General features: G+C 36.2%; 48 protein-coding genes and 1 riboswitch (2 of these 49 only partly in view). Of the genes, 25 read left to right on the forward strand and 23 right to left on the reverse strand.

Going from position 1 to position 57,671, the window contains the following annotated elements; translation table 11 throughout:
- From VL047_RS07300 to VL047_RS07320, 5 genes are all read right to left on the reverse strand, one after another.
- On the reverse strand, positions 1 to 794 hold the 5' end (the start) of the coding sequence (locus VL047_RS07300) for a ComEC/Rec2 family competence protein (protein WP_325359443.1). 1,312 nt of this gene lie to the left of the window's left edge; 794 of the gene's 2,106 nt are visible here — the first part of the coding sequence; its start codon is at positions 792 to 794; the stop codon falls past the left edge of the window.
- A gap of 6 nt (positions 795 to 800) precedes the next feature.
- Entirely contained in the window at positions 801 to 2,789 is a 1,989-nt protein-coding gene (locus tag VL047_RS07305; protein WP_325359444.1) for a helix-hairpin-helix domain-containing protein, read from the reverse strand.
- Positions 2,790 to 2,826: 37 nt separating this feature from the next.
- Positions 2,827 to 3,624 carry a hypothetical protein gene (locus tag VL047_RS07310; RefSeq protein ID WP_325359445.1) on the reverse strand — a complete coding sequence of 266 codons (798 nt, stop codon included), beginning with the start codon at positions 3,622 to 3,624 and terminating at the stop codon, positions 2,827 to 2,829.
- Positions 3,625 to 3,741: 117 nt separating this feature from the next.
- Positions 3,742 to 4,191 carry an NUDIX hydrolase gene (locus tag VL047_RS07315; RefSeq protein WP_325359446.1) on the reverse strand — a complete coding sequence of 150 codons (450 nt, stop codon included), beginning with the start codon at positions 4,189 to 4,191 and terminating at the stop codon, positions 3,742 to 3,744.
- A gap of 5 nt (positions 4,192 to 4,196) precedes the next feature.
- Positions 4,197 to 5,186: a cation diffusion facilitator family transporter gene (locus VL047_RS07320; protein WP_325359447.1), complete on the reverse strand. Its 990-nt coding sequence runs from the start codon at positions 5,184 to 5,186 to the stop codon at positions 4,197 to 4,199.
- Between the two features lie 167 nt (positions 5,187 to 5,353).
- Between VL047_RS07320 and VL047_RS07325 the strand changes: the two genes are divergently transcribed.
- Complete coding sequence (locus VL047_RS07325) at positions 5,354 to 6,559, forward strand: pyridoxal phosphate-dependent aminotransferase (protein WP_325359448.1); 1,206 nt, start codon at positions 5,354 to 5,356, stop codon at positions 6,557 to 6,559.
- Positions 6,560 to 6,665: 106 nt separating this feature from the next.
- On the opposite strand, the gene VL047_RS07330 is transcribed toward VL047_RS07325, so the two are convergent.
- Positions 6,666 to 7,907 (reverse strand): ABC transporter permease, encoded by a 1,242-nt coding sequence (locus VL047_RS07330; protein ID WP_325359449.1) that lies wholly within the window; start codon positions 7,905 to 7,907, stop codon positions 6,666 to 6,668.
- 203 nt (positions 7,908 to 8,110) lie between these two features.
- On the opposite strand from VL047_RS07330, the gene queA reads away from it, so the two are divergent.
- Entirely contained in the window at positions 8,111 to 9,160 is a 1,050-nt protein-coding gene (gene queA / locus VL047_RS07335; protein WP_325359450.1) for a tRNA preQ1(34) S-adenosylmethionine ribosyltransferase-isomerase QueA, read from the forward strand.
- A gap of 18 nt (positions 9,161 to 9,178) precedes the next feature.
- A complete protein-coding gene (locus VL047_RS07340; RefSeq protein WP_325359451.1) occupies positions 9,179 to 9,877 on the forward strand; it encodes a 2-C-methyl-D-erythritol 4-phosphate cytidylyltransferase in 699 nt (232 codons plus the stop codon).
- On the opposite strand, the gene VL047_RS07345 is transcribed toward VL047_RS07340, so the two are convergent.
- The 5 genes from VL047_RS07345 to VL047_RS07365 all read right to left on the reverse strand — a co-directional run bounded on the left by VL047_RS07345 (position 9,874) and on the right by VL047_RS07365 (position 14,343).
- Positions 9,874 to 10,026 (reverse strand): lmo0937 family membrane protein, encoded by a 153-nt coding sequence (locus VL047_RS07345; protein ID WP_325359452.1) that lies wholly within the window; start codon positions 10,024 to 10,026, stop codon positions 9,874 to 9,876. The genes VL047_RS07340 and VL047_RS07345 overlap by 4 nt on opposite strands.
- Before the next feature lie 88 nt (positions 10,027 to 10,114).
- The gene (locus VL047_RS07350; RefSeq protein WP_325359453.1) at positions 10,115 to 10,876 is read right to left on the reverse strand and encodes an MBL fold metallo-hydrolase; all 762 of its coding nucleotides are present in this window, start codon (positions 10,874 to 10,876) and stop codon (positions 10,115 to 10,117) included.
- The gene (locus VL047_RS07355) at positions 10,873 to 11,145 is read right to left on the reverse strand and encodes a hypothetical protein (RefSeq protein ID WP_325359454.1); all 273 of its coding nucleotides are present in this window, start codon (positions 11,143 to 11,145) and stop codon (positions 10,873 to 10,875) included. The genes VL047_RS07350 and VL047_RS07355 overlap by 4 nt, the downstream gene beginning before the upstream one ends.
- Positions 11,146 to 11,157: 12 nt before the next feature.
- A complete protein-coding gene (locus tag VL047_RS07360; protein WP_325359455.1) occupies positions 11,158 to 11,814 on the reverse strand; it encodes an outer membrane lipoprotein carrier protein LolA in 657 nt (218 codons plus the stop codon).
- A gap of 3 nt (positions 11,815 to 11,817) precedes the next feature.
- On the reverse strand, positions 11,818 to 14,343 hold the full coding sequence (locus tag VL047_RS07365) for an FtsK/SpoIIIE family DNA translocase (protein ID WP_325359456.1): 2,526 nt from the start codon (positions 14,341 to 14,343) through the stop codon (positions 11,818 to 11,820).
- A 217-nt stretch (positions 14,344 to 14,560) separates the two neighbouring features.
- Here VL047_RS07365 and VL047_RS07370 point away from each other — a divergent pair, with 217 nt between their 5' ends.
- Positions 14,561 to 15,244, forward strand: coding sequence for a DUF4397 domain-containing protein (locus VL047_RS07370; RefSeq protein WP_325359457.1), 684 nt, complete (start codon positions 14,561 to 14,563; stop codon positions 15,242 to 15,244).
- A 32-nt stretch (positions 15,245 to 15,276) separates the two neighbouring features.
- Here the strand turns inward: VL047_RS07370 and VL047_RS07375 are convergent, their stop codons facing one another.
- Positions 15,277 to 16,032, reverse strand: a complete 756-nt coding sequence (locus VL047_RS07375; RefSeq protein WP_325359458.1) for a UDP-2,3-diacylglucosamine diphosphatase — start codon at positions 16,030 to 16,032, stop codon at positions 15,277 to 15,279.
- 185 nt (positions 16,033 to 16,217) lie between these two features.
- Here VL047_RS07375 and VL047_RS07380 point away from each other — a divergent pair, with 185 nt between their 5' ends.
- The gene (locus VL047_RS07380) at positions 16,218 to 18,263 is read left to right on the forward strand and encodes a prolyl oligopeptidase family serine peptidase (protein WP_325359554.1); all 2,046 of its coding nucleotides are present in this window, start codon (positions 16,218 to 16,220) and stop codon (positions 18,261 to 18,263) included.
- Here VL047_RS07380 and VL047_RS07385 read toward each other — a convergent pair.
- Complete coding sequence (locus VL047_RS07385) at positions 18,260 to 19,513, reverse strand: hypothetical protein (RefSeq protein ID WP_325359459.1); 1,254 nt, start codon at positions 19,511 to 19,513, stop codon at positions 18,260 to 18,262. The genes VL047_RS07380 and VL047_RS07385 overlap by 4 nt on opposite strands.
- 5 nt (positions 19,514 to 19,518) lie before the next feature.
- A complete protein-coding gene (locus VL047_RS07390; protein ID WP_325359460.1) occupies positions 19,519 to 20,133 on the reverse strand; it encodes an RNA polymerase sigma factor in 615 nt (204 codons plus the stop codon).
- A gap of 326 nt (positions 20,134 to 20,459) precedes the next feature.
- On the opposite strand from VL047_RS07390, the gene lysS reads away from it, so the two are divergent.
- Positions 20,460 to 22,178, forward strand: a complete 1,719-nt coding sequence (gene lysS, locus VL047_RS07395; RefSeq protein ID WP_325359461.1) for a lysine--tRNA ligase — start codon at positions 20,460 to 20,462, stop codon at positions 22,176 to 22,178.
- A 71-nt stretch (positions 22,179 to 22,249) separates the two neighbouring features.
- Here lysS and VL047_RS07400 read toward each other — a convergent pair whose 3' ends face one another.
- On the reverse strand, positions 22,250 to 24,868 hold the full coding sequence (locus VL047_RS07400; RefSeq protein WP_325359462.1) for a valine--tRNA ligase: 2,619 nt from the start codon (positions 24,866 to 24,868) through the stop codon (positions 22,250 to 22,252).
- Between the two features lie 92 nt (positions 24,869 to 24,960).
- Here VL047_RS07400 and VL047_RS07405 point away from each other — a divergent pair, with 92 nt between their 5' ends.
- The 4 genes from VL047_RS07405 to mnmD are packed head-to-tail and all read left to right on the forward strand — an operon-like array spanning position 24,961 to position 29,533.
- Positions 24,961 to 27,009 carry a M13 family metallopeptidase gene (locus VL047_RS07405; protein ID WP_325359463.1) on the forward strand — a complete coding sequence of 683 codons (2,049 nt, stop codon included), beginning with the start codon at positions 24,961 to 24,963 and terminating at the stop codon, positions 27,007 to 27,009.
- A 13-nt stretch (positions 27,010 to 27,022) separates the two neighbouring features.
- Positions 27,023 to 28,360 (forward strand): rhodanese-like domain-containing protein, encoded by a 1,338-nt coding sequence (locus tag VL047_RS07410; protein ID WP_325359464.1) that lies wholly within the window; start codon positions 27,023 to 27,025, stop codon positions 28,358 to 28,360.
- 7 nt (positions 28,361 to 28,367) lie between these two features.
- Entirely contained in the window at positions 28,368 to 28,868 is a 501-nt protein-coding gene (locus VL047_RS07415; protein ID WP_325359465.1) for a rhodanese-like domain-containing protein, read from the forward strand.
- Positions 28,868 to 29,533, forward strand: coding sequence for a tRNA (5-methylaminomethyl-2-thiouridine)(34)-methyltransferase MnmD (gene mnmD, locus VL047_RS07420; RefSeq protein WP_325359466.1), 666 nt, complete (start codon positions 28,868 to 28,870; stop codon positions 29,531 to 29,533). The genes VL047_RS07415 and mnmD overlap by 1 nt, the downstream gene beginning before the upstream one ends.
- Here mnmD and gldC read toward each other — a convergent pair whose 3' ends face one another.
- Genes gldC through VL047_RS07435 form a run of 3 tightly spaced genes read right to left on the reverse strand, consistent with a single transcriptional unit; the run spans position 29,534 to position 31,506 of the window.
- A complete protein-coding gene (gene gldC, locus VL047_RS07425) occupies positions 29,534 to 29,881 on the reverse strand; it encodes a gliding motility protein GldC (protein WP_325359467.1) in 348 nt (115 codons plus the stop codon). It abuts the gene before it with no gap.
- 21 nt (positions 29,882 to 29,902) lie between these two features.
- Positions 29,903 to 30,151, reverse strand: a complete 249-nt coding sequence (locus VL047_RS07430) for a hypothetical protein (protein ID WP_325359468.1) — start codon at positions 30,149 to 30,151, stop codon at positions 29,903 to 29,905.
- Complete coding sequence (locus tag VL047_RS07435; RefSeq protein WP_325359469.1) at positions 30,148 to 31,506, reverse strand: DEAD/DEAH box helicase; 1,359 nt, start codon at positions 31,504 to 31,506, stop codon at positions 30,148 to 30,150. Before VL047_RS07435 ends, VL047_RS07430 begins: the two co-directional genes overlap by 4 nt.
- Before the next feature lie 133 nt (positions 31,507 to 31,639).
- On the opposite strand from VL047_RS07435, the gene VL047_RS07440 reads away from it, so the two are divergent.
- The 10 genes from VL047_RS07440 (at position 31,640) to VL047_RS07485 (ending at position 45,227) form a co-directional block, all read left to right on the forward strand.
- Positions 31,640 to 32,974, forward strand: a complete 1,335-nt coding sequence (locus VL047_RS07440; RefSeq protein ID WP_325359470.1) for a dihydroorotase — start codon at positions 31,640 to 31,642, stop codon at positions 32,972 to 32,974.
- A 37-nt stretch (positions 32,975 to 33,011) separates the two neighbouring features.
- Positions 33,012 to 34,982, forward strand: a complete 1,971-nt coding sequence (locus tag VL047_RS07445) for a sialate O-acetylesterase (protein ID WP_325359471.1) — start codon at positions 33,012 to 33,014, stop codon at positions 34,980 to 34,982.
- 32 nt (positions 34,983 to 35,014) lie between these two features.
- A complete protein-coding gene (locus VL047_RS07450; protein ID WP_325359472.1) occupies positions 35,015 to 35,767 on the forward strand; it encodes a hypothetical protein in 753 nt (250 codons plus the stop codon).
- 53 nt (positions 35,768 to 35,820) lie between these two features.
- A complete protein-coding gene (locus VL047_RS07455; RefSeq protein ID WP_325359473.1) occupies positions 35,821 to 36,576 on the forward strand; it encodes a hypothetical protein in 756 nt (251 codons plus the stop codon).
- Between the two features lie 82 nt (positions 36,577 to 36,658).
- Positions 36,659 to 39,433: a TonB-dependent receptor gene (locus VL047_RS07460; protein ID WP_325359474.1), complete on the forward strand. Its 2,775-nt coding sequence runs from the start codon at positions 36,659 to 36,661 to the stop codon at positions 39,431 to 39,433.
- A 32-nt stretch (positions 39,434 to 39,465) separates the two neighbouring features.
- Positions 39,466 to 40,305 carry a hypothetical protein gene (locus VL047_RS07465; RefSeq protein ID WP_325359475.1) on the forward strand — a complete coding sequence of 280 codons (840 nt, stop codon included), beginning with the start codon at positions 39,466 to 39,468 and terminating at the stop codon, positions 40,303 to 40,305.
- Positions 40,306 to 40,410: 105 nt separating this feature from the next.
- Positions 40,411 to 40,917, forward strand: a complete 507-nt coding sequence (locus VL047_RS07470) for a hypothetical protein (protein ID WP_325359476.1) — start codon at positions 40,411 to 40,413, stop codon at positions 40,915 to 40,917.
- A gap of 121 nt (positions 40,918 to 41,038) precedes the next feature.
- Positions 41,039 to 42,286: a PQQ-dependent sugar dehydrogenase gene (locus VL047_RS07475; RefSeq protein ID WP_325359477.1), complete on the forward strand. Its 1,248-nt coding sequence runs from the start codon at positions 41,039 to 41,041 to the stop codon at positions 42,284 to 42,286.
- An 88-nt stretch (positions 42,287 to 42,374) separates the two neighbouring features.
- The gene (locus tag VL047_RS07480) at positions 42,375 to 44,246 is read left to right on the forward strand and encodes an LTA synthase family protein (RefSeq protein WP_325359478.1); all 1,872 of its coding nucleotides are present in this window, start codon (positions 42,375 to 42,377) and stop codon (positions 44,244 to 44,246) included.
- Between the two features lie 288 nt (positions 44,247 to 44,534).
- Complete coding sequence (locus tag VL047_RS07485; protein ID WP_325359479.1) at positions 44,535 to 45,227, forward strand: SIMPL domain-containing protein; 693 nt, start codon at positions 44,535 to 44,537, stop codon at positions 45,225 to 45,227.
- Between the two features lie 59 nt (positions 45,228 to 45,286).
- Here VL047_RS07485 and VL047_RS07490 read toward each other — a convergent pair whose 3' ends face one another.
- The 3 genes from VL047_RS07490 to VL047_RS07500 form a co-directional block, all read right to left on the reverse strand.
- A complete protein-coding gene (locus VL047_RS07490; RefSeq protein ID WP_325359480.1) occupies positions 45,287 to 46,078 on the reverse strand; it encodes an NADP-dependent oxidoreductase in 792 nt (263 codons plus the stop codon).
- 156 nt (positions 46,079 to 46,234) lie between these two features.
- Positions 46,235 to 46,993 carry a lipoate--protein ligase gene (locus VL047_RS07495; protein ID WP_325359481.1) on the reverse strand — a complete coding sequence of 253 codons (759 nt, stop codon included), beginning with the start codon at positions 46,991 to 46,993 and terminating at the stop codon, positions 46,235 to 46,237.
- A 112-nt stretch (positions 46,994 to 47,105) separates the two neighbouring features.
- Positions 47,106 to 48,608, reverse strand: coding sequence for an acyl-CoA dehydrogenase family protein (locus VL047_RS07500; RefSeq protein ID WP_325359482.1), 1,503 nt, complete (start codon positions 48,606 to 48,608; stop codon positions 47,106 to 47,108).
- Positions 48,609 to 48,896: 288 nt separating this feature from the next.
- Here VL047_RS07500 and VL047_RS07505 point away from each other — a divergent pair, with 288 nt between their 5' ends.
- Entirely contained in the window at positions 48,897 to 49,331 is a 435-nt protein-coding gene (locus tag VL047_RS07505) for a carboxymuconolactone decarboxylase family protein (RefSeq protein WP_325359483.1), read from the forward strand.
- 112 nt (positions 49,332 to 49,443) lie between these two features.
- On the opposite strand, the gene VL047_RS07510 is transcribed toward VL047_RS07505, so the two are convergent.
- On the reverse strand, positions 49,444 to 50,778 hold the full coding sequence (locus tag VL047_RS07510) for a hypothetical protein (protein WP_325359484.1): 1,335 nt from the start codon (positions 50,776 to 50,778) through the stop codon (positions 49,444 to 49,446).
- A gap of 120 nt (positions 50,779 to 50,898) precedes the next feature.
- Here VL047_RS07510 and VL047_RS07515 point away from each other — a divergent pair, with 120 nt between their 5' ends.
- The 3 genes from VL047_RS07515 to metE all read left to right on the forward strand — a co-directional run bounded on the left by VL047_RS07515 (position 50,899) and on the right by metE (position 56,196).
- Complete coding sequence (locus VL047_RS07515; protein WP_325359485.1) at positions 50,899 to 51,831, forward strand: D-2-hydroxyacid dehydrogenase; 933 nt, start codon at positions 50,899 to 50,901, stop codon at positions 51,829 to 51,831.
- Between the two features lie 98 nt (positions 51,832 to 51,929).
- On the forward strand, positions 51,930 to 53,462 hold the full coding sequence (locus VL047_RS07520; protein ID WP_325359486.1) for an FAD-dependent oxidoreductase: 1,533 nt from the start codon (positions 51,930 to 51,932) through the stop codon (positions 53,460 to 53,462).
- Between the two features lie 56 nt (positions 53,463 to 53,518).
- A riboswitch (cobalamin riboswitch) is annotated at positions 53,519 to 53,710 on the forward strand.
- A gap of 164 nt (positions 53,711 to 53,874) precedes the next feature.
- Entirely contained in the window at positions 53,875 to 56,196 is a 2,322-nt protein-coding gene (gene metE, locus VL047_RS07525; protein WP_325359487.1) for a 5-methyltetrahydropteroyltriglutamate--homocysteine S-methyltransferase, read from the forward strand.
- A 49-nt stretch (positions 56,197 to 56,245) separates the two neighbouring features.
- Here metE and VL047_RS07530 read toward each other — a convergent pair whose 3' ends face one another.
- Positions 56,246 to 57,391, reverse strand: coding sequence for an MFS transporter (locus VL047_RS07530; RefSeq protein WP_325359488.1), 1,146 nt, complete (start codon positions 57,389 to 57,391; stop codon positions 56,246 to 56,248).
- 206 nt (positions 57,392 to 57,597) lie between these two features.
- Here VL047_RS07530 and VL047_RS07535 point away from each other — a divergent pair, with 206 nt between their 5' ends.
- Positions 57,598 to 57,671, forward strand: partial view of a BlaI/MecI/CopY family transcriptional regulator gene (locus tag VL047_RS07535; RefSeq protein WP_325359489.1) — the beginning only. 289 nt of this gene lie beyond the right edge of the window; only the first 74 of its 363 coding nucleotides appear in the window; the start codon lies at positions 57,598 to 57,600; its stop codon lies off the right edge, out of view.

Consider the following 57,671-nt stretch of genomic DNA (forward strand, 5'->3'; position numbering starts at 1 on the left):
GCCGAAAAGGTATTGACAATTTCCTGATCAAGTTCATTTCTATAACCTAAAACTAAAGCAGATGCAATAGCAAGAGCATCTGCATCGGTAAAAGAGTGATCAAGCTTTTTAATCATATTTTGACGAAATGACAAAGCGTGTCGAATTAGGAAGCTTCCTCTTTGGGAGCCACTTTGTAGTAAATCATCTGGAGTTAAATTTATTTGATGCCAGATTAAACGATTACTCAAATAGGACTGATAATTAAATTCATTTGGATTGTACGGAGGATTAACTAATGAATAATTAGATGGAATTAAAAACTCATCTCCGTATTTAAACTTAGAAATCATTTGAGCTGAAAGAGTATCAAATCGAATGTTTACAAGTAAATTTCCAACACTTACAGATTCTGATCCATTCTTAAGTATCTGAGTGACCTTTAATGGAAATCGGATTGTTGTTTTTGTTATTTTAGGTTCATCATCTACATATCCAATAAGAGCCTGTGAATGTTGTTTTGAAAAATGAAGTGATTGGATATCTGGATGTGGTCTCCATACCAAACTCCATCCGATGAAGATCAGGAACAAATAAAAAAGAATACTGAGATACTTATATGAACTAAGGTCTCTAAATTTCTTAATTATGGCAATAATGAAGAACAAACAAATACTTAAAAGAGCAATAGGAATTAACCATGAATAAATTCGAGGACTAGGATTAAATTGAAATCCTAGTCCGATACCAAAAAGATAAGCCAGAAGTAACCGAACAAACGGTGCTGTACCAAGTTGAATTTCATAACGGTTCATATTCCTCTAGAACTGCATTCGCAACTGTAAGCGAATATCCGACTTCATACTACCAGCGATATAATCCAGACCCGAACTGACTCCCTTATCTTCGTATAAAAATGAAGCATAGCGCAACCAGAAGTCTAAATTCCTTTTTACCCGATATCGAATATTAGTGTATAAACGAAGACCTGTATTATGATAAGGCGGAGATGAATATCCGTATAAAACATCATTTTCAAAGGCATATATTCTTGAATTATAACTATCCGTCTTAAAACCAGCTACACGTATATTGCCACTTATAGCCTTTTGCAAAGGTTTAAAGACAATATCATGATAAGCCATATATCCTTTCTCCTTTGTAACGGTCTCTTTAGAATAAGCTATTAATTCAAATCGATTCCTAAATTGAATGGCGTCAGTAATATCATATTTAACTTCTATTCTCGCTTGCTGTCGAATAACGTTTTCCAACTTATTGGCCGGACCATTCAAAACAGTATTTTCTTCCTTATTTCGGTACCGGTAACGCAGTGTAAGATTTAAAGTTTTTTGCGGCGAATAAGTAAATTGCGAAAACAAATCATACCCTCTTGAAGGGCCATCAACTTGATATTTAACCCATGGGAAACTAAAGTAATCAGCATATCCGACCCATTCAACTTTTGGACTTAAATTAAGGATTAAACCGGTATACAAACCTTCCTCATTAATTGTCCTAGTATTCTCTGAGAAACCCTGACTTAACAATGAATGAAAATCCTTTTGATAGTTACGATGCAGTAACACCAACGATAACTGATGAGATAAACTAGCGATTAAACCATTTACCAATCCGAAACCACTTCCAAAACTATAAGCTCCTTCTCCAAAAACATATATATTTCTAAACGTATAATGATAATAAACACTGCTGTTTGTTAATTGCTGCCCTTTATATGTATATGCATTGTATAATTGTTGATTGGGCAACATAGGCTTATCAAATGCAGTTTGAAAAGTTACAGCCCCCATCTTAAAATTATTGGAATTATAAACAAGGTTTAATCCGTATAACATCTGAGATACTGATTTTCTATTTTTATTTTCAGCAACCGTGCGATGATAACCTGAAACATTAATTGAACTGAAGCTTAAAGAATCATTGGATAAGGTCCCATCAATCCTTTTATAGGATATAAAGGGCAATACTTCTATCTTTCCAAATTTGACGGTCGTCGCAGCTCCTCTAAAATACTGATATTCATTAGCTGATGTATAGGGTCGCAAACCAATATTTTGTCTTGCAACATGTTGAACAAGAGAGCCCTTTCCAAAGGAAAATCCATTCCATATACTTAACCCTTGCCCCAATTGTAAAGAATAATCTCCGAGAGCTATATTCTGTATTTTTCCAACATTCTTAATAAAGAAGCTGGCGGAATAAAAGTCGAACCCACGCTTTTGATCTTCTCTAAAGAAGTTTTCACCTGCGTCTTTCTTCATATTTAAAGCGAGCTGATATTTATCTGCCAACTGATAACGATAACGAACAAATAGACGATCGGGAGTACCTAAATAAACAGACTGTCCTTCTTTTTCCGCAACCATATAGCCTCTTTGATTTTCTAAAACTCTTCCATAGCGAAGGATAAGATCATGTGTACCGTCTTTAAGTTTTAGTTTTGCGCGATTATTACCTTGCGAAACACTTACAAAAGGTAACAAACGTTGAATACTTTGATCATTAAAACCTTCTATCGCTTGCAACTCATATATTGAAATGAAGTTCCCGCTAAGTTCTCTATGGTTTAAAAGTTCATTGATTTGAAAAGGCGAAAGAATATAAAGTTCATTTAATTCTTTTTCGTCTGTCTTATTTAGATCAATTGGATTTCTTAAATAAAACTCTAAACGTTCAAAAATATCCGAATAATCGTACTCTTCTTCTGCTTCTTCAATCAATTCTTCTATCAGACTTTCTACAACCGTTTCCGGGTCAAAGAATTGTTGCGCATAAGATTTTTGCATTGCCATGTGGCTAAATACAAATAAGTATAGCAGATATCTAAAATGCATAGTTCAAAGCGAATTGTGAGGACATTCCTAATTGGGGATGAAATGATGAGGCAACATCTACACTAATTTTATTAAAATCTACTCCAACACCAACATATCGTTTAAAAGGCAAAAAAGATGTTCCGCCCCGTAAATTCAAACTTGTGATAATAGAATATTCTAAACCTAATCGGAAATCTTGATACTTATCCATGCTAAGTCTAGACTCCATTGCTAACAAAACTTGATTACTTAGCATGTAACTTGCGCCCAATCTTATTTGAGCCGGAATCTCATAAGATAATTCATCTGTACTTATATAAGCAAGAGGGTTGATAAAATGGGTCCCTAATAACCAATACTCAGATAATTTATATTGGAATCCCAGATCAAAAGATAAAGCTTTGTCTATACCATATTCGTAAATTGAGCGTTGATGATAATTTAAGGTGCCTGCAACTGCAAACTTAGATGTCAACAGACGGGATAGTGTTAAACCTCCCCTAAGTTCGTTTAGGTCGTAGCCCAAATTATACATATTTGCGTAAAAACCTAATACACCAATAGAACTTGGAAATACGAAAAAAGCTGCTATGCTGCGAACATCAGTTGAATAGTTATGTTCATGAAATGTTAAAGCTAATTTCAGCTGATCTACCGATGCAACTCCTGCTTGATTACCACCCAGACTATAAACACCTTCCAATGCTGATCCAGCATTTGCCATAGCCATAAACCGTGCACCTGAAGTCGTTTGAGCATTCAGCTTTTTTGCAAATAAAAAAAGAAATAGAAATAAGAATCTCATAGCCTATGTTATGAGCAACATAGGTTCAATTATCGAGTATAAAAAACTTTACAGTGTTAAATAGCTGACAGTTAGCCGTTTTAATAAAAGAATTAGCTTTATATCAATATACTTTTATTATAAGATAATTTTATCCTTAATGATATCCCAAGCCTGTTGATCCATTTCAAAGGTTAAATCATTCGAATTAAAACTATGTAACGGAACCCAACGAAAAGACTGTTGGCTGCCTTCTTGAAAGTCAAACACTTCAGTCTTTATAGGTACCGATAATAACTCGTCAGTAAAGACCTGATAATATACTCCAATTACTTGTTGACTGCTATCAAACATTGACTGTACGACAGTATCAGTTATATAAAGTAAATTCAAGTTCGTTAAATTTAAATCGCACTCCTCTATAAACTCCCGCTTTATGCTATCCGAAAGGCTTTCACCGAGCTCCATTCCCCCTCCGGGAAACTTTGAAAATAGATGCCCATGGTATATTTCATCGCTAATTAAAATCTCGTGACGTTGATTAAGTAGAATACCATAAGATCGAATATTAAAGACTTTTAATTCCATTTGTTTTAATTCGGTTTCGTATATTCAAAATGTTTACGGTTTTTTACAAGCAATTCTTTATTCCAATCTATATCAATTGTTTTAGCTTCCGAACGAATAGGACAATTCTGCACACTGCAATAATGACAACATCTTGGTAAACAAGGATCTGCATGAATAAAAAATTCTGTTTTTAAAGTTACATTCCGGTTTATTAATTGATCAATTTCAGAAACTTCAGCATGTACTTGATTCAAATCGAAGTAATTAGGTAATGTTACATGACAGTCTAAATGCAATTCAGTTCCATAACGCTGTACTCTTAAATTATGAACATCAATCCACGCGTCTTTCCGATTAAGTTGAAGTATATCTACAACATCCTCAACAATCTTTGCATCCGATTCATCCATCAATCCTCCTATTGATTTCCGTAAAAGTTTATAGCCATTATATACTATAAACAACCCCAAAACTAAAGACAGCAAGGTATCTATAAATTGGATCTCAGTGAAATACAACAACAATAAACCTATCAATAGTCCTAGTGTACTGTAAGCATCGGTAACTAAATGCTTTCCATCGGCCATTAAAGTTAATGAATCCAGTTTCTTGCTTTTTTGAAGCAAGAAAGTTCCTAAAGCATAATTTATGATACCTGTAATAGCAATAATCCCAATACCCTCCATGATATTTATAAGATCAGAAGGATAAAAAATATTATAAATCGCTTTACCAATAATAAAAAGGCCTGCAGCGAATATTAATCCTCCTTCTAAGAACACCGAAAAGAATTCAATTTTCCCATGTCCGTATGGATGATTTTCATCAGGAGGAACAGAAGAAAGGTATATACTATAGAACGCAAAGCTACTGGCGGCCACATTCACAATACTTTCCAGAGCATCCGTAAAAATAGCATTTGAATTTGTAATATAGTAAGCTAGGAATTTAGCCAACATCAATACAATGCCTGTTATAAGCGATAATAATATTAAATTTCTTTGATTGTTCAATGGAAAAGAGTTTAAACAAAAATAGAGAATTATTTAAGAATAATGGTAGATGCTATATTTATTAAAAAAAAGCTATATTTTTGAAATATTGAAAGGATAATGTTATTAATTAGTTAAATATTTAAATTATAATCCAGTAAATTTGTAATTCATAATCAATCATAATAATGAGTAATACAACCATTTTATCAGACAAAATTAATAACCTCTCTGAATCTGCCACGATAAAAATGGCTAAGCTTGGAAGAGAATTAACGGCAAAAGGTGTGAATGTAATTAGCCTAAGCTTTGGCGAACCTGACTTCCCTACCCCTAATCATATCAAGGAAGCTGCTAAAAAGGCAATGGATGATAATTTCACTTACTATTCTCCTGTACCGGGATATCCGGATCTAAGAAAAGCCATTGTCAATAAATTAAAAGAAGAAAATAACCTTGATTATGATATTTCACAAATTGTGGTATCAACTGGTGCAAAACAAGCTTTAGCAAATGCTATTATGTGTTTGGTAAATCCAGGCGATGAAGTGATTATCCCAACTCCTTATTGGGTTTCATATTCCGAAATGGTAAAACTAGCTGATGGGGAGTCCGTGTTTATCGATGCTACTATCGAAAGTGACTTTAAAATCAGTGCAGAAGAATTAGAAGCAGCAATTACACCTAAGACTAAATTGTTTATGTTCTCATCCCCTTGTAACCCAACAGGGAGCATGTATAGCAAAGACGAGTTAGAATCACTGGTAAAAGTCTTCGAAAGATATCCAAATATTTATATATTATCTGATGAGATCTATGAGCATATAAACTTTACGGGTAAACATGAGTCCATCGCACAATTCGACTCAATAAAGGATCGTGTAATTGTTGTAAATGGTTTCTCGAAAGCATACGCTATGACTGGCTGGAGAGTTGGATATTTAGCAGCGAATTCTGCAATTGCAGCGGCTACAGATAAACTACAAGGGCAAGTTACCTCAGGCACCTGTTCCATTGCTCAAAGAGCAGCATTAGCAGCCTATGAAGGAGGATTAGAAAGTGTTCTGGTTATGAGAGATGCCTTTCTTAAAAGAAGGGATATAGTATATAATTTATTAAAAGAAATTCCTGGTGTAAAAACCAATCTTCCAGAAGGTGCATTCTATTTCTTTCCAGATATTAGTTTTTTCTTTGGGAAGAAAACAGAAACTGGTGAAGTTATTAAGGATTCAGCAGATATGGCTCTTTACCTTTTAAACACAGGGCATGTTGCAACTGTAGGTGGAGACTCTTTTGGAAATAACGACTGTATTCGCTTTTCATACGCAGCATCTGAAGATAATTTGAAAGAAGCTCTAAAGAGAATTAAGGAAGCACTAGCTAAATTAAAATAAGTATATAACATTAAAAAAGAAGGGGATATTCAATTCTGAATATCCCCTTCTTTTTTAAAACTAAAAACTAAAACTAAAAACTAAAAACTAATATAAAACTATTCGGCTAACTTCGAATCGCCTCTACAGGATCTAACCTTGAAGCCATTACTGCTGGTATAATACCAGCTATTAACCCGATAACGGTAGACAACACAAGTGTCAAGATAACTTTACTAAAATCAACAACAATAGCCAAATCAAAGCCCATCTTAACAATAAACGCTAAAAGGTAAACTATCCCTAATCCAATCAAACCACCCAATATACAAAGCAGTATAGCTTCAATCAAAAACTGTGATAAGATAAAAAAGTTCTTGGCTCCTAATGACTTTTGAATTCCAATTAAAGGAGTACGTTCCTTAACAGAAACAAACATAATATTCGCAATTCCAAATCCTCCTACTAAAATTGAGAAGATTCCAATAAACAAACCAGCAGCATTAATAATTGTAAATAGTTCATCCAATTGCGCGGTTACTAAAGTAGTTTTATTCAAAGAGAAATCATCTTCCTGTATAGGACTTAATCTATGTATTGAACGCAACACGCCGCGTACTTCACTTTCAGTCTCTTCTAATGGATACTTTGCGGCAGCTTGGATTACAATATTTGGACCGTAATCTTCTACATGTATTAAGTTTTTAATAAAATTGAGGGGAACTGAAATAACATTATCAAGAGAAACATCCATTAACATACCCTCTCCCTCTTCCTTATATATCCCAATCACTATCGTTTTCCGTCCCAAAATAACAAGTTCTTTTCCAATTGGGTCGATATTTGGAAATAATGCATTAGCAATCGTAGAGCCTATAATTGATACAGGTGTACCATGATCGGACTCTAGAGAGGTGAAGTATCTGCCAGATTCAAACTCTAAATCTCGTATTTTATAAAAATCGAATGAGGCTCCTGATATTGTGGCCCCTTCTACATTATTATTTAAAAATTTTACCGTTCTATTTCCTAGAGAAACTTCATAACAAATCCCATCCACCATAGTTAAACGGTTCTGCAATTGTTCAAAATCACGTAAAGTGGGTTCCGGACGGTTCTGATATTTCCACCAGGGAAAATCAGGTCCGCCATCCCATGGCCACTTAGCAACGTAAATCGTCTTACTTCCTAATTTCTCAACACTGCTTTCTAAATTTGAGCGAAGCGTATCTACAGCAGAAAAGACTGCTATTATTGTCATAATACCAATCGTAATGCCCAACAAGGACAACAAAGTACGAGTCTTATTGCCGCGCAAAGCTGAAAACGCAAAACGAAAGCTTTCGCCTAGAAGTTTTAAAAAGATCATATAATACTAAGACGGTGAAAAGTACAATTAGTTACATACATATATTATAAAATATTACAATAAATATGAGGAGTTTATTAATAAAAACAATCATATTAAAATTCGTATATTTGCGCGCTGATTTATACGCTAATATCAAATAATAAATGAGCAAACAAATTCTCATTATTTGAGTTCAACGGTTATACTATTCAATATATATTATGAAACTATCTCAATTTAAATTTAATTTACCACAGTCTTTAATAGCATCACACCCCACTCCGACTCGTGATGAATCTCGTTTAATGGTTTTACATAAGGATACTGGAGAAATCGAACATAAAATCTTTAAAGATGTACTGGAATATTTTGATGAGAAAGATGTAATGATCTTCAACAATACAAAAGTATTTCCCGCTCGTCTTTATGGCAATAAAGAAAAAACAGGTGCTACCATTGAAGTTTTTTTACTACGGGAATTAAATAAAGAATTGAGATTATGGGATGTTCTGGTTGACCCGGCTCGAAAAATACGTGTTGGCAATAAACTTTATTTCGGTGATGACGATTTATTGGTTGCCGAAGTAGTTGACAATACAACTTCAAGAGGTCGTACCATCCGTTTCTTATTTGATGGGACTGATGAGGAATTTCGTAAGAATATAGAGATATTAGGTGAAACACCTCTTCCAAAATATATCAATCGTAAAGCTGTACCAGAAGACAAATTCCGCTATCAGACTATCTATGCCAAACATGAAGGCGCTGTAGCAGCACCAACAGCCGGTTTACACTTTAGTCGTGAATTAATGAAGCGATTAGAATTAAAGGGAGTAGAATTTGCAGAGGTCACTCTTCACGTTGGATTGGGTACATTCAGGACAGTAGAAGTTGAAGATCTTACCAAACATAAAATGGATTCAGAGCAATTCATTGTAGGTGAAAAAGAAGCCGAACTGGTAAATGAAGCCATAGATAATAAAAGAAGAGTATGTGCCGTTGGTACTACTAGTATGCGCGCTATTGAATCAGCCGTTTCAGCAAACCTTCGATTAAAAGCGGCAAATAGCTGGACCAGCAAATTTATCTTCCCTCCATATGATTTTAGCATAGCAAACAGCATGATTACTAACTTTCATACTCCAGAATCCACTCTCTTAATGATGATAAGTGCATTTGGAGGATATGAAAATGTGATGAATGCCTATGAAGTTGCTGTAAAAGAAAAATATCGCTTCTATAGCTACGGTGATGCCATGTTAATTATATAAGACAGTTAAGAAAAATTGATGGCGGTATTATCGAAATACGTAATAATCGTTAGCGGAGGGGTTGGCTCCAGAATGGAGAATTCCCTTCCTAAACAATTCCATCAATTAAGGGGTCTACCTATTCTTATGCATAGCATAAGTGCTTTCCATAAGGATGATAAATCAATTAAAATAATCTTAGTAATTAATGAAAAACATCATGAACAATGGGTAGATCTCTGCAATAAATTTGCATTCAACATCCCGTATCAGCTTGTATATGGGGGAGAAACCCGTTTTCATTCAGTAAAAAATGCACTCGAATTTTTATTTAAACAAGAAACATCTTTAAACAACTTATTGATAGGTATACACGATGGAGTACGGCCTTTAATTAGCCAAAATGTTATAAAGAATGCCTATAAGAATGCTGAAATTAATGGATCTGCTATTCCCGCTATCAAAAGCAGAGATTCAATACGCATCGTTAATAAAAATGGCACGAATGAAGCCATTGATAGAGATTCAGTTTTAATTATACAAACCCCTCAAGTTTTCAGAGCTAACCTTTTAAAGGAATCGTATAAACAGAAATTCGAAGAAAGCTTTACGGACGATGCATCAGTAATAGAAAAATCCGGATATCCTATCAATATAATTGATGGAGATATCCGGAATATTAAGATAACTTATCCTTCGGATATAGATATCGCAGCTATATGGATGAGACCATCTTAAGCTGCGCCTCTGATTAATCTCAATAAAATTGCTATGATTGCTATCACTAAAAGGATGTGAATAATCCCTCCTGATGCATATCCTCCAAAAAAACTAATCGCCCAGATAATAACTAATACCACAGCGATGATGTACAATAAGTTTCCCATAATCTTTCATTTAATGTTAATAATTATATTATAAAGGAAAAAACGACATAAAAGTTTTAACCTTTATTGAAAAATATCAATATTAATCCTAAAGTGTTAGTTTTAAACCATCGTAAGCCAGAGAAATTCCTTCAGGAAGCTCCTGAAAGACATCAGAATGCTTACCTAATAAATGGCTGATATGAGTAAAATAAGTTTCTTGAGCATTTATCCTTTTAGCAAAAGAAATAGCCTCACTAAGAGTAAAATGGGAGATATGTTTTTCGCGCTGCAATGCATTTATAACAAGAATCTTCGTTCCTGCAATTTTCTGAACTTCATTATCATCAATTGTTTTAGCATCCGTTATATATGTAAAATCATTGATTCTAAAACCTAATACAGGCAATTTAAAATGCTGTACCTCAACAGGTTTTATTTCCGTATCATCAATTACAAATGCGTCATTCGTTATTTCATGAATATGAACTTGAGGGATACCAGGATAACTTAAGCTAGAAAATATATAATAAAACTCTCGTTCTAACGCTTTAATAACCCGCTGATTAGCATATATGGGAATAGCGGCTTTCTGTTTATAATTAAAAGCTCGTATGTCATCTAAACCTGCAACATGGTCTTTATGTTCGTGAGTAAAAAGGATCGCATCCAAATGCTTTACATTTTCCCTTAACATTTGATATCTAAAATCAGGCCCAGTATCTACAACTATATTCTTGCCGTTTATTTCGATTAATATAGAGGATCGTAAGCGCTTATCTTTTTTATCTGCAGATAGACAAACCGGACACTCACAAGCGATAACTGGTACCCCTTGAGATGTACCAGTTCCTAAAAAGGTTATGGTCACAGGTTTAGTTTTGTTTGTTTAATCAAATATAAAAACTTCTTTTGTTTATCGTCCAGAATTGAATCAGAAAAATCCAACTCTCTAATAGTTTCAATTAATGAATTAATCTTTACTTCTATATCTGAGAATCTATTAATCACCAATATGTTATCCTGCATCAAAACACACACGCCCGATTTGAAGTTCCCCTTTTCATATCGAATCTTATAGTTATTGGCTTTTAATAAATCTTCGAGCTTATGTAGACTATGTTGTGTATAAGGAAGCATATTAAAAGACTATTAGCGTAAGTCAACAATCTCAATACCGGGATAATTATGTTTATAGAAACCAAATATCCCCGGTGAAAAGGTCTTATTTACTTCAATATTTGCGAGAGAATATGTATACATATTTCCATTCTTATCAAATACGCTGGCATCATGTATAAATCCACTCGAATTGTTTATTCGTAGTTGTATTTTAGATACGTTTTGAGATTTATCAAGAGGCACAAGTTCAATAACAGACAAGACATTCAATCCAACCTTTGCCTCACCAAGCTTATTCATTTGGTATCCACTCGTGTAAAAGTTAAAGATATTAGATGGATTTATGGATTTGTCATTGGGGTTTACATCAGTAATTTGCACCTCTCCCAAGTCCAATAAAACATTCCATTGAGTTTTCCCATCACTAATAATTGCATGATCATTCATCTCAATTTTAAACTTTCCTGACCCTGGAACAAGATATACTTTTCCCTTTCCATTAAAGTCTGAATTTTCCTGTTTATTCTCTCCTTGCAAGGTAAAATCGGCCATTATCGTTTTATACGACGAATAAGTTTTACTAGCTTTATCTAAAACAGACTTTGCGGAGGATGCATTCTGAGCAAATACAGCAGATATACTGCACGTCGTTAAAAGTACAAACGTAAGAACATTTAAAATTTTCATAAATTAACCTTCTTTACGCAAAGTATCCAAATACCGTTCCAATGAACCCTCATCCGGATATAAAACCTCTCGTGCTTTACTTCCTTCAAACTGTCCAACGATGCCTGCTTGCTCCAGCTGATCTATAATCCTTCCTGCTCGGTTATATCCTAGTTTCAGTTTTCGTTGAATTAGCGAAGTAGAACCTTGTTGATGTAATACAATTAAACGGGCAGCATCCTCAAATAAAGAATCTCTATCCTCTTCTCCAAATGAATCTGACAAACCACCCTTATTATTCTCGTCAATATATTCTGGCAATTCGAAAGCTGAAGGATAACCACGTTGTGCTCCTATATATTCTGAAATTGCTTCTACTTCAGGTGTATCCACAAATGCACACTGAATACGAATAAGATCGCTCCCTGTTGATAGAAGCATATCCCCCCTACCAATAAGTTGATCTGCTCCTCCTGTATCTAATATAGTTCTTGAATCAATACGCGACAATACCCTGAATGCCAAACGAGCCGGAAAGTTGGCCTTAATAGTACCAGTAATAATATTAACTGAAGGCCTCTGAGTAGCAATAACTAAATGAATACCAACTGCACGTGCCAATTGAGCTAAACGAGCTATAGGTGCTTCAATCTCTTTACCAGCAGTCATCATTAAATCAGCAAACTCATCAACTATCAAAACTATAAAAGGTAAAAATCGATGACCTTCTTCAGGGTTTAACCGACGATTAACAAATTTCACATTGTATTCCTTCAGGTTTCTTACACCGGCATTCTTTAGTAAGTCATAACGATTATCCATTTCAATACACAACGAATTCAATGTATTGATAACTTTTTTCGTGTCTGTTATAATTGCCTCTTCTTCTCCTGGAAGTTTTGCCAGGAAATGCCTTTCTATGGTATTAAAAAGAGAAAGTTCTACTTTCTTAGGATCCACTAATACAAATTTCAACTCTGCCGGATGACGTTTAAATAGCAATGAAGTGATAATTGCATTGATCCCTACCGATTTCCCTTGTCCGGTAGCACCCGCTACTAATAAGTGAGGCATTTTTGCCAAGTCAGCAATAAAGACTTCATTTGTAATAGTTTTACCAAAAGCAATTGGTAAATCCATATCTGTATGCTGAAATTTCTCAGTGGCAATAACCGATCGCATGGACACCATTTCAGGTTGACTATTCGGAACCTCAATACCAATCGTACCTTTTCCTGGCATAGGAGCTATTATACGAATACCCAATGCAGCTAAACTAAGTGCAATATCATCTTCCAGATTCTTAATCTTTGAAATTCTAACACCTGGTTTGGGAACAATTTCGTATAAAGTAACCGTTGGACCAATAGTTGCCTTAATTTTCTCAATTTCAATATTATAGTTTCCCAAGGTTTCTACAATACGGTCTTTATTAGCCTCAAGTTCTGCACTATTAACTACAATCTTACCAGATCCATAATCACGCAGCAATCCCAAATGAGGAAACTTATAACTCGACAGATCCAATTGAGGATCATATTGCCCAAATTTTTCTACTAATACATTCGCATCAGCTTTCTTTTCTTCAACAACATCCTCAACTGCCAAGTTCGGCGAAAGCTTAGTACTTTCCTCCTCTCTAATAGCCAAACTCTCCTGATCTGTAGTAATACTTAGCTCCTTTTCAATTACAACTTCTGTCGGCTTGGCAACTCTCGTATGATTTAAAGGCCTATCTTCCTTTTTTTCATTAAACCGCGGATTCAATTCAATTTGTTCCGATTTATAATCCGGTGTAATCACGGCTTCAAAACCATCATCTAAACTTTCCGACTTATCAACTGGTCTGCTTCTCTCCGGAATTTTAAAATCCAGATTATAAGCAATAACCATAAACGTTAAGACAGCGAAAACCAATAATCCTCCTACCCCGGCATTTCCAATCTGGACTTGCAATAAACGATTCGTCCAGAATCCAAATTCTCCCTCTAAAAAATGCGGATAATTGCTCAAAAAGCTATGGAAATACCCTAATGCCACGGATATAAATATCAAAAAGAAAAAAGAATACCCTAATGCTTTATTCAGTGAGAACAGGCGAACCCTAAATAATAAACGATGACCAATTGCAAAAAAGACAAATAAAAATATAAAGGATGCCACTCCGAACCATTTGTATATAAATTGATGAGATAGCAAAGCTCCAAACTTACCTAACCAGTTTTCGACAACTGGATTTTGAACCCCGCCGGCTATTAACTCTTCTTGGCTCTTCAATAGATTTGACCAACCTCCATTTGAATAAGCTACATAACTTTGATCCTCCTGCCAGGTAAACAAATAAGAAACAAAAGCTACAAGAAAGTAAATGCTTAATAACAATAAGAATAAACCTATAATTTTTGCTATTTTGCTACCACCGAATCTCAGATTAGGTATTTGTTCTGAACGACCTACTCTTTTTGGAGCAGCGCGTTTTGCAGATTGGTTATTATTTAAATTTCCACTCTTAGTCGTGTTTGATCTAAATTGATTTCCTTTTATAGGCATTTATAGGACATTGTTCGTTTAGACAAACTTACGGAAATTTTGATGATTTCTATGAATTCATGATTCAAGGGTGAATATTTAGAAAAAAAATGTAGCATGATATTTAAATAAGACGTTCTACCTGAATAGTTGTAAATTGCAACAAGCAAATGCAAAATATTTAGATCAATATTCTATGAAAACTGCTTTCAAATTTAAATCGTCCAAAGTATCATCAATGATACTACTGTTATTTACCTTTATTTCATTTTCATTAGGCTCCTGTTTAAAAGATTCAGGTCCAGACACCGGCTCCATTGTTTCTGCTATTACAGTAATCCATGCATCTCCTAACTCAACAGCTTTCGATTTCGTTTTAGACAATCAAAGAATACTGGATCCTAGTGGACCAGAGTTTGTATATGGAAAAAGAATTCCTTATTTCAGAGCATTTTCAGGATCTCGTTTAGCAAGAATCTACGAAAAAGATTCTTTCAACTCACCGCTTCATGAACTCGAATTAAAACTTACAAGTGGAAGCTACTATAGCTTGTTCATTGGAGGAAAAAAGGAATCGCTTACTTCCTTATTGATTGAAGATGATTTGACAAAGCCATCGGTAGGTAAAGCGAAAATTCGTTTTGTTAATTTAAGTCCGGATGCACCGGCACTTGATTTCAATATTACTCAAAATACAAGCTTAGTAAGCAACAAAAAGTTTAAAGACTATACAAGCTTTCAAGAAGTAGATGCAGGCACTTATGAAGCTAGTATCAAATCACACAGTGGAAATTCAATCAATATTCCAGTTCCTTTGGAATTAAAAGATGGATTTATCTATACTATCTGGTCAAAAGGATTGATTAATACCGATATTGAAGAAGAAGAATTTGGTTATGATATCATAACTCACAATAATTAATAGAAATAAATATTGGGATAGGCTTAAATAATTTATATAAGTCTATCCCAATATTTTAGCTCTAAATCCCTACCATCGAATACGGCATAGCTGTTATAGTTAATCCATTCCCCTAAATTAACATACAAACTTTTTTCTCCTAAATCAATCGATAGTGGTAAATGCCGATGGCCATAAATAAAGTAATCGAAATGTTCAGCATTCAATTTTTCCTTTGAAAAAGCTACAAGCCATTCTTCATCCTCATTTTTAAACTCTTCCTTCTTATTGCTAGCTATACGGCTGTTTTTTGACCACATTTCAGCTATGGCCATTCCTATATTCGGGTGTAACCAAGAAAATATCCACTGACTTAATTTACTTCTAAATATCTTTTTTAAAACCTTATACTTTTTATCTCCAGAGCCTAATCCATCGCCATGATGTAAATAAAAACGTTTTCCATTCCGATTTAAGATAAGTTCGTCCGATACAATCCTTACACCAACCTCTTTCTCTAGATATCCAAACATCCACATATCATGATTTCCTTTAAAGAGGGTAATCTCCACTCCCATTGATATCAGCTCTGCCAATTTTGCTAAAAAACGAATATAGCCTTTAGGAACAACGTGTTTATATTCAAACCAGAAATCAAAAACATCGCCCATTAAAAAAACTTCTGCAGCATCGTGCTTAATATATTCAAGCCAATCAATAATTCTCTTCTCCCTTTGCAGACTACTTTCATAAGAAGGAACACCCAAATGAAAATCAGATGCAAAATAAAGTTTACCGGCTTTTGTCATGGAAACAAACTTACAAAAAGATGCTGTTTTTGCAATTCAAGATATTCAATTAAATTTGTAAGATTAAAGCAAACGATTAGATGAAAACGACCTTAAGTATTTTGTTTTGTGCAACCATGCTGGTAGCCTGCAATAATGAAAATCCTATTTCCGAGATAATTAACCCAAATAACAATATTAGCATAATGCCTTATCCAGATACTAAAAAGACTGAAACTACAGATAATTATTTTGGAACTCAAGTTATTGACCCATATCGTTGGTTAGAAGATGATATGGCCGAAGACACCAAAGCATGGGTAGTTGAGGAAAATGAAGTTACTGAAAATTATTTATCACAAATACCCTATCGAAATGCAATAAAAGATCGCTTGGAAAATCTTTGGAATTATGAAAAATATTCTGCTCCTTTCAAAGAAGGTGACTATACCTACTTTTACAAAAATGATGGATTACAAAACCAATACGTACTTTATCGTCAAAAAGACGAAGGAGATATAGAAGTATTTCTGGATCCAAATAAATTCTCTACTGATGGAACCACCTCTTTAGCAGGAATCTCATTTTCAAAAGATGGCAGTTTAGCTGCTTATCAAATTTCAGAAGGAGGATCTGATTGGAGAAAGGTAATTGTTCTTAACACATTGGAAAACAAAATAATCGGCGATACCCTCGTGGATTTAAAATTCACGGGATTAGCTTGGAAAGGAAATCAGGGGTTTTATTATAGTAGTTATGACAAACCAAGAGAAGGAAGCACACTATCAGGTTTGACACAATATCACAAACTTTATTTTCACAAGTTAGGAACCCCACAAAGTGAAGACGAATTAATCTTTGGAGGAGATATAACTAAACGAAGATACATTGATGCGTCATTAACAGAAGATCAACGATTTTTGGTAATTACTGCTGCCAATACCACTAGTGGTAATGAATTATATATTAAAGATTTATCAAAAGCTAATTCTCCTATTATCAATATTATCAACAATTTTGATCAAGAATATAGCATACTTGACAACCAAGGAGATTCACTACTTATTTATACTAACTTAGATGCACCGAATTATCGTGTAGTGCGTGCGAATATCAATGAGCTCGGCAGTGATAAATGGAAAGACCTCATTCCTGAAACTGAAAACGTACTAAATGTTAGCATAGGTGGTGGTAAAATATTTGCCAACTATTTAAAAGACGCAACTTCTCTTGTACAACAGTACGACTATTCAGGAAAACTAGAACGTAGTATCGATCTACCAGATGTAGGGACAGCTTCTGGATTTTCAGCAAAAGAAAATGAAACAGAACTATATTATAGTTTTACGTCTTATATTTATCCACCAACAATTTATAAATATACTATCAATAGCGGTGAATCGTCAGAGTATAAAAAAGCAGGGGTAGATTTTGACCCATCACTGTATGAATCAAAGCAAGTCTTCTACCAATCGAAAGATGGTACAAAAATCCCTATGATTATCACCTATAAAAAAGGCATTCAATTAGATGGAAACAATCCTACTTTATTATATGGTTACGGGGGATTCAACATCAGTCTCAGCCCCTCATTTAGCACCTCAAACATTATTCTATTAGAACAAGGAGGAGTCTATGCAGTTGCCAATCTAAGAGGTGGAGGAGAATATGGGGAAAAATGGCATATAGCGGGTACTAAAATGCAAAAGCAAAATGTTTTTGATGATTTCATTGCTGCTGCTGAATATTTGATCCAAAGCAAATATACCTCTTCAGATAAGCTTGCAATTTCCGGAGGTTCAAACGGAGGTTTATTAGTGGGCGCAGCTATGACTCAACGACCTGAACTCTTTAAAGTAGCTCTACCCGCTGTAGGAGTTCTTGATATGTTACGCTACAATAAATTTACTGCAGGTGCTGGCTGGTCATTCGACTATGGCACAGCGGAAGATTCGAAGGAAATGTTTGAGTATCTAATCAAGTATTCTCCCTATCATGCTATTAAAGAGGGAGTTTCTTATCCGGCAACGCTAATCACAACAGCAGATCATGACGACCGGGTAGTACCGGCACATTCCTTTAAATTTGCGGCTCGTTTACAAGAATATCATCAAGGTAATAATCCTGTATTGATTCGTATTGAAACTAATGCCGGGCATGGTGCAGGAAAACCAACCGATAAAATCATAGAAGAAGCTGCAGACAAATGGGCTTTCATGTTTCAAAATATGGAGGTTAGCTATAAAGATTAAAAGCTCGCTTTAATTTTAAAACCACCGTTACTTAAATCCATATCCTGATCAGAAAGACTACCAATTGGTATTTTCACATAAGGCTCAACAGCTAAATTTATCTTTGGAATAAAGGGTAATTTATATCCCACAGAGAAGTTTAAGAAGCCAGTAAAATTCTTTCCCTCGTAAGGACTACTTACACTAACTTCTTGTGAGTGAAGGGTCTGAGCCTCTACTCCATTGCTTTCACTTTTAGAAGCAGAAGGAGATGTGTTTGGACTTGCCAGGGAAGTTACTGCTATACGTTCTTCAAAGTTATTATAACGAGACTCGTTTAAAACACTAAATAAAGAAACACCGGCATTGGCATACATCGCACTTCCAATATTCAGCTTTAAATTAATCGGAAAATCTAATCCCACTAACGATGTACTAATGGTGCTTAATGATTTATTATTGTTTCTAGAACCAGCTAAATTAGAAAACTCTGAAGGTATATCTATTCCATTCGGCCCCCTTTCTGCATCAAGTTGCATATATGAAACTCCTGAGCCAATCGAAATCCTATCGTTCAAATTATAGGCAATGGCAAAACCACCACCGAAATTAATATCATTATCTTTTATGTTGGGAGATAGCTCAACACTAAAATCCCATTTTCTAGTATTTGAAACATCAACATCCTGTTCTATCCCTTCTATTCCATTAAAGAATGTCCGCTCCTGCCTTTCTCTCTGGTTTGGCTTCCTTACATTAGAAGCAATAGATTGAGTTGAAGTTGAAGTTGCAGGTTCACTCTCTTCTGCGGACGACAGATCCATTCTATTCAATTCAGCTTCTTCAACATCTGACGAACTTGATTCAACTAAAACATCAGCAATAGCAGGATTCGCAATCTGACGATTACGTCGTGCGGCAACAAATTCCATTGAAGGAGCTGGAGTAGATATCAGCCTTTCACTATTTGTAATTTTATTATTATCAGTAGATTTACCATTGGGTATTTCTATAATATCTTTAATAATCTCCTGTTTTGCAATTTGTTGGTTATTACCATCATCTTTCCCAATAATTAAAAACAATGACATCGCCAATATAATCACAGCAGCTGCAGCGCCTGAAAAATAAGGCCATAACACCAATTTCCTTTTTTTAGTGGCTTCAAAATCCTTAAATCGTTCCCAAGCGCCTTCCTCGTATGGAAGAGAATGCTCTTTTAGCATTTTGGCAATATGCTCAGTAATATCTTTATTATTATCTGGCTTCATAACCTTTAATTATTCTTTTTATCTATATCCATTAACTGGCTGTAAAGTGATCGTAATTTTTGTTTTGCGCGTGTCAGGTAAGTCCTTGAAGTGCTTTCAGGAATTTTTAACTGTTGCCCAATCTCCTGATGACTAAACCCCTCCACTTCATATAAATTGAAAATGATCCTTTGAACATCGGGCAATTGGTCCATTAGTTTCAGTATATCCTGCACTTCCAAATTATTCACCGGCGCAATATAAACCTTTCTCAAATCTGCCTCCGAAACGTTATCATCCTTTAATCGAAGTCGTTTCTTAGATCTTAAATGGTCAATAGAAAGGTTTGCGGCAATTCGTCCTAACCATCCATAAAAAAACTTCTCTACCTTTTCCTCTTCAATTTCTGTATAAGAAAACGTATGAATAGCCTTAAAGGCTTTTATAAAGGTCTCATTGACCAATTCTTCCGTATCATGTATATCCTTAATATAACGGCTAATGACAGCATTAATATAACCATACAATTTCCGATAAATCAATTCTTTTGCGCGCTCATCATTATTTCTGGCGCATGCATTTATTGCCCAAAAAAGATTAGGCACATGCTCGTCTCTAGAAATTACAACAGGCTCACTCACAAATGAAATTAGTATAAGTTCAAAATTTAAACTTTGACAAAATTCGGCTTAATTAATCAAAGCACCATAAAATACTGATTTGATTTGTTAACCTTTTTAAAAATTATTCATAAACTAAATTATTCATAAACTATTTACTATATCCTTTAAATATTATTTATACCGGATAAAGTTTAAATAAAGTAAGAACGTTTAATAAGATTAGACGCTACAAAAACAAAAAATATATCTGATAATGTGCCGAAAATTTATTTACAAATCACTTAGATCTGAATTTTGAATGAATACGATTAAAATATGTATTTTTGCGCAAATTCGATTTTATAATGAGTATTCAACTTTCAGAACAAGAAATATTACGCCGTGAAGCCCTTAATTCTTTAATAAACCTGGGTATAGATCCTTATCCGGCTGAATCATATGACATTAATACCACTGCGAAATCTATTGCTGAAAACTTCGAACAGCATCCTGAAAACTTCAAGTCAATAAGTATTGCAGGAAGGATGATGAGCCGTCGTATAATGGGTAGTGCTTCCTTTATAGAATTACAAGATTCAACAGGAAGAGTCCAAGTATATCTAACACGGGATGAGCTATCTCCTACTGAAGATAAAACCCTTTACAATACCGTTTTCAAGAAACTTCTTGATATTGGTGATATCATCGGGATTAAAGGCTTCGTTTTTATTACACAAACAGGTACGATTTCTATACATGCTGAACAACTTACAATTTTATCTAAATCCTTAAAACCTCTTCCAGTTGTAAAATCAGCAGATGGAAAAACTTTTGATGCTGTAACAGATCCTGAATTTCGTTACCGTCAACGCTATGTTGATTTAGTAGTAAACCCTCAGGTTAAAGAAACATTTGTTAAAGTGTCTGCCATTAAAACTGCTATTCGTGAATTCTTGAATAAAGAAGGTGCTTTAGAAGTGGATACACCAGTTTTGCAAAGCATACCTGGTGGGGCTGCTGCAAAACCATTCACCACACATCATAATGCTTTAGATATCCCTCTATATTTACGTATCGCAAACGAACTTTATTTAAAACGCCTTATTGTTGGTGGTTTTGATTGGGTATATGAATTCAGCCGTAACTTCAGAAACGAAGGAATGGATCGTACCCACAATCCCGAATTTACTGTATTAGAATTTTACGTAGCTTATAAAGATTATTTGTGGATGATGGATATTACTGAAAAGTTATTTGAAACCATCGCAATTGCTACCAACGGAAAAACTACCTTACAAGTTGGCGATAAAGAAATAAACTTCGCAGCACCTTATAAAAAAATCTCTATCTACGATGCAATCGAAGAACATACAGGGATTGACGTAAGTCAAATGAACGAAGTTGAACTTCGCAATGTATGTAAACAATTACATATCGAAGCCGACGAAAGTATGGGTAAAGGAAAACTTATTGATGAAATCTTCGGTGAAAAATGTGAGCAACATTACATTCAACCTACTTTTATCATAGACTACCCAGTAGAAATGAGTCCTTTGACTAAAAAACACAGAACCAAAGAAGGTCTTGTTGAACGTTTCGAGCTAATGATCAATGGTAAAGAATTAGCAAATGCATATTCAGAGCTTAATGATCCAATTGACCAGTTAGCAAGATTTGAAGATCAATTAAAGCTAATGGAACGGGGTGATGATGAAGCCATGTTTATCGATTACGATTTCTTACGTGCCTTGGAGTATGGAATGCCTCCTACATCCGGAATCGGAATTGGAATTGATCGCTTAGCCATGTTAATGACCAACCAGGCCAGTATTCAAGATGTTCTTTTCTTCCCACAAATGCGACCAGAAAAAATCGCAAAAGTTGCATCTGTAGAAGATTATGAGAAAGAAGGTATCCCAACTGCTTGGGTTCCTGTTCTTCAAAAAATGGGTTTAAATACCATTGAAGCATTGAAGTCTGCAAATGCCAATAAAGTTTTCAATGATTTAGGTGGATTACGTAAAAAAATGAAGCTTGACATTGCAATGCCTAGCAAAGAAGAAGTTGCCGAATGGTTTAAATAGAAATCTAATTATTATATAAAGAGAAAGCCCGGAATGTTTAACACATTTCGGGCTTTCTCTTTTACCAGCTTCTACAAGCTTGCTATACTCTCCATTAAAGAGGTAAGCTTAGCTTCTGCATCAGCTTTTTTATTCTGTTCATTCAAAACTATTTCCGGTTTAGCATTTTGAACAAAACGTTCATTAGAAAGTTTAGCATTAACCGATTTTAAGAAACCAGTTAAATATTCTATTTCTTTTTGAATCCGTTCCTTTTCAGCTTCAGGATCAACATTCTGACTAATGGGTACAAAGAATTCATCCCTACCAATTAAAAAACTAATTGCACTAGTAGGATTTTCTTTTACAAGAGTCAGCTCACTTAAATTTGCCAATTTAGATATCAAAAACTCACAATCTTTATAATCAACCGTAGAACCTTCCTTATAGAAAAGAGGTAAAGGCTCTTTCGGTGAGATTTGTTTTGCATTTCTTATATTACGAATCTCAGTGATAATAGACTGAAGTTGTTTGAACTCTTTTAAAATAGATTGGTCGAAAGGCTGTGATTTTGGATAAGTTGCAACAATACAACAATCCAATTCGCTGCGCTCACCAAATAATTCATCATGCCATAACTCTTCACTTATAAATGGCATAAATGGATGTATCAAAGTTAAAATACGCTCAAAAAACGATCGTGTTATTTCAAAAGTTTCTTTTGAAATCGATTGTTGATATGGTGGTTTAACCCATTCCAGATACCAGGCACAAAAGTCATCCCATATTAACTTATAAGTTGCCATTAAGGCATCAGATAAACGATAGTTATCAAAATGATCTTCAATTTCTACCAACACAGAATTAAATCTGCTTTCAAACCATTTAGCTACCTTCAAATCAGCAGCAGAAGCTTTCTCATCATTTAGCTCCCAGCTTTTGACCAAGCGGAAAGCATTCCAAATTTTATTTGCAAAGTTTCTTCCCTGCTCACAATAAGAGACATCGAACATTAAGTCATTTCCTGCAGGAGATGAAAGCAGCATTCCGACTCTTACACCATCTGTTCCATACAATTTCATTAACTCAAGTGGATCAGGGGAATTGCCTAATGATTTAGACATCTTCCTACCTAATTTATCCCGAACAATCCCAGTCAGGTATACATTCTTAAAAGGAGCCTGATTCTTAAATTCATGCCCGAAAATCATCATCCTTGCTACCCAGAAAAACAAAATCTCAGGAGCAGTAATCAAATCATTGGTTGGATAATAATAGTTAATATCTGCACCTTCCGGATTCTTCAAACCATCGAACACAGAAATAGGCCATAAACCTGAAGAAAACCAGGTATCCAATACATCCTCTTCTTGCACAATTCCTTCGACACTCTTTCCCTCCTTTTCAAATTCTATTATAGCATCAGCCTCTGTTTTAGCAACAACCCATTCATTATCTTTATTAAACCAGGCCGGAATACGTTGTCCCCACCACAATTGTCTGCTTATACACCAATCCTTCACATTTTCCATCCAGTGCTTATATGAGTTAGTGAATTTATCGGGAATAAGATTCACTTCTCCAATCATCACATAGTCAAGTGCTGGTTTTGCTAATTCATCCATTTTGCAAAACCATTGCATAGATAATTTTGGTTCTATAACAGCATCCGTACGCTCTGAAAACCCAACTTGCGACTTGTAATTCTCAATTTTTTCAATCTTACCATCACTTTCCAATAAAGTAATGATATTCTTTCTTGCAGCAAAACGATCTTGGCCAATAAGAATCTGAGCCTTATCATTTAAACTACCATCATCGTTTAAAATATCAATGACTTCCAAATTATGCTTTTGTCCAAGCTCAAAGTCATTTAAATCATGCGCAGGTGTAACCTTTAAACAACCTGTTCCGAAATCCATCTCCACATATTCATCCTCAATAATCGGAATCTCACGGTTCACTAAAGGAATAATTACTTTCTTTCCTCTCAAATGTTGATAACGCGGATCATTGGGATTTACGCATATCGCCGCGTCAGCCATTATCGTTTCGGGACGAGTAGTAGCAATTATTAAATACTCATTATCCGAACCGACAATCGGATAGCGTAAATAAAACAAACGCTGGTCAACCTCTTTACGAATTACTTCTTCATCAGAAAGAGCAGTTTGGCCCATTGGGTCCCAATTTACCATCCTTATCCCTCTATATATATACCCTTCTCTATATAAATGAATAAAAGTATCAATAACCGATTCACTCAAATCCGGATCCATCGTAAATCGTGTTCTGTCCCAATCACAAGAGGCTCCTAGTTTCTTTAATTGATCCAGAATAATACCACCGAATTTCTCTTTCCATTCCCAGGCATATTCCAAAAACTCCTCCCGACTAATTGATTTTTTATCAATTCCCCGTTCCTTCAGCATATTTACAACCTTTGCCTCAGTAGCAATAGAAGCATGATCAGTACCAGGCACCCAACAAGCATTTTTTCCTTGCATTCTAGCCCTTCGAATCAGCACATCCTGAATGGTATTATTTAACATATGGCCCATATGCAATACACCCGTCACATTAGGAGGTGGCATCACAATGGTATAAGGTTCACGCTCATCCGGAATAGAACGGAAAAATTTCTTCTCTAACCAATAGGTATACCATTTATCTTCTGTATCGTTTGGATTGTACGTTTTCGTTAAGCTCATGTTTCAAATATTCGTAAGAAAGACAAAAATAGTATTTTGTTTATTAACTTCGCCCTTACATTTCAATCTATAAAAACATCAATCTACAATCTATGAAATACGCATCATTAATTTATTGTGGGATAGTCCTTATTACCATAAATGGATGTGCCCGCCCGGAATCCAGAAAAGTTTCAAACATACCAGACAAATTCATTGATCCTGTTAATATGGACACGACAGTAAGACCGGGAGATGACTTTTTCCATTATGCAAATGGTATTTGGATGAAAAACAATCCGATTCCCGATAAAGAAACCCGTTGGGGAAGTTTTAATGAATTACGTGAGTTTAATGCACAAGCCGTAAAAGGTTTACTTGAGGAAGCCGCCTCCAATACCAATGCTGCTCCCGGAAGTATAGAACAGCGTGTAGGAGATTTCTTTAAAAGCTCCATGGATAGTCTCGCCATTGAAGAAGTAGGTGCAAAGCCAATCGCAGAAGATCTAAATAGAATTGATAAGATTAGTAATTTGGAAGGTATTATTAATGAAATAAACCATCAACAATCAAGCGGTCAAACTAGTCCGTTTTACGATTTCTACGTTTATCAAGATAGTAAGAATGCAAATAAAAACATGCCTCAGCTATCACAGGGAGGCATTACATTACCAGACCGCGATTATTATTTAGTTACAAACGATCGTAATAACACCATTAAAGAAGCTTATAAAAAATATGTTTCAACACTGTTTAATCTAACAGGTTCACCAGAAGAGCAAGCAGCAAGAAATTTTGATACTATCTGGAAAATAGAAAGTGTACTCGCTAAATCACAAAAAAGCCGGGTAGAAATGCGCGATCCAATTGCTACTTACAACAAATTCTCGCTAGAACAATTTAGTCAAAGTACTGAACCTTTTAACTGGGTAGAAATATTGCCGGAATTAAAGGTAAATGGTGCCGATTCAATTATTGTAGATAATCCTCAATTCTTTATTGATGAGGGAAAACTATTAGCGAATACACCTATAGAAGACCTGAAAATATATCTGAAATGGAACATTCTTAAAAGATCAGCTCCCTATTTAAGTAAAGATTTTGTTGATGCGAACTTCGCTTTCTCACAAGTACTTAGTGGTCAGAAAGTAATTACACCCCGCTGGCAACGTAATTTTACCCTAATTGACAATTCCATTGGAGATCTATTAGGACAATTATATGTAGCTAAATATTTCACACCTGAAGCTAAACAAAGAATGCAGGATCTGGTAAAAAACCTATCTACTACATTCGCTGAGCGCATCCAAGGTTTAGATTGGATGAGCGAGGAAACAAAGAAAAAAGCTTTGGAAAAGCTAAATGCATTTACCCCTAAGATTGGCTATACAGACAAATGGGAAACCTATGATGGATTAGAAATCAAAGCAGACGACTTTTATGGAAACGTAAAACGTGCTAATCAGTGGAACTACGATTATATGGTTAGCCAATACGGCAAACCTGTTGATCGTACACGATGGGGTATGACACCTCCAACAGTAAATGCCTATTATAATCCTGTAAATAATGAGATAGCATTCCCTGCAGGTATTTTACAATTTCCTTTCTTTGCCTTTGAAGCAGATGATGCCATCAATTATGGTGGGATTGGTGCTGTAATAGGCCATGAAATGACACATGGATTTGATGATCAAGGTCGTCAATATGCTGCAGATGGTAATTTAAAAGATTGGTGGACAACAGAGGATGCTGCTAAGTTCAAAGAGCGAGCAGATAAAGTTGTTGAACAATACAATAAATACACTGTTCTAGACACAATCAAAGTTAATGGCAGTCTAACATTAGGTGAAAATTTAGCAGATCTAGGAGGTTTAGCAATTGCTTACGCAGCTTTTAAGAAAACTCCGGAAGGACAATCCAATGAGTTAATCGATGGTTTTACTCCAGATCAACGCTTCTTCCTTTCTTGGGCTCAAGTATGGAGAATGAACATCCGTCCTGAAATTGCAGCCCAATTTATTGTAGTAGACCCTCACTCACCTTCTGATGCCAGAACTGTTGGTCCTATAGTAAATATGGATGCCTGGTATAAAGCTTTTAATATTCAGGAAGGTGATAAATTATTTGTTCCTGAAAAAGACAGAATAAAAGTTTGGTAAATTAATTTGATGAATGATGAAGATAGAGCGGTTTTATGATGAAGGATTAGCACATGCCTCTTATGCAGTGTTAAGTAACAAAGAAATAGTCCTAATAGATCCGGCAAGGGATCCACGACCCTACTATGAATATGCCATAAATAATGAGGCTAAGATCGTAGGGGTAATAGAAACACATCCACATGCCGATTTTACCAGCTCTCATCTAGAAATTCATCATACAACAGGTGCAACAATTTATACAAGCGAATTAGTTGGTGCGGATTATCCGCACCAAGCTTTTGATCAGGGTGATCATATCCAATTAGGAGAAATAAGCTTGGAGGCAATAAATACACCAGGTCACTCTCCAGATAGTATATCTATTTTAGTTATCGATCCGGATGGCAAAGAACATGCTCTATTTACTGGAGATACATTATTCGTAGGAGATGTTGGAAGACCTGACTTAAGAGAGAATGTAGGAAATATAAAAGCCAAAGCAGAAGAACTAGCACGAAATCTTTACAGTTCTACTCGTGATAAAATAATGACCTTGCCTGAAGATGTTATCATCTACCCAGCCCATGGCCCGGGTTCCCTATGTGGGAAAAACATCAGTTCAGAATTACAAAGTACCATCGGTAAAGAATTGAAGGAAAATCCAGCTCTTCAGGATATGTCTGAAAATGAATTTGTCAAATTAATTACCGAAGACCAGCCATGGGTTCCTAAATATTTTCAATACAACGTTGCCCTAAACAAAGCCGGACTTGAATCTTTTGAACAAAGTATTCGTGCAGCCACTAACCTAATTCATAAAGAAAATTTAATTGAAACCGTACTGATAGTAGATACCAGGCAGGCAGTCGATTTTCAGGCCGGACATCATAAAAATGCAATCAATATACCCGATAGTCTAAAATTTGAAACCTGGCTAGGTTCTATTGTTGACCCAAGTGAATCCTTTTACCTAGTTGGTTACGACGAAGAGCATCTTCATCAAATTATGGAAAAAGTAGCCAAAATTGGCTATGAAAAATCTGTTAACGGACTTCTCTGGAACGACTCAGGATCCATAAAAGAAAATATCTTTAATAAGCAGGAGTTCGATAATAATCCAGACCAATTCACCGTTGTAGACATAAGAAATGAAAATGAAGTAAAGAATATGACCATTTTTGAAAGTGCTATTCATATACCATTACCTCGTTTACGTGAATCAACAGAACATATTCCGACTAACAAACCTATAGCTGTTCATTGTGCCGGTGGCTTAAGATCTGCTATAGGCTCCAGCATTTTATCACTAAAGCTCAATGGTGCTAAAGTCTTAGATATGGGAACAAATATCAAACAATATAAAAGCTAAATTGTGCATGCCCAGCTTTATTCTAATCCTCCTTACTTTCTTTCCACTCTTTCAACTGGAAGAAAGAACAATAGACCCCGAATTCAAATCTGAATTAGAAAAGATTTACAATAAACAGATTCCTACCATTGATATAGCTCAGTTTCTCGAACTTAAACGTAATAAACTGTCCTTATTAGACGCACGTGAAGAAAACGAATTTAATATAAGTCATCTAAGACATGCAAAAAATGTAGGCTACATTTGGTTTGATATGCGTAGCATTTATGACATTCCTAAAGATCAAATCATTGTAGTTTATTGTTCGGTTGGAAACCGTGCTCAAAAAATTGCGGAAATGCTAATAAAGGCCGGCTATAAACATGTTTACAATTTATACGGTGGTATTTTCGAATGGGTTAATGAGGGTCATCCCGTTTATACAAACCAAGGTGCTCAAACTCCACAAATACATGCCTACAATAAACGGTGGAGTGTTTGGCTTGAACGAGGATCAAAAGTACTTTAATGAACGTTGTAAAAACCGAAGACGGCTCTTCTACCCTCTTTAATCCAGAAATAGGAGAACATTACCATTCTACTCATGGTGCCCTTCAAGAAAGTAAGCATGTTTTTCTAAAGTCAGGGCTCCAGTTCTTTTTAAACAAACAAGCACAGCAAGCTGTTTCAGTTTTAGAAATTGGCTTTGGAACGGGACTAAACTACTTGGTAACTGCCGAATATTGTCTTGAAACCAACATTAGATTAGATTATACCGGCATCGAGCTTAACCCCCTAAGCAAAGAGACTCTTATACAAATAGGAAATATAAAACACATCTCTCCGCCAATCGGAAATGAGTTTTTAGTTAATTATGAAAATGCTATGCATTCACAGATAAACACAAAGTCAGGAAAACTATTTATTGACATATGCGATGTGACGAGCTACAAATCAGACAGCTATTTTGATATAATTTACTTTGATGCCTTTGCAGCAATACACCAACCTGAAATGTGGAGTCATGAAACCCTAGCCCATGTTTGCTCATACTTAAAAACAGGAGGTGTTTTTGTAACTTATGCTATAACCGGAAACCTAAAGCGCATTATGAAATCATTAGGTTTCGCAATTGAAAAAGCACCCGGAGCACCAGGTAAACGTGAAATGCTCCGAGCGGTTAAACAAAATTAATTACTTCGTTTGAGTAACTTCCATCTTTTCTGCAAAGTGGTCGCAGTAATCTCTTAAATCACCAATAACTGCTTTTGCAATTTCATCATCTCCCGATGCACGCAAAAACGTGTCACCTAAAGTTTGTAAAGTCTCATAAAAGAAGCGCTTCATTTCATCAATTGGCATATCTTTCGTCCATAAATCAATGCGCATAGAATTCTTATAATGCGGATCCCATAAAGCTAAAAACAGTGCTTTAGCTGCTAATGCTTCAGATGATTCCCCATCCGTTGATTCCCATGTTATATTTTCCGGAACGTTTTGATCGTCCAATGTTACTACTAATTTAATCTCTGCTGTTTTCATTGAAAAATTATTCTAATCTTATTAATTCTTAATATACCAAATTCCAAAAGCTGTAGCTACCGTAATAGCAATAAATATCATTTGTACTATCCAGATTCTTTTTAAACTACCCAGCAACATTCTAAATACCTGATCACCAATAAAAACAATCACAACGAGCAATAGAACCCATAAAGCCTGGCTCATCTCAAGCGTGTCATCCAATAAACCGAAACCTAACCATATCAATAAGGCGGCTGTCAGAATATTTAAAGGGGTAACACGTTTCATTTCTTCTTATCAAACCTTTTGGATTTTCCATTCGCCCGATGAAAAGACTTACCAGCATCTTTCCGAGGGTTATTACTCTTTCCTTTAGCATCGTTAGCACGACTATTGGCTAATTTCTTTTCATGGAAAGCACCTTTAAATTCCGGATCATCCTTCCTCTTCTGATTGTCAATTTCCCTTGCTATTATCTGTCTTTCCTCATAACCCGTCTTTTCAATAAATACACCTTCAGGAATATCCTTTACAGGTATTTTTTGTCTGATTAGCTTTTCTATTTTACGAAGATAATACTCTTCAGAAGGGTCACAGAATGTGATTGCATTCCCTTCTTTCAATGCCCTGCCAGTCCTGCCTATCCGATGCACATAATCTTCAATAACCACCGGAACCTCAAAGTTAATAACATGACTAACATCACTAACATCCAAACCTCTCGCCGCAACATCAGTAGCTACCAATATCCTTAATCCACCTTCCTTAAATGCTGTAATCGAGTTAATGCGTGTATTCTGACCTTTATTAGCGTGAATAACACGTACATCTTCTATTCCATATTTACGCTCCAAAAAAGTAAATACATTATCGGCTACCTTTCTCGTTTTACAAAAAACAATGATTCTATTAAATGTATCGATATCATTCAAAAGGTTGTGTAAGAGGTTAATCTTTGTTTTTAAATTAGGCACATAATAAAGTGACTGCTCTACAGTTTCTGCAGGTGTAGCCTGCGTATCAACCTCAACTTTTGTAGGAAACGCCAAGAAATCACCAGCTATTTTATGAACGAGTTCGCTCATCGTTGCCGAGAATAAAAGATTTTGTCGCTTTCTAGGCACTACTTCTAACACCCGATGAATTTTGCTAATAAAGCCCATATCCATCATCTTATCCGCTTCATCTAACACAAGAAACTTAATAGATTTCAAGAAAATATGCCCTGCTAAGTACAGATCTAAAAAACGACCAGGTGTTGCAACGATGATATCTACACCTTTCTTCAGGTTCTCAATCTGTGTTTTTGGCCCTAAGCCACCGTAAAGCACTACGGTTCTTAAATCAGTATATTTACCCAAGCTCTTAATATCGGCTTCAATCTGCATCGCTAACTCACGTGTCGGCGAAAGAATCAATGCTCTTGGGTCATCTCCCTGAGCATATTTCAACTTCATTAAAATAGGTAAAACATAAGCAGCTGTCTTTCCGGTACCCGTTTGTGCCACCCCCATCAAATCCTGCCCTGCCAATATCGGAGTAATTGCCTTTTGCTGAATCGGCGTCGGTTGTGTGTAACCAGCCTCTGCAATAGCATTTAATAGCTGTCTGTTTAGTTTAAAATCCTCAAAAGAGTTGTACATAGCTGCAAAGATAGATAAAAGCCTTAAATAGCAATTCCATTCAAAAACTTTAACGTTTAAATGATGTTAATTAGCCATAATGACACTAAATCGTTATTTTTGAATTCAATTTCTTGATCAAATCAAAAAAACCATGTCCAGAATCCTAATAAAAAATGCAACTATCGTAAACGAGGGTCAACAGAAAGTAGCCGATATTTTAGTAAATAAAGGAATTATTGAAAAAATTGACAGCCATATTGATATCCAAAGTGATCGAATCATAGATGCCGAAGGTTTACATTTATTACCTGGATTAATAGACGATCAGGTTCATTTCCGTGAACCCGGTTTAACCCATAAAGCTGATATATGGCACGAAAGTCGTGCTGCTGTTGCCGGAGGAACAACCAGTTTTATGGAAATGCCTAATACTATCCCCAATGCATTAACTCAAGAACTTTTAGAAGATAAATATCAAATAGCAGCTACCAAATCCATAGCGAATTACTCATTTTTCATGGGTGCTTCAAATGATAATATTGAACAGGTTTTACGTACAAACCCAAAGACCGTTTGTGGTGTCAAAGTTTTTATGGGCTCCTCTACCGGTAATATGCTAGTTGATGATGAAAAAACTCTGGAAGGAATATTTTCACAGGTTCCATTGCTAATTGCTACTCACTGTGAAGATGAAGAAACCATCAAAACGAATCTTGCAAGATATCAAAAAGAGTATGATGAACTAACGATAGAAATGCACCCGCTAATACGTTCGGCAGAAGCATGTTACATATCTTCTTCCTCCGCTGCAACCTTAGCTAAAAAGCATGGAACACGACTACATATCCTTCATATTTCAACTGCAAAAGAACTAAGTCTATTTCGAAATGATATTCCACTTATAGAAAAGAAAATTACTGCAGAAGCATGTATTCACCATCTCTGGTTTTCAGATGAGGACTATGCAGAAAAGGGAAATTTCATTAAATGGAATCCAGCCATTAAAACAGCCAATGATCGTGATGCCATCTTTCAAGCTGTATTAAATGGAACAATTGACGTTATTGCTACAGATCATGCACCCCATACCCTTGAAGAAAAATCAAGACCATACTCACAAGCTCCTTCCGGTGGTCCATTAGTTCAACATGCTTTACAAGCCTTACTCGATTTCTACCATCAAGGAAAAATAACTCTAGAACAAATCGTTCAGAAAACAGCACATAATACTGCTCTATGCTTTCAAGTAGAAAGACGCGGTTTTATCAGAGAAGGCTATTGGGCAGATCTCGTTTTAGTGGATCTAAATAAACCTTACAAAGTAAACAAATCCAATATCTTATCGAAATGCCAATGGTCGCCTTTCGAAGAACATACTTTTCAATCATCCATTACTCATACCATTGTTTCTGGTAATTTAGTATTTGAAAACGGTAAGCTAATCGAAGGGTTTAGCGGGAGACGCTTGTTGTTTGAAAGAAAATAAATTATTACTTTGGCTAAACCAATCCAATCAACAACCTATGTTATCAAAAAATAATATCAAACTTTCGTTAAGGTTATTATGCCTTATTTTAATTTTTTCTACCTCCTCTGCTTTTGCTGATATTAAATTACCACAACTGATTAGTGACCATATGGTTTTGCAGCGAGACATTAAATTAAAAATCTGGGGCTGGGCATCACCAAAAGAGAAAATAAGCGTGGACTTTAACGGCAAAAAAGGAAAGGCAGTCACGGATGCCGATGGAAATTGGTCGTTAGAACTTCCTGCCATGAAAGCTGGCGGACCATATACCATGATTCTTAAGGGTAATAATCAAATAACATTAAGTGATATTTACATAGGCGACGTATGGTTTGCATCCGGACAGTCTAACATGGTATTACCCATGGAACGCTTAAAAGAGAGATATCCTGACGAAGTAGCCCATGATAACTTTCCCGAAATAAGAAATTTTTTCGTACCAACCAGTGCCAACGTTAGCACCATAGCCGAAGATCTTCCTCCCGGACAATGGGCACCAGCCGTTGATGAAAACATATTAAAATTTGGCGGAACAACCTATTTTTTCGCTAAAATGCTCTATCAGAAATATCATGTACCAATCGGCATCATCAACTCCAGCGTAGGTGGCACACCTATCGAAGCATGGATGAGCGCTGAAGCCTTTAAAGAGTTTCCATCATATTTAGAAAAGATAAAGAATGTCAGGGATACAGCCTATATGAATAACCTTAAGAAGGATGCAGCAAGTTATGTACCTCCAAAAGTTGTACAACCAGAACCTGATAAAGGAATCAGCGGCCCAATCAAATGGACAGATCCGAATTATGTTCCACAGAATTGGCATAAATTCTGGATGCCAGGTTATTGGGCAGATCAGGGTGTAAAAGACCTTCATGGAACTTTATATTTCCGCAAAGAAATTGAAGTACCCGCGTCTATGACGGGCGTACCTGCTAAACTATTTTTAGGACGAATCATTGATGCTGATTCAGCTTTTGTAAACGGTGAATTTGTAGGCAATATCACCTATCAATATCCACCGCGCAGATACAATGTACGGGCTGGTTTATTAAAACCCGGAAAAAATATCATCGTGGTTAAGGTAACAAACACAGCAGGTAAGGGTGGATTTGTTCCTGACAAAAATTATTCGTTAAATGCTAATGGTCAGCAAATTGATTTACGTGGCGAGTGGATCTATCAGGTTGGACAGGTACAAAAACCATTTAACCGCAATAATAGTACGCGAAGCTATCGTCCTCTGATTGCACAAGATGAGCCAACAGGTCTTTATAATACAATGACAGCTCCAGCTATTAATTACAGAATAAAAGGCTTTCTATGGTATCAGGGAGAAACAAACAGCGGCAGACCTAAAGAATATGGAAAATTACTTCCTGCATTAATAGCTGATTGGAGAAGCAAGTGGGGCCAAGGAGATTTACCTTTCATATATGCACAATTACCTAATTTCATGGAGGTAAACTATTCACCTTCAGAAAGTGATTGGGCGCAATTAAGACAAAGCCAATTACAAGCATTATCGATACCTAACACTGGTATGTCTGTAGGCATCGATGCGGGAGAATGGAACGATATTCATCCACTAAATAAAAAAGATATCGGTGAGCGACTTGCACTTTGGGCAGAATACCTCGCTTATGGAGCCAAAGATTTAGTTCATTCCGGACCAATATATCAATCACATACAATTGAGGGTAATAAAATCATCCTTTCCTTTAATAACACCGGCAGCGGTCTTATGGTTAAAGGAGGTGGCGATTTATATTATTTCGCTATTGCCGGAGCTGACAAGCAATATGTCTGGGCAAAAGCTAAAATAAATGGAGATAAAGTTATTGTTTGGAACGATGATATTACTAATCCAATGTATGTACGTTATGCATGGGCAGACAATCCTGAAGGTGCTAATCTATATAACAAAGAAGGTTTACCAGCTTCACCATTTGAGACAGATAACTAATAATTTCAATTGATTTTTAATCATAAACAGGAATGAAAAGAATTTCAAGTCTGCTCTTATTATTTATTTCAGCAAGCGCTGTTGCCCAAAATAACTATCCGCCATTAATAAATTTTACCGCGCAAGAAGACCATCAAAACATGATGGATCAATTAGGAATAAAAGCACTTCGTCCTGGTCCTAGTGGCGATGAAAATGCACCTAATCATGCTAATTATGATGAGTCAATAGCTAATCCGTACCCCAATTTACCAGAGGTTTTGACCTTAAAAAACGGCAAAAAAGTAACAACACCATCCATATGGTGGAATCAACGCAGGCCAGAAATTGTGGAAGATATGGATCGGGAAGTTTATGGCCGTGTACCAGCTAACATCCCGAAAGTTACCTGGACAGTTGAAGTTACTGATAGGGAAATGATAAACCGCATTCCTGTTATTGCAAAGCGTATTAAAGGGAAGGTCGATAACTCATCCTACCCACTTATAGATGTAAACATAGATATGGTATTGGTTGTCCCTGCGAATGCGAAAGGACCAGTTCCCGTTCTAATGATGTTTGGTCCGGCGCGCCTTCCCGCACCAGCACAACCTAACCCTGCAGCTCTGGAAACCATCAATACAGCTCTGAGAAAGCTATTAGCCGATAGTGACCCTGCCGTAAAAGCAGCACTGGAACAATATCCAGCTTATCAACCGCTTGTAACCTTACCAAACACCAATATGTTTGGACCTCCTCCTCCACCAAAAGTTCCTACACCTGATATTCCAGGTGTACCAGAGTAAATAACGACCCTCCTTCTAACGAACAGCTTATTGCCAATGGCTGGGGATATGTTATGATAAACCCTTCAAGCATTCAAGCCGACAATGGAGCCGGAATAACCCGTGGCATTATCGGTTTAGTAAATAAAGGACAAGCACGTAAACCAGATGACTGGGGCGCATTACGTGCTTGGGCATGGGGAGCAAGCGAGGCCTTAAACTATCTTATAGCCTCCGAACCGGCTGTCGATGCAAAGCATGTTGGCATTGAAGGTGTTTCCCGTTATGGTAAAGCAGCTTTGGTTACCATGGCTTATGATGAAAGATTTGCCATGGGACTCATTGGATCTTCCGGTAAGGGCGGCACTACATTGCATCGGCGTAACTGGGGAGAAGCTGTAGAAAGCTTAACAGGTGGAGAATACTACTGGATGGCTGGTAATTTCATGAAATATGGTGCATCTGAAGCAGCATTTGGAAGTAAAAACGCCGGTGACATACCTGTTGATACTCATCAACTTATTGCAATGTGTGCACCAAGACTTGTTTTTATAAGTTATGGTATCCCTGAAAAGGGCGATGCAAAGTGGTTAGACCATCAAGGTTCTTATATGGCTGCAGTAGCTGCCGGACCAGTATTTAAACTTTTAGGAGTGAAAGATCTGGGGGTGTCGAATGATTACAAAACAGAAAAAATGCCGCCTGTAAACACATCTATGCTTGACGGTCATCTAGCCTGGCGCCAGCATGATCAAGGTCATCAAGACCAAGCAAATATGAAATGGTTCTTAAAATGGGCTGACAAAAACATTGGTCGTACGGCTGAATAAGATTACCTTAATACAATAATTGGCGAATACTGGCCTGGATGGGGAGTAAGCGATTGAAGCATCAATTACCAAACCATAAGCAATGAGATGGGTACTCCTATTACTTCTTGTTATCAGCGTTGATGGATTAATCGCCCAAACAACTCAAGCGCTAAGCTCCGATCCTCCTATAAAATCATGGGAAGTAAGTGGGATTGTATTGGATTCAACTCGGAATCCCGTGCCTGGGGCAACATTAATTTTAAAATACGATACAGACTCTCTTTCTACCAGTGCCAATGAGGATGGGATATTTGTGTTTAAAGAGGTTAAGTCAGCGAATTTCTATCTCACCGTTAATAGTTTAGGGTACAAACCCATTACCTATCATTTATTAAACGATGACAAAGCATCCAAAATCATCTTAGATCCCGTGATGATCGTACCTGATAGTAGAATGCTTTCACAAGTAATCATTGACGGAACACCCAATATCACTTACAAAACTGATACAATCGAGTATCGTGCTGCCGGCTATCAAGTCAGAGAACATGCAACAGTCGACGAGCTTCTAAAAAAAATGGAAGGAATGCAAGTCAATAGAGACGGCACCTTAACGCATCAAGGAGAGAAGATAACCACGGCAAGGCTCAATGGAAGGGATTTCTTGGGCGGGAATGTCGCTACAACTATTCAAAACCTGCCTGCAGAAATTGTTGAGAAAATTCAGATTGTAAATGATTACGGAGATCAAGCTGCTCGGACAGGAATTAAAGAAGGTAATCCTAAAAAAATAGTGAACATTACTACGAAGGCAGATAGATCCATTGGTAATATGGCACGTCTTAATACAGGTGCAGGTAATGATGAGCGATATCAAGGTCAACTTTTTGGCACACGAATTAATGCTAATGAAACCATTGGCTTGAATGCAAACCTATCAAATACAGTTAATGGAATTGCTAACCCGCAATTCAAATCCAATACACCCATTTCCGGTGATATCTCAAATTTACAATCGAATAGTGGAGGAACAAGTCAAAACCTCCAACCTAGTTTTAGCTATAGCAACACATTAAATGAAAAGATATATGTAAATCTGAGCTATACCTATAATGATACCCAAACCAATTCAATTACCAAAAATAATGTACAGCAATTTAGCTCATTAGGAACAACTTTCACCAAGAATGAGGAAAATCATAATACTAAGAATAACAACCATACGCTTACTTCCCTATTCGAATATAAAATTAACTCTGCAAATTTCTTACGCATCAACCCTCAATTAAGCTATTATACTACTTCATCTGCCAATAATCTATCCAATATGCTTTCCGGACTTACCCATCAGGCTTACAATGGTGTGGATAATAACAAAAGTATTGTCCCAAACCTGGGTGGAACAATTTTTTACCAACATATCTTTAATAAAACCGGCAGAAACTTTACCATACAGTTAAGCAGCGATATCTTTAGTGAAAGTAATGACACAGAACAAAACACAAGGATTACCTATTTTGAGAACGGCACAGACCTTCTTTTAGAAGACTCATTAATTCATCGGCGAATCTACAATAAAAACTTAATGCATAATTATCATACTGTTACTACCTTTTCAGAACCTTTAACTACGAAAGCGAAACTGCAATTCAATGCTCAGGTAAACTATCGGTCTTATGATAACAGTAAAACCACAAATGACATCACTTCAAGCGATGCACTGGTTCCTATAGATTCATTAAGCAATAGCTATAATTACTCTTTTACTGAAACTAGATTAGGGCTTAATTATTTATATACTGATAAAAGATATAATTTTTCCCTCGGGGTTAATGCCATTCCTACAATCTTAAAAGGCAGCAGAATTGACTATAGTACTAATAGAAGTAACTTCAACTTAATTCCCATCGCAAGATTTCAATACAGTTGGTCAAATCAACATCAATTTCAGATCAACTACTCTGGTAACCCTATAGAGCCTAATTTCAATCAGTTACAACCAGTCAGGGATGTGTCTGATCCTCAAAATTCAATCATAGGAAATCCCGATCTAAAAACCTCTTTCGTTCACACCATTAACGCAAACTACAACCGATATATAGCTAATTCTCAGTTTAACTATTCAGTTAAACTGACCTCTAAATTCATTAATGATCAAGTGTCAAGAAACCTTTTATTAATCAGAGACGCTAATGATAATTTAAAATATGAGACCCATTTCTTAAACACCGATGGAAACTTTGCACTTAATGCAAACTACAACTTATCTAAGCAATTTACTTCCCGAAAATACTATTTTGCTTTGGATGGCACTGTCAATAACACGCATTCCATATCAATGAGCAACAATATTAAAAATACAACATCAACATGGAGATTTATTGAACGTTTCGGACCACGGATGCAACCAAAAGAATGGTTAGAGATAAATCCTTTTATTTCATACGATGTCATAAGGTCAACCAACACTATCCCTTCGTCTGTAAATATTAACACCCAGACCCTCGCTTTTGCTATTGATGGAAATGTATATTTTCCAAAAGGATTCTATATCGGCTATTATGCCAGTAAAAACTACCAAAGCGGTATCAGCAAAAACATAACGAAAAATCCATTTATCGTAAATACTTATTTGGAGAAACGGTTCTCAAATAAGATTGGAGCAACTTTACGCATTGAAGCCTTTGATATTTTTAACCAAAACAACTTTATTAATCGAATCATTACTGAAAATACCATTATTGATACTCAAACAAACCCCCTAAGCAGATATTTCATGATAACTTTCAGAATGAATTTACAAAAATGGAGTGGTACACCACAACAAAACGGACATCCTCTCCCACGCCGAGGTGATGGAAGTTTTATAAGATAGCACAAACTTTATAACCAATAAATTATTCAATTATGAGAAAAGATAAAACCACCAAAATGCTAATGTTAATTTCTACGTTGGTATTCTTATCATTAGAAGTAGCAAATGCACAGAACCTCTCTAAGGTACAAGAGGCAAGTGTTCGTGCTCCTTCAGATATCAAAGTTGATGGAAAACTAACGGAATGGGGCGGCGTTCTTCAAGCCTACAATCCTACTAACCGTATTTTTTATACGATATCCAATGATGATCAAAAACTTTATTTAACTGTACATACAAATGATCATCAGGCTGTAAATAAAATAACCAGTGGAGGTATTACTTTGACCATCAACCAATCTAACCAAAAGAACAATAATGAAAAAGCAAAGGATATTAATAACATAGCTGTTCTATATCCTATAAAAGTTAAAAGACAGCCGGGAGATTTGGCTATGGAAGGAATCGATGATGCTATCTGGAAGTCGTATTCAACATACAAACTCGATACATCGTTTTATAAAAAGGAGATCGACTCCTCAATGAACATGGCTAATAATGAAATTCTTCTTAAATATAAGATGATACAGGTAACAGGTATTCCAGAAAATACAGAAAATCCTCTATCCATCTATAACCTTTTAGGGATCCAAGCAGCATCATCTTTCGATCATAAAATGGCCTTTACGTATGAATTGGCTATTCCTCTAAAATATCTAAAGGCTTCCATACAGGATCCAAACTTGAGTTACAATATAAAAATCAGTGATCACAATTCGTTACTTTCACCCGGTGAAATGCCAATGCCAACTTTCATCGACATATCAGATCCAAATATTTTATATAGTCAAAGTACCACTGATTTTTGGGGAGAATATACAATAGCACCCTGAATTGTAAACTAATATTTCTACTTATATTTATATTAGCAATCAAACACTTACCTATATAAATTGATAATTGAGTTCTTAACTAACTACGCATCTAACTCCAGCTATATGAAAAATATCATCGCATTAATCCTCTGCTTAACGGGTCTATATTGTCAGGCACAAAACCCACACTCCCTAGTCGTTTTAAACCCTAACGCAATAGTCAATGACAGTTCCTACCTTCGTATTTACAATGGTGCCATAGTTAGCAATGATTATAAGATAAATGATTTCGAAAAAATCAGTAAAATCACCAGAGAAGATGCAGATCAATTAGGCATTCGTACAAATAAACCTGTAATGTTAATAGAATTTGAAGTCAATGATTTAGAGTCTCAAATAGACAGTGTTCTCTATAATCGGCCGGAATTCATTTCAAATTATGCCTTTCCATTAAGCATACAACTTCCCATCTCGGTTAATAACAAACTTCTTTCTCACGAAGAAAAGAAACAATTATTTCAAAGATTAGCATTAAAGGATATTAAGAAAATAGATTATCTGGATAATAAGCAAGTCAGTAAAAATGAGCTTAACCTCACTCCTTTCGGAACAATTAATCTTTTACTTTAAGGTAGATTTAACCAAAGCTTCTTAAAACAACAACTAACATATATTGTTGTCTTTTAAGGAAAAATAGTTAGTTTTAACTAATGTTCCATTTATCAAACAAAATCTATCAATTAAAATTATTATGAATAATACCTTTAAAGTACTCGGAATAGCAACAAGTTTAGTAGTAGCGGCTACTTCTTGCAGTTCTTCAGGAGCTGATTCGCAGACATCAACATCGGCTGCAGATACCATCAAGTTGGCACCCGTTGAAACTAAAGATCCAAACACTACTTACAAACCAGCTTTTGAAGGGCAAACTAGAATTGCCGGAGTTAAAACAACTACTCCTTTCGAAGGAAAAGTACTAAGCGAAGGATTAGAGAGACCATGGGGAATCACTAGTCTTCCTGATGGCCGACTGTTAATTACTGAAAAAGGTGGAACCATGCGCATCGCTACTACTGATGGAACACTAAGTGATGCTATTACCGGTTTGCCAAAGGTAAATGACGCAGGACAGGGTGGATTGTTAGGTGTAACTATTGATCCTGACTTTGCTAATAACCGAATGATCTATTGGACATTCTCGGAAGCTGTAAACGGTGGAAACCTGACAGCGGTTGCGAAAGGAAAGTTAGCAGCAGATGAAAAAACAATCGAAAATGCTCAGGTTATCTATCAGGCAACTCCTGCATTTCCTAGCAATTTGCACTATGGAGGTAGAATTCTATTCGATAAAACAGGTAATATCATTTTCAGTACCGGTGAGCGTTCAGACTTAGAATCAAGACCTCAAGCACAATTTTTAAACTCTTCATTGGGTAAAGTAATTCGCATTACAACAGATGGAAAAGCAGCAGAAGGGAATCCTTTCGCAGATCAAGCTGATGCAAAACCAGAACTTTATTCGTACGGACATAGAAACGTACAGGGCTTAGCCTTCAATCCGGTTACAGGCGATCTTTGGGAAACAGAATTCGGACCTTTGGGAGGTGATGAAGTAAACATCATTAAACCAGGAATCAACTACGGTTGGCCAACTATCACCTACGGACGTGAATATAGTGGCGCCGCAATCGGAGATAGCATTCAACAAAAAGAAGGCCTCCAACAGCCAGTTTATTACTATGATCCGGTAATATCACCAAGTGGAATTACCTTCTATACAGGCGATCAAATTCCTGAATGGAAGAACAACCTATTTATTTCGTCACTAAGCGGCATGCATATAGCAAGGTTAGTGATTGAAGATGACAAAATTGTCGGAGAAGAAAGACTATTGGCAGATCAAGGCCAACGCTTCAGAGATATAACTCAAGGGAAAGATGGCGCTCTTTATGCAGTCACCGATCAAGGAAGACTATACAGAATAGGAAAACAACAATAAATTATAAAAAGTTAAGCTATAAAAGAGGCTCTGATTGTTAAAATCAGAGCCTCTTTTTATTTACGTTTTTAGCTTTATATTTGCCTCAATGTTAAAAACACTTTACCCTTTAGTTAAGTTTTATCTTATCTGGATTGCCATCTTCATCATTGAACGGCTAATTTTCATCGGATATTTTTATGCAAAGATATTTCCTATAAGTCCGAGAGAGTTTTTACTTACATTCTTATTTGGGTTGCGAATGGATGCCTCCATGGCTGCCTATATCTGCGCTTTGCCATTATTGTTTTTTATCATCCAGTGGCTTATTCCTAACCTAAAGATATCAAGTAAAGTACTCAAAATATATTCGTTTATTCTCCTGATTATATGCGGGCTTTTAATGGCAGTTAACCTCAACATCTATCAGGAATGGGGAACAAAGCTGCCCTATAGAGCTATCTCAACATTTCTCGAATATCCATACCAGGCTCTTATATCCTCCTCTTCCTCTCCCCTTTTAATACCTTTTCTTTTATTATTAGCACTATTTTTTATCGGGAGATATCTGGTAAACCAGGTATTAAAACACCCCATAAAACTCCAGTCAATAAAATGGTATATTAAAGCTCCGGTCAGCTTACTATTAATTGGAGTTTTGTTCTTATTAATCCGAAGTGGATGGCAAACCACACCGCTAAACCCAAGCATGGCTTATTTCTCTACCAGGCCGATATTAAATCATGCTGCGGTAAATACAGAATGGAACTTATTAAGTGACTTTCTTCATAGCAAGGGCGATTATAAAAATCCATATTTATACATGGATGATAGCACAGCGCAAGTAAAGATCCAACCTTATATCAATACCAGTTTACCATCGAATCCGGTAAAAATCTTGAATCAGCCCAAACCCAATGTAGTTCTTATTGTATTAGAAAGCTTTACATCCGATCTGATCGAAAGCTTGGGTGGAGAAGCAGGAATCGCACCTGGTTTCGAAAAACTGATACAAGACGGAGTACTCTTTACAAATATCTACTCTGCAAGCGACCGAACAGATAAAGGGATTATTGCAACAATGAGCGGATTTCCTTCACAAGCAACGCAAAGCATCATTAAAAATGTAAACAAACTGGAAAAATTACCTGGCATCGGACAAGAGTTTCTTGAAAATGGATATAGCACTTCCTTTGTCCACGGCGGCGAAAGCGAATTCTATAATTTCAAATCCTATATGCTGAGCCATGGAATTGAAAAGGTCATCGATCAATACGATTTTCCATTAAAGGATGTTCAATCAAAATGGGGAGCCTTTGACCACCTTACTTTTCAAAAGCAAATTGAATACCTGAACGAAAGTCCCCAGCCATTTTTCTCAACGCTTTTAACACTCAGTAACCACGAACCATTTGATTTGCCCGGCCCACCAAAATATGGATCTGATAGTCAGGCTAACTTATTCAGAAGCACAGCTTTTTATACCGATTCAGCTCTTTACAGTTTCATTAATAAAGCCAAACAAACCAACTGGTATAAGAATACTCTTTTTGTAATTATTGCTGATCATGGCCATCGTTTACCGCTCGATAAATGGGATAGTTTTCATCCTAATAGATACAGGATACCCTTCTTGTTATACGGTAATGTTATTAAAGAAGAATTTAGGGGAGAAAAAATTGATAAGATCGGTAACCAAACTGACTTAGTCAGCACCTTATTACATCAGCTTAATATCAGCTCTAAACCCTATTACTGGAGCAAAGACTTATTAGATCCGAACACAGCTCCCTTTGCCTTTTTTAGCTACGATAATGGTTTCGGTGTGATTACTCCCGAACAAAGCTTAACATTCGATAATGTTGGCAAAGATATTATCTACTTAAAAGATCAGAACATCAAAGACTCCGTAAACCAACAATTAAAAACCATCGGACAAGCTTATTTACAAGAAGTATATCGCCAATATCTTGCTTACTAATTAGAATATTCCACCTAACATAGACAGATTTCGCTCAAATCTTACTCAAATCTCGTTATTATTTCGTTTTACCCAAACAGGGTTTAAACAGGGATCAAACAGGGACCAAACAGGGGCAAAACTCGCATATTACCCCTGTTTGATCCCTGCTTGATCCTTGTCTGATTCTTGCTTGAACGTTTTTTGTCTTAAATATAGCTTGTAGGTGTAGCGAATCTCTCATGGGCACAGTTCTTGTATTAAATCACATAGTCATAAAATAAAATACAGAACAAAAAGACAACAGAAATGAAGAAAGCAATCTTAATACTTAGCATGTTGGTAACCGCTAATTTTGCATTTGCGCAAGAGAAATCACTTGTAAATGTAAACGGGGAGTATATTATAATGGTAAAGCCAGATGAAGCAGATGTTAATTTTATGGTATCTACTAATCATAAAGATTTACAGGAAGCTAAAAAGGAAAATGATGCTATTGTATCCAAGGCAATTTCATACCTAAAAGCACAAGGGATACCGGAAAAAGATATTCGTACTACACGTGTAAATGTAAATCCTTACAATGAGTATGTAAAAGATGGAAAACCAATCCCGATGTTTAGGGCACAACAATCTATCACTTTCGACTTAAAGGATTTAGATAAAACCGCAACTTTGTTAAGCGGTTTAGTTGATCTTGGGGTTAATAATATCCAAAATGTACAATTCAAATCATCTAAGATTGAAGACATTCAAAATGAGGCACGGGCACAAGCTATGCTTGATGCTAAGTCAAAAGCAGTTATTTTAGCAAAGGCAATCGGACAAAACATAGGTGCGGCTTACAGTATTAATGATAATACATCATCAAACAGTACTCCAAGACAACCAATGATGATGGCTTATAAGTCAGCAGATATGGCTGAAAGCGGACAGGAGCCTATTGCTAATGGAGATATCGAAGTAACAGCACGTGTTAGCGTTGCCTTCTTATTGCAATAAATTAAAGACCATTTTGTTGAACAGAGAAAGGGTTGATTGCAGGTTATAGATTCCTGAAATCAACCCTTTACTTTTATAATAACCTTACCGTAGGTATGACCATCCTCAATTAATCTATGAGCACTTTCCAAACCGTCTGCTGTTAATGAAAAACTAGTACGGATAATTGGTCGTACTTTGCCTTCCTCAGCTAATTTAACAATCTCTTCCAAATAGTTTCCACCTTCTAAGGTCACAAAGAAACTGGCCTTTATTCCGTATTTAGCTTCTAGCTCCGGGTTAGGTGCTTCCGAAATACTGACTAACCTGCCACCTTTCACCAATACGCCATAGCTTCGAGCTAATACATCTCCACCAATCATATCAAATACTACATCCACAGGATCCTTTAAAGCTTCAACAAAGTCTTCTTTGTCATATGCAATGGCTTGATCGACACCCAGACTTTGCAGAAGCTCTATGTTGTTGGTACTAGCTGTTGCAATAACAGTAGCCCCCAATGCTTTAGCAAATTGGATAGCCAAACTACCTACACTTCCTGCTCCACCTTGGATTAAGATCCTCTCTCCTGCCTTCAGTTTGGCAAAATGAGTTAGAGCCTGCCATGCAGTAACACCAGCCAAAGGAAGTGCTGCTGCTTCACCAAAGCTAATATTAGAAGGCTTCAGGACCAACAATTGCTCGTCAATGGCAATGAATTCAGCATATCCTCCATTATCTGTCAAATTAGATTTAGCCAACACCGCATCTCCTACCTTAAAACGGGTAACACCATCTCCAACCTTCGTTACTATACCTGCTATATCCAAACCTAAGATCAGAGGAAATTTATAAGTCAGAATAGCCTTCATATAGCCTGAGCGAATCTTCCAATCGACTGCATTTACCGATGCTGCGTGAACTCAACAAGCACATCCTGACTTTTTAATAATGGAACTGGTACTTCTGCCTCTTCAAATTGGCTGGCATCGCCATAATTTCGTATAATAATTGCTTTCATTTTAAATTTAATATTTAATAAATTTTTTAGAAGATAATATATAATTCCATTCTCTTTGTTTATACCTTTCTTCACTGATCTTATAAATTTTTTTCCAGTCTTCCTCACTTAACAAATACTCATTTATTTCTTTTTGATTGGCTTCAAAAACAGCTTTTAAAATTATTCCTTTAAATTGATCCATAGAAAGCGGAGAAGGTAAGAATTCATTAATATTTGCAACGGCAGAACGGACAGATTTAATAGCCTTTGAATTAACATTTATTTCTTTTACTCGAAGGGCATTAACCAAACTGCTTAAGTCTGAATTTAAAAGCAGAGTTCCATGTGATAGCATCCTTCCCTTTTTAGCATACTGTGCATTTCCTGAAATCTTTCTGCCATTTACATAAATATCATTTCGGCTATTTAACTCAGCCGCTATACCTATTGTATTTAGGACATTAACAATAGGCTGTACAAATTCTTTGTAACTCTTTAAGTTATAACCCTCATAGCTGGAAATAAAGCTAAAATTAAGATTTCCTAAATCCTGATATACTGTCCCACCACCAGAAAGCCGTCTTATTACCTGAATATTCTTTTCAACTATATATTCATCATTAAACTCATCTAAAGCTTCTTGATTTTTACCAATAATGATGGATGGGGAATTAACATAAAAAAGAAAATAGTTATCGTTAACCGGAATATGGTGGAGTACATACTCTTCCATAGCCAAATTAATCGTTGGATCTGTAATACCTCTATTATCAATAAATTTCATGTTTATATTATCAGGAAGCACTTTACCCAAAGGTAACCATCATACCGCTGAAACGAAAGAAGGGAATACAATTAAATTGTATTCCCTTCTTTCATATGACAAACAACAGCGTTTAAACAAATTTAAGCCACAAGCTATTCTCTGAATAATCTTCTACAACGGTAGTTACACTATCGAAATGGAATGAACTAAACAGCGCTGAAACTTCCTGCTGAACCGACGTTATGCAATTATCAACTAAATCTGCTCTGAAACCCTTTGCTTTAAGTTCAAGAACATAGCCGATACATACTATTCTTGAAAGTATTTTACCTAAATCAACAAGTTTGCGTTGTGAGAGAACGCTGTTTAATGTAAAGCTTAAATCTTTCTTAAAGTGTAAACAAGCTTCTGAAGTTAATTTAAAGTCCTTTAAGAAATCAAATAGATGCAATTGCTTTTGCTTCTTCATTGCACGGGTAATCATATCGGCGATTTGAGAATAGAGCATTTCGTTTGACCCTTCGAAAATCTGGAAAGGCCTGCTATCCATAATACCCCTACCTCCGATATGAGTTGTTCTATAGCCCTGAGCTCCTGATAGCTGAACCAGCAGCTGAGCCGATTCTTGCATCAAATCAGTTACTACAGCCTTCATGCTGTTGGCTTCAATACCTTCTGAAGCCAGATTATGCTCAATCCCACTCATATTACTGCTATGTGCACACATAGCCGAGCAAATGGTAAATGCAGATTGAATTCGGCTTAATTGATATTGTACCTGATCAATCGCAAGTAAATTACTGGTCCCAACCATTCTATTTTTACATTGAGAAATCGCTTCGTCCAACATGCGTTTTATAAAGCCCATTCCCATTCCTGGAAACTGCAACCTACTTCTATGTAAAATATCAAGCATCATCTTGATACCTGTGGTTTCTGGTTCTAGTTTGTGACTCTTAGGTACTTCAATATCCAACTTGTTTAGTCCGTATGGAATCATATAAAGACCTGCATTATCATACAGTTCTTCTACTACTATTTTTTGTTTAGGAACAGACTCATCTGATATAAAGAAATCGATATCTCTTGCAAGCTCACCGTTATCAAGTTCTTTTCTGGAGGCAATTATCCAATAATTAGCCAGTCCGGTTAATCCTTGCCAGTGCTTCGTACCTTTAATTTTATAACCGTCTTCAACTTCTTTATTGAAAGTCTTCATGTTTAGAGCATCACTTCCATAATCAGGCTCGGTAATCATAAGCCCTCCCATATTCTGGTTCTTTAAAAAACGATTGAATATTTCCTGTCTGATACTTTCGTTGGCATATTTTGAAACAGGTTCCAGGAACAATGCGATATTAATTCCAAAAGTTAAAGAGAGCGATAATGATTCGTATGAAGCAGCTGACAAAACTCCTAAACACTCTTTTACTATACTTCCTCGTCCACCATATTGTTTAGGGATAGCAACCGACAGTGGTACTTTAGACATGATTTCACTCATTACTGCAGGCGGAAGACCTCTTTCTAAGCTTAGCTTATTTATGTCTTCTTTCTCGTGAAATAAGTGGCGTAATGTGTCTTCAAAGTCTTTTAAGAATTTAGAATATTCACTGTGTGTCAGGTCGTCCATAGTAATACTATCTTTTTACTTTCTATTTTTTTATTTTAAACTGAATTGGTAGCTCTCTTTTTTGTCAATATCGCTCAAAGATATATAGAATAAAAACATACTGTTAAATATTTTTTGCAATTAAAGGCTCTCCTCTCAATCCCTATCTACAAAAGACGTAGATAAAGCTTTAAATGAGGTGAAAAAAAACATATATTTTAATGATAAAACTCACAATATTACATAGAATTAACCTATTAAATATTGGTTTTTATCTACCTTTAGTACTATTCTTATAAAATTACTTTCATGAAAAAACGTATTGATATTATTGCCAGCCAACCTGGTGCTTACAAAGCAATGTCGGCTTTAGAAGGATACTTAAAAGTTTCCAGCCTTAACCCTATTCATAAAGAGTTAATTAAAATCAGAGCATCGCAAATAAACGGTTGTGCTTATTGTATAAATATGCACACCAGAGACGCACGAAAATTAGGAGAAACAGAACAGCGCATCTACCTTCTGAATGCCTGGCGGGAAACTGACTTATATACTGAGGAAGAAAGAGCTATTTTAGCTTTAACTGAAGAGGTTACCAATATAAAAAACAGTGTATCGGATGAAACCTATCAAAAAGCTGCAGAGCTATTTGATAGCACCTATTTGTCCGAGATTATCATGGCCATCGTAACAATCAATAGTTGGAATAGGTTAGCGATTACCTCGCAAAAAGAATTGGATTAACACTCTATTCTAATTTGCATCTAACATTTTCTGATAATGTATTTTAGCGCAAGTTTTGTACAAAAAAAGTCGCTAAATACATTATTAGAAGAACAACAGATAACCAACAATTCTACATCTTCATGAAGGCAGGATAGATCCTTAAAAATACTTGTCCGGAAGAAGGGTTTTTTCCATATAATGTATTCAGTTGGGAGTCTGTGTGATATAATGACACTTGTCCGCCAGCAGCCATACGAATCTTTCCAACAGTAAATACATCATAATTTAATCCCAATGTTAGCGCATTAACCGGAAAAAGAACATGTTCTCCATAGACACTCTCATCCAAATTTAATTCTTCCACAGATTTCTGAACCCATTCATAACGAGTGTACAGCTCGAGTTTTCTCAATCGGTAGGAAGCTTCAAACAAAGCTGCATTCTCGCCGTCATGTCCTTTAGCTTTATTAAGTCCCCAAAGCAAAGTTGCGTTCAAAAACTTCTCTTCGCCTAAAGATTTACTATAAATTGCAGAAGCGATGCTACGATTAATATCTACTCCCGGATGTGTAAGCTCGGGACTCTTAATCCACCCTTGGGAAAATTGGAAAGCCCAATTCTTTGTTGGATTATAAGATAAGCGGCCACTATATGAATCAAATCGTGGCTTATCAAAATCAAATCGATTTTCATCTGGCTCTCGTCCGGTAAAAGAAGACGCTTCAATTTTAAATTTATCATAGCGGAAACCCAAAGTTGCAACTCCGAAAGTAATATGAGTTCCATCATTCCAATGGTGACTAATGGGAGCATCCGGATTAGAAAATGCAGAGGGACGATGCATAAATGCAACAGAACCAAGCGCAGGTTCTCCTGGATAGCCTAAATAAATAGACAAGTCTGACTTTTCAGATAGGGATTGTGTGTAGCCAATAGATAGTGCTGAAAATAGATCATGCGGATGTTGCTGATCGACTAATGGGATTCCTTTCCACGATTCTCCGGTTTGAAACAATAATGGATAACCATCACCTCCTTCTGTAAGCCGATCTAAGGAAAGCATGACATTGAAGTTAAACAGTCCTTTTTGACCAACTTTACGTTGGCCCATTGCCATAAACCAGTTGGGAGCATCAAACATATCTCTCCCCCGAGTGCCTTTGTTTCCTAAGTCTGACTTTGTATACCGCAAAGCAATATTTCCATGCAGCATATACATCCATTTTTTTGAATGAAGCATAATCCCATACATTGGCGATTCATCAGGAAGCCATGTTGTTCCTGATCCATTTCGCGCCATCGGTAAATTCAACGAATAAGAATGTCCCATAGGAACAGCCATATCATGCATCATATCTTGCATAGCCGTTGTATCAGCAGAATGGTGCATAGCGTGCTCATCCTGAGCATAAACACTGAATATATAGGTACTTAAAAAAGCGGCTAATATAATTTTGATTTTCATATAAACTCGTTTAATGATCGACAAAGATAAAGTGTAAAGCTCTGTATAGCTTATACATTTTTATAAAAGTCTTATATATATCCTTAATAATATTGATAACTTTAAGGAAAATCATGATCAATGAGAGTATTTATTTATACAGATCTTGACCAAAGTCTTCAGGATGAATTACGAGCAAAACTACCTGTAGAATCAGACCTGACTTTTAAAAGTAACTTGTCTGAATCTGAGATACACCATGCATTTAAATCTGCGGAAGTAATACTGGGCAACCCCCCTCCTTCCTGGTTCAAGGAACCTTTACCTTCACTTAAGTTCTGGCAGATAGATTCTGCTGGTTTTAATCAATATCAACATATTAAACTTGATAGTCTCATAGCAAATATGGGAGATCTGTTTTCTCAAGACTGTGCTGAAACCATTATTGGTGGCATACTTGCCTTCTATAGAGGGATTAATCATTTGATCCGTTTTCAAATTGATAAAGAATGGAAAGCACCAATGATCAGGCCTTCCATGGAAAGTTTAGGTGATAAAAGAGTTCTAATTCTTGGTAGTGGAACTATTGGCCTGGCCGTTAGAAGAGCACTTGCCGGTTTTGGATGTCAAATAAAGACAACAGCACGTAACAATCCCATAGCAGATTTCCACTCTTTTAAAGAGACTATAAAGGCGTTGCCAGAAACAGACCTTGTTATTAATACACTTCCAGGAGCAGCAGACCATTATGTTTCAAAAATATTTATAGATGCCATGCGCCAAGGGAGCGTGTATGCAAACATTGGAAGAGGTAATACAACCGACGAAGATGCTTTAATAGCCGGACTTGAGAGTGGAAAATTGGCAGGAGCTGTGCTTGATGTTACTGAAAAAGAACCATTGCCTGCAGATAATCCGCTTTGGGGAATGAAAAATGTTATTCTCACTCAACATACGGGCGGTAGCGGGAAAGAGGAAGTTATAGGTAGAGTTGAAAGATTTATATCTAATTTCTATCAGTTTATAAGAAATGAAAGAATAGATGACCGAATAGAATTACAAGCGGGATATTAGAGAAAACCAGCCAGAATTAGAAAATACTTTCATAGCCTTCAACAAAATTCATTTTTAAGGGTTTATTATATATAGTCAATAATAATAAATCAAAAGAAATGAAAAAAGAGCATGATTTTACAGAATCAGTATGGACTGCAAATATTAATTCCTCGAGATATCCAGCGTTAGCAAATGATTTAGAGGTAGACGTAGCTATTATAGGTGGTGGAATAACAGGTATTAGTGCTGCTGCCATGCTAACAGCTAAAGGAAAAAAGGCAGTTGTTTTGGAAGCACACTCAATTGGCAAAGGGTCCACAGGTTATTCAACTGGCAATTTATACGCAACTGTAGGTGAAAGGCTCAGTACAATCGATTCAAAACATGGGGAAGAAACGATGCTCCAGGTCGTTAACTCCAGAACATTTGCTATTAATTTCATTGAAGAACAGGTTAAGAAGCATCATATAGATTGTGAATTCCAACGTGTACCCTGGCATTTATTCACTACAGATTCTTCAAAAGACAAAGACGAAGAAGTAGAAAAAGAGTTTGATGCAGCTCATAAAGCTAACTTGGAAGCCATTAATTCAGTTCCTTATATATTTCCTTTTCCCGATATTTCTACCATAGCTACTATTGATCATCAGGCGCAAATAAACCCCTATAAATATGTATTGGGACTAGCGGGTAGCATAGATCCAACAAGGTGCCAGATCTTTGAGAACACCAAAGTTTTAAAAGTTGAAGATGGAACACCTTGCCTTGTTCATACTAACAACGGAATCGTAAAGGCAAAGCAGGTTATTATGGCTACTCACTCGCCGAAAGGAATTTACGAAGTACATACAGAAATGGAGACTTATCGTGAGTTTGCTCTGGCAGCAAAAATAAAAGGAAGTTTACCTTTAGAGGGAATATACTGGCATATTAATGATTCCTATCAATATTCAATCCGTCCTTATTCAAATGAAGAAGGAAACTTTTTGATAATAGTCGGAGAGCCCTATTTGGTTGGAACAATCAATAATACAGAAGAATGTTTGCAAAAGGTTGAGCAATATCTACATAAGCATTTTGATGTTGAAGATATTATTTACCGCTGGGCGGCACAAAACTATAAATCTGCAGACGGATTACCTTATATAGGGACAAGTCCATTACAATCGAATGTTTTCATTGCAACGGGATTTAAAGCTGATGGACTTGTTTACGGAACATTGGCAGCATCAATAATAACAGACACTATTTTTGGAGTAGAGAACGACTGGTCTAAATTATATGATCCTAAACGCTTTACTCCTCTTGCTTCAGCCGGGCAGTTTATAAAGGAGAATGTAAATGTCATTACTTCTTTAGTTAAAGACTATTTATTTTATGGAGAGGTTGATCAATTAAAGGAAATCAAAGCCGGTGAAGGGAAAACCTTGAAGTTAGATGATGAAAAAGTAGCGGCATATCGCGATGAAAATAATGAACTGCACATCGTTTCATCTGTTTGTACACATTTAGGTTGTATCGTTCACTTCAATAATGCCGAAAAAAGCTGGGATTGTCCATGCCACGGAAGTCGTTTTACCATTGATGGAGAAGTTATTGAAGGGCCAGCATATACGAACTTAGCGAAACCAAAAGATACACCTTCTTAATGTCTATGAAAATTATAGCATTTATTGTACCTTTGTTTCTTTAGTTCTTTATACATTCTTAATCAACCGAAGAAGGCTTTGCTTAGCTGCAAATTAATAGGGAATCGTGTGTAAATCACGAACTGTCGCGCAACTGTAAGTAACATAAAGTTTTTACCAATACAAGAATCCACTGTCTGAGCAATCAGAACGGGAAGGATGGTAAAAATGTTACAAGTCAGGAGACCTGCCTCATTCGAATTGACAATGCTTTCGCGATATGAAGCTACAGTCAGGTATGATACATTTTAATTCAGGTCCTTCTCCACTTATGAATTCTCTTTGTATCTCCCTTTCATACCATTCATTTCTCAAAGCATTGTGACTTAGCAAAGAACTTTAACAGATTTATTAATCTTTTAAAAAAACAACAATGCTAACTAACAATCTTGGCTACCCGCGTATTGGTAGCAATCGAGAACTCAAAAAAGCCTGCGAGCACTATTGGTCGGGCAAAACATCTCAACACGAACTTCTTCAGGTGGGTAAGGATATCCGCCAGCGAAACTGGCAATTACAGCAAGAAGCTGGTATTGATTTAATTCCTTCCAACGATTTTTCATTTTATGATCAGGTATTAGACATGACATTAACAGTTGGTGCAATACCTAATAAATATTATGAAGTTATACTAAACCGCAATAACTCAGAGATTGATCTCTATTTTGCTATGGCGAGAGGATTTCAAAAAGAAGAAGTGGATATAACTGCAATGGAAATGACTAAGTGGTTTGATACCAATTATCATTACATCGTTCCTGAGTTCCAAAAAAATCAGCAGTTCAAACTCTTTTCTACAAAAATTCTAGATGAGTTTCATGAAGCGAAACAATTGGGTATACTAACTAAACCGGTTATTATAGGCCCAGTTTCCTACTTGCTTTTGGGAAAGGAAAAGGAAGAAGGCTTTGAACGGATCGAACTGTTAAAAAATCTTTTACCTGTATACTTTGAAATCCTAAATAAATTAAAGGAAAATGGAGTAGAATGGGTACAATTTGATGAGCCATTCTTGGCAATGGACTTAAATGAAAAGGAGAAGGCTGCATTTACTTCTGTTTATACAGAAATCCATAAAAAATTTCCAGCGATCAATATATTGGTTGCTACCTATTTCGAAGGTCTGCGAGACAATACTCACTTAGCTGCTTCTTTACCGATAACAGCTTTGCATATCGACTTAATACGCTGTCCGGAACAATTGGATGAAGTGTTAAATATACTTCCTCCTCATCTTCAGCTATCCCTAGGTATAGTTGATGGAAGAAATGTCTGGAAGAACGATTTTAATAATTCCTTAGGATTGATAGATAAAGTTGTTCATAAAATAGGAACTGAACGTGTATTGATTGCACCATCTTGTTCATTGCTTCACTCTCCTTGTGATTTAACCAGTGAAACGAATGAGCTAACATTAACCCCGGAAATTAAACAATGGCTCTCGTTTGCAAGACAAAAAATCAATGAAGTAAAAATACTTAAGGAGCTGGCAGATGGGAACCAGAACAGTGATATTGCTGAAGAATTAAAGCAGAATCAAATTTCCATTGAAGCACGAAAGGTGTCTTTATTGATTCATAATCCATTAGTAAAAGAACGAGTAAGATCAATCAGAGGTGAAGATTCAAAAAGACGAAATCCTTTTATAATACGTAAACAGAAACAACATGAAGCATTAAACCTACCTTTATTCCCTACTACAACGATCGGTTCGTTTCCACAAACATCAGAGGTAAGAAATTGGAGGTCGCAATTTAAAAAGGCAGAAATCAATAAACAACAATACGAAGATTTGCTGAAGCAGGAGACTGAAAAAACCATACGCTGGCAAGAAGATATTGATATAGATGTACTCGTTCATGGGGAATTTGAACGCAACGACATGGTTGAGTATTTTGGAGAACAATTAGCCGGATTTGTATTTACTAAAAACGGTTGGGTTCAGAGCTATGGGTCACGTTGTGTAAAGCCTCCGATTATTTACGGAGATATTTCTCGTCCAAAAGCAATGACTGTTCAGTGGACTGAATATGCTCAAAGCTTAACGTCACGTTTAGTAAAGGGTATGTTGACTGGTCCGGTTACCATTCTTCAATGGTCTTTTGTTAGAAATGACCAGTCACGCTCAGAAACATGCAATCAAATTGCTTTAGCCATTCGTGACGAAGTAAGCGACTTAGAAAAGGCAGGCATTAAAATTATCCAGATTGATGAACCTGCAATTCGTGAAGGTTTACCTTTAAGAAGAGCTGATTGGCAGAATTATTTACAATGGGCCATAACTGCTTTTCGTATCGCCTCATCAAGCGTTGCCGATGAAACACAGATTCATACTCATATGTGTTACTCTGAATTTAATGATATTATCCAAAACATTGCAGATATGGATGCTGATGTTATAACGATCGAATGTTCTCGTTCAAAGATGGAGTTACTGGATGCTTTTGCTAAATTCAGATATCCGCATGAAATTGGTCCGGGAGTATATGATATTCATTCTCCGAGAGTTCCTTCAAAAGAAGAAATGGTCGACCTTTTAAAGAAAGCAAAAGCTGTAATTCCAGCTGATCAGCTATGGGTTAACCCAGACTGCGGACTAAAAACACGTCACTGGGATGAAACTAAAAAAGCGCTATTAGAAATGGTAGCAGCGGCAAAAGAACTTCGGGTAACGGAGAAAGAATTTGTTGCTTAATAAACTTAGGGATGAGGTATCTTCTTTTGATGGATACCTCTCCCCTTTTTTAAGAAACGTATCTGTCTTTTGATGATGCCAAACCAGATGTAAGTAAGAATATAGCCGCTACCAATAATAAAGCAAGCGGAACATACCAATTATGAGTTAAGCTATAGAGCGCCCCGAATAATGGAGGACCGCTAGCCGCTATCAAATAACCTACAGACTGTGCCATACCTGATAAATTTGCAGATTCAGATGGATGTTTTGTTCTAAGAATAAAGAACATGGTTACCAATGTATAAGCCAAGCCAAGGGATATTCCTACTATAATTACTGAGATCATAATGAATTCAGTCTTCCAAACAATTATTCCCAGCAAACCTAATAATAAGAGAATAAAAGTAACCCATATCAAAGAGGTTTGATCTTTCATCTTTCCGGCAACAATCGGCCCGATAAGCATAATAGGCAACTGACCCATTTGTATGTAGGAAAGCATCCAGCCAGATCTTTCAGCAGACATACCCCAGCTTTGTAAAACTGTGGGAAGCCAGGCAGCTAATGTGTAAAAAAAGAATGACTGTAAACCCATCAAAATGGATATCTGCCATGCAAGACGTGATTTCCAGAGTGATTTATTACTTAGCCTGGAAGTATCTGCTGCTGATGATACCGACCTTTTTTTAATCTGTGGCAACCAAAGAAGAAAAGCTACGAGTGCAAGAAAGCCCCAAATACCGATAGAAGCTTTCCATCCTAAGCCAGTAGATTGCCCGATGCGAATGCTGAATCCAACTGCCAAGGCTGAGGTTAGATTCATAGATACAAGATAAAATCCGGTAATAAGACCTGCCTTGTTTGGAAATTCTTTCTTGATAAAAGCAGGCATCAAAACATTTCCTACTGTAATAGCTGCGCCGATTAAAGCAGCACCAATAAATAGTAAAGAAACATTCCCAACAGAGCGAACAAATAATCCAAAAGCAAGAACTAACATGGAGTAAAGCAATAGCTTTTCCAATCCGGTTCGCTTTGCTGCCTTAGGAGCAAGAACCGACAATAATGCAAAAGACATTAAGGGAATTGTAGTTATTAACCCTACAAGCATAGGTGTAAGTCGCAATTGTTCTGTAATTTCTAATATTACCGGCCCAACAGCAGTAATGGGTGCACGTAGTGTCGATCCCACGACAATTACACCTATTGCCATTATTATAAAATCAAATCTTTTTTTTGAGGATAAATTTTTAATGAGGGGGGCACTTCCTTTTTCGTCTTCTTTCATGAATATTCTATATCATTGAAAAACTGCGACAAAGATACCCATTCGATCATATATTCAACGTATTAAAAGAAATGTTAAATATATTTGTTTAATTACGGAATGTTCGTAGATTCACTTAATAAGATAATAAAATGGAAAAACTTAGTCAACAAGAGGAAGAAGCCATGCAACTTGTGTGGAAAAATAAAGGTGGTTTTATAAAAGA

The organism is Albibacterium sp., assembly GCF_035514885.1.
Lineage (GTDB): Bacteria > Bacteroidota > Bacteroidia > Sphingobacteriales > Sphingobacteriaceae > Albibacterium.

Bases quoted from the DNA above. Each gene is read 5' to 3' on its own strand.
- VL047_RS07305 (WP_325359444.1), bottom strand. From the start codon at position 2,789: ATGCAAAAATCTTATGCGCAACAATTCTTTGACCCGGAAACGGTTGTA.
- VL047_RS07310 (WP_325359445.1), bottom strand. From the start codon at position 3,624: ATGAGATTCTTATTTCTATTTCTTTTTTTATTTGCAAAAAAGCTGAAT.
- VL047_RS07315 (WP_325359446.1), bottom strand. From the start codon at position 4,191: ATGGAATTAAAAGTCTTTAATATTCGATCTTATGGTATTCTACTTAAT.
- VL047_RS07325 (WP_325359448.1), top strand. From the start codon at position 5,354: ATGAGTAATACAACCATTTTATCAGACAAAATTAATAACCTCTCTGAA.
- VL047_RS07330 (WP_325359449.1), bottom strand. From the start codon at position 7,907: ATGATCTTTTTAAAACTTCTAGGCGAAAGCTTTCGTTTTGCGTTTTCA.
- queA (WP_325359450.1), top strand. From the start codon at position 8,111: ATGAAACTATCTCAATTTAAATTTAATTTACCACAGTCTTTAATAGCA.
- VL047_RS07340 (WP_325359451.1), top strand. From the start codon at position 9,179: ATGGCGGTATTATCGAAATACGTAATAATCGTTAGCGGAGGGGTTGGC.
- VL047_RS07345 (WP_325359452.1), bottom strand. From the start codon at position 10,026: ATGGGAAACTTATTGTACATCATCGCTGTGGTATTAGTTATTATCTGG.
- VL047_RS07355 (WP_325359454.1), bottom strand. From the start codon at position 11,145: ATGCTTCCTTATACACAACATAGTCTACATAAGCTCGAAGATTTATTA.
- VL047_RS07360 (WP_325359455.1), bottom strand. From the start codon at position 11,814: ATGAAAATTTTAAATGTTCTTACGTTTGTACTTTTAACGACGTGCAGT.
- VL047_RS07365 (WP_325359456.1), bottom strand. From the start codon at position 14,343: ATGCCTATAAAAGGAAATCAATTTAGATCAAACACGACTAAGAGTGGA.
- VL047_RS07370 (WP_325359457.1), top strand. From the start codon at position 14,561: ATGATACTACTGTTATTTACCTTTATTTCATTTTCATTAGGCTCCTGT.
- VL047_RS07375 (WP_325359458.1), bottom strand. From the start codon at position 16,032: ATGACAAAAGCCGGTAAACTTTATTTTGCATCTGATTTTCATTTGGGT.
- VL047_RS07380 (WP_325359554.1), top strand. From the start codon at position 16,218: ATGCCTTATCCAGATACTAAAAAGACTGAAACTACAGATAATTATTTT.
- VL047_RS07385 (WP_325359459.1), bottom strand. From the start codon at position 19,513: ATGAAGCCAGATAATAATAAAGATATTACTGAGCATATTGCCAAAATG.
- lysS (WP_325359461.1), top strand. From the start codon at position 20,460: ATGAGTATTCAACTTTCAGAACAAGAAATATTACGCCGTGAAGCCCTT.
- VL047_RS07400 (WP_325359462.1), bottom strand. From the start codon at position 24,868: ATGAGCTTAACGAAAACGTACAATCCAAACGATACAGAAGATAAATGG.
- VL047_RS07405 (WP_325359463.1), top strand. From the start codon at position 24,961: ATGAAATACGCATCATTAATTTATTGTGGGATAGTCCTTATTACCATA.
- VL047_RS07410 (WP_325359464.1), top strand. From the start codon at position 27,023: ATGATGAAGATAGAGCGGTTTTATGATGAAGGATTAGCACATGCCTCT.
- VL047_RS07415 (WP_325359465.1), top strand. From the start codon at position 28,368: ATGCCCAGCTTTATTCTAATCCTCCTTACTTTCTTTCCACTCTTTCAA.
- mnmD (WP_325359466.1), top strand. From the start codon at position 28,868: ATGAACGTTGTAAAAACCGAAGACGGCTCTTCTACCCTCTTTAATCCA.
- gldC (WP_325359467.1), bottom strand. From the start codon at position 29,881: ATGAAAACAGCAGAGATTAAATTAGTAGTAACATTGGACGATCAAAAC.
- VL047_RS07430 (WP_325359468.1), bottom strand. From the start codon at position 30,151: ATGAAACGTGTTACCCCTTTAAATATTCTGACAGCCGCCTTATTGATA.
- VL047_RS07435 (WP_325359469.1), bottom strand. From the start codon at position 31,506: ATGTACAACTCTTTTGAGGATTTTAAACTAAACAGACAGCTATTAAAT.
- VL047_RS07440 (WP_325359470.1), top strand. From the start codon at position 31,640: ATGTCCAGAATCCTAATAAAAAATGCAACTATCGTAAACGAGGGTCAA.
- VL047_RS07445 (WP_325359471.1), top strand. From the start codon at position 33,012: ATGTTATCAAAAAATAATATCAAACTTTCGTTAAGGTTATTATGCCTT.
- VL047_RS07450 (WP_325359472.1), top strand. From the start codon at position 35,015: ATGAAAAGAATTTCAAGTCTGCTCTTATTATTTATTTCAGCAAGCGCT.
- VL047_RS07455 (WP_325359473.1), top strand. From the start codon at position 35,821: ATGATAAACCCTTCAAGCATTCAAGCCGACAATGGAGCCGGAATAACC.
- VL047_RS07460 (WP_325359474.1), top strand. From the start codon at position 36,659: ATGAGATGGGTACTCCTATTACTTCTTGTTATCAGCGTTGATGGATTA.
- VL047_RS07465 (WP_325359475.1), top strand. From the start codon at position 39,466: ATGAGAAAAGATAAAACCACCAAAATGCTAATGTTAATTTCTACGTTG.
- VL047_RS07470 (WP_325359476.1), top strand. From the start codon at position 40,411: ATGAAAAATATCATCGCATTAATCCTCTGCTTAACGGGTCTATATTGT.
- VL047_RS07475 (WP_325359477.1), top strand. From the start codon at position 41,039: ATGAATAATACCTTTAAAGTACTCGGAATAGCAACAAGTTTAGTAGTA.
- VL047_RS07480 (WP_325359478.1), top strand. From the start codon at position 42,375: ATGTTAAAAACACTTTACCCTTTAGTTAAGTTTTATCTTATCTGGATT.
- VL047_RS07485 (WP_325359479.1), top strand. From the start codon at position 44,535: ATGAAGAAAGCAATCTTAATACTTAGCATGTTGGTAACCGCTAATTTT.
- VL047_RS07490 (WP_325359480.1), bottom strand. From the start codon at position 46,078: ATGAAGGCTATTCTGACTTATAAATTTCCTCTGATCTTAGGTTTGGAT.
- VL047_RS07495 (WP_325359481.1), bottom strand. From the start codon at position 46,993: ATGAAATTTATTGATAATAGAGGTATTACAGATCCAACGATTAATTTG.
- VL047_RS07500 (WP_325359482.1), bottom strand. From the start codon at position 48,608: ATGGACGACCTGACACACAGTGAATATTCTAAATTCTTAAAAGACTTT.
- VL047_RS07505 (WP_325359483.1), top strand. From the start codon at position 48,897: ATGAAAAAACGTATTGATATTATTGCCAGCCAACCTGGTGCTTACAAA.
- VL047_RS07510 (WP_325359484.1), bottom strand. From the start codon at position 50,778: ATGAAAATCAAAATTATATTAGCCGCTTTTTTAAGTACCTATATATTC.
- VL047_RS07515 (WP_325359485.1), top strand. From the start codon at position 50,899: ATGAGAGTATTTATTTATACAGATCTTGACCAAAGTCTTCAGGATGAA.
- VL047_RS07520 (WP_325359486.1), top strand. From the start codon at position 51,930: ATGAAAAAAGAGCATGATTTTACAGAATCAGTATGGACTGCAAATATT.
- metE (WP_325359487.1), top strand. From the start codon at position 53,875: ATGCTAACTAACAATCTTGGCTACCCGCGTATTGGTAGCAATCGAGAA.
- VL047_RS07530 (WP_325359488.1), bottom strand. From the start codon at position 57,391: ATGGCAATAGGTGTAATTGTCGTGGGATCGACACTACGTGCACCCATT.